Raw genomic sequence first — 55716 nt, 5'->3', positions numbered from 1 at the left:
GCTTCCTGGGCGATCGCGGTGATGGTGATCCTGCGTCCTTCGTCGACCGTCACGGGCAGCTCCTTCGTCGAGGCTCCAGCCTACGACCGAAACACTTTCGCGGTCGCGCCGGCACCACGGCAGAACGGATGACGCTCAGCCGGGCCGGTCCCGGCCGGGCCAGCCGGTCGGGACCGGATCTGGCATTCTCCACCAATTTACGGAAGTCTTCCGGAAACCGGTGCCCCGAGACTAGCGGATCCGGGCCAGCCGGACGGATACCACGATGCAGGCAAAGCCGCGACTCGGCCCGGCGCCGCCGAAAAGTGCCGATCCACCGCGCACGCACACAACCGGCCCGGATCTCCCCGGGGGCCGGACCGCACGACGCAGACACATCACTGTTGGTAGTTTCCGAGCCGCTTTTCATTCATGAAACATGGTCTGACCTCGAAAAGTTCACCTTCGATGACCCCCAGCTTCACTACAGCGAGTGAACCTCTGCCTGGGGTGAAGTCGTCCAACCCTTCTTGCGAACTACCGAGAGAGGCAGGTCCGTGGACCTTCCTGGTTTCCGGGTGTCCCGCCGCCGTCGCGGCGAGATGACCATCGCCGAGCAGTACGAGTACTGGCAGGACGTGAAGAGGAGCCTGTCCCGCCGGCGGTTCCTCGCCGCCGGCGCGGTCGGCGCCGCCGCGGTCGCGGTCGGCCCGACACTGCTCACCAAGGCCGCGTACGCCGAAGCGCCGGGATCGTCGGTGACGCCGTTCGGGCGACACCTGTCCTACGGCAACGACCCGACCAGCCAGATGCGGGTGGGTTGGCAGGTTCCCGCCGCGGTCGACAAGCCGGTGCTGCGCTTCGGCCCGTCCGCCGACGACCTGAGCCAGGTGGTCCAGGGCGAACTGCGCTCGCTGCACAGCAACTACGGCACCGGTACGCCGCTGGACCAGTTCTACGGCCACGCCGCGCTGGACGGGCTCGCGCCCGACACCACCTACTACTACGCGATCGGCCACGACGGGCTCGACCCGGCCGGCGGACCGGTGCAGAGCTTCACCACCGCACCGGCCGGCAGCGGAGGCGCACTGCGGCCGTTCACCTTCACCGCCATGGGCGACATGGGCGCGAGCGCCCAGGCCCTGCTGGACAACGCCCAGATAATCGCCCAGAAGCCGGCCTTCCACCTGGTCGCCGGGGACATCACGTACGCCGACTCCAGCGGCAAGGGCAAGCTGGAGGACAGCTTCAACCCGACGGTCTGGGACAAGTACTTCACCCAGATCGAGCCGGTCGCCCGGTCGGTGCCGTGGATGTTCGCCACCGGCAACCACGACATCGAGTCGTGGTACTCCCCCAACGGGTACGGCGGCCACGTCCAGCGCCTGGACCTGCCGACCAGCGGCCCGTCGAACTGCCCGAGCGTCTACGCCTTCACGTACGGCAACGTCGCGGTGCTGTCGTTGGACACCAACGACGTCAGCAACGAGGGACCCGCGAACCGTGGCTACTCCGGCGGCAACCAGGTGAGCTGGCTGGAGAAGACCCTGGCCGACCTGCGGGCCAACCCGAAGATCGACTTCATCGTGGTCTTCTTCCACCACTGCGCCTACGCGGTCACCACAAACCACGGCTCCGAGGGCGGCGTACGCGCCTACTGGACGCCGCTGTTCGACAAGTACAACGTCGACCTGGTGATCAACGGTCACAACCACATGTACGAGCGGGCCGACCCGATCCGGGACAACCGCAGGACCCGTACCGCCGCCGTCGGCGACACCGTCAACCCGGTGACCGACGGCACCACGTACGTCGTCGCCGGGGGCGGCGGCGCCGGCCTGTACAACCTGCCGGCCAACGGCCCGGAGAGCTACGCCGGCAAGGTGCACGACTCCGACGCCGTCTCCACCTTCTACCACAACGCCTCGGGCTCGAAGGTGAGCGAGACGGTCGAGTGGTCCCGGGTCCGCTACCGGGGCCACAACCTGCTCGCGGTCGACGTGGTGCCCGCCGCCCCCGGCCAGACCACCACGCTCACCCTGCGGGCGGTCTCGATCGAGGGCGCGGCGACCGGGACGGAGGTGGACCGGCTGACCATCAGCCGTACCGCCGCCACCGTGGACGCCCCGGCCTTCGGCATGCCGGCCGTGCTGACCGGCGCGGCCCTCGCCGCCGGCGCGGGTTACGTCGCGTGGCGGCGGCACCGCAGCGGCCTGGAGGTCCCGGCCGCCTGATGGACCGCCAACCCACCGGCCCGTCCGGGGAGACGTTCCCCGGGCGGGCCCTCCGGGCGGTGCTGTTCGCCGGCACCCGCCCCGAGATCGTCAAACTCGCACCGGTCGCCCTGGCCCTGAGCGCCACGGGGGCGCAGGTCCAGGTGATCGCGACCGGACAGCACCACGACCACCGGATGGCCGGGGCGTTCTTCGCCGACCTCGGCGTCACGCCCGACCACCAATGGACGCTCGACGGGGACGAGCCGGCCCGGGTCGGCGCACTGCTCACCCACGCACTCGGCTACTTCGCGGGCGACCGGCCGGACGTCGCGGTGGTGCAGGGCGACACCTGGACGGTGCCGCTGGTGGCGATGGCGGCCCGCCGGTACGGCGTACCGGTGGCGCACGTCGAGGCCGGGCTGCGCTCGTACAACCCGCTCTCCCCGGAGGAACGCAACCGTACGGTCGCGGCCGACCTGGCCACCGTGCACCTGGCCCCGACCCCGGGAGCGCGCGAGCACCTGCTCCGCGAGGGGATCGCGGACCCGGACGTGCACGTCGTCGGCAACACCGTCTGCGACGTGTTACGCGGCTCCGGTGTGCCCGTGGTGCCACCGGAACGACGGTCCGGAATCCTGGTCACCGCCCACCGCTCCGGCACCGTCGACGCACCGGAGCGACTGGCCACCCTGGTCGACATCGTCCGGACCCTGGCGCGGTCGCACGCGCCGGTGACCTGGCCGCTGCATCCGCGAACCGCCGACCGGCTCGCCGCGACCGGGCTCACCGGGCGGTTGGACCACCCTCGGATCACCCTGCTCGAGCCGCAGCCGCACCGTCGGATGCTGGAACTGATCGCGGGATCGGCCCTGGTCGCGACCGACTCCGGGGGGCTCCAGGAGGAGACGGGCTGGTTCGGCGTACCGGCGGTGGTGCTGCGGGAGAGCACCCCCCGGCCCGAGGGGGTCGCGCTCGGCCAGGCGGTCCTGGTCGGCCTCGACCGGGACCGGGCGGTGGCCGCCGCCACGCTCCTGCTCACCCCGGCCGTACGGCAACGGGTCGCCGCGATGCCGTGCCCGTACGGCGACGGCCACACCGCCGAACGGATCGCGGCGCTCCTGACCGACCTGCACCACACCGGCCGGCTGGCGCTGCGCGAGCCCGGTCCCGCCGTCCCGGGGTCCGCCACCTCAGCGCCTACCAACTCGGCGCTCGACAACTCGGCGCTCACCAACTCGGCGCCCGGCAACTCGGCGCCCGGCAACTCGAAGGAGGCCGCGTGATGAGAATCCTGGCGATCGGCGCCCACCCCGACGACATCGAACTGGGTTGCGGCGCCACCCTGCTGCGGGCCCGCCAGGCCGGCGCCTCGGTCACCATGCTCGTCCTGACCGATGGTCGCCTCGGACCGGGCGACCCGGACCTGCGCGCCCACGAGCAGCGTCAGGCCGCCGACCACCTCGGCGCCGACCTGCTCGGCGGCGGCTTCCGCGACGGCGAACTCGACCACGGGCCGGCTCTGGTCAACCGGATCGAGGAGGCCATGGACGGGGTCCGTCCCGACCTGGTCTTCACCCACGCGCCCGCCGACTCGCACCAGGACCACCGGGCGGCGGCCGCCGCCTCGGTCGCCGCCGCCCGGACCCTCACCACCGTGCTGCACTACGAGAGCCCGTCCACGCTCGACTTCCAGCCGGTGGTCTTCGGCGACGTCACCGGCCTGGTGCCGGAGAAACTGCGCCTGCTGCGCCACCACATCTCGCAGGTGATCGGCGGCCGGCGGATCGACCTGGAGGCGCTGGCCGCGCAGGCCCGGTTCCGTGGCTTCCAGGGGCGGGTGACCGAGGCGGAGGCGTTCACCACCACCCGTACGCTGCTGCGCTTCCCCGGTGACCGGCCGACGATTCCGATGTCGGGAGCGCTCGGCCTGGCGGCGGAGGGCTGAGGTGGACCGCTCTCCCCGGGGTGTGCTGCTCGACCTGGACGACACCCTCTACCCGCAGGCCGAGTTCCTGGACCAGACCTGGGACCGGGTCGCCGCCGCCGGTGCCGTGCTCGGACTCGACCCGGCCGGACTCCGTACGGCGCTGCGGTCGGCGACCACGGGCGGCAGCGACCGGGGTGGCCTGATCGACACCGCGCTCGCCACGCTCGGGGCCGATCCCGCGCTGGCCCCGGCACTGGTCGGCACGTTCCGGGAGTTCCGGCCGACCACGCTCACCCCGTACCCGGGTGTCACCGAGCGGCTGACCCGGCTGGCCCGGTCCGTACCGCTGGTCCTGGTGACCGACGGCAATCCGGCCCAGCAGCGGGCGAAGCTCGCCGCGACCGGGCTCGGCGCGGTGCTGACCGGGGTGGTCTGTACGGACGAGGAGCTGGGCCGGGCCGGGCGCAAGCCGCACCCGGCCGGTTTCCGCCGGGGCCTGTCCCTGCTCGGCTGCGCCCCGCGGGACGCGGTCATGGTCGGCGACCGGCCGGAGAAGGACATCGCCGGTGCCACCGCGCTCGGCATCCGGGCGCTGCGGGTGAGGGTGGGCGAGTACCGCGACCGGCCGGACCCGGCCGGGGTGTGGCGGTCGGCGGAGAGCACGGCCGAGGCGTTGGACCTGCTGCTCGACCTCTGCGGCCGGGGACGCGGATGAGCCCACGGCACCGGCGCCGGTGGGCGCCCGGCGGGACGGCGGCGCCCGGCGGGACGGTCGCCGCGCCAGCGGGGTACAACGGGCGACGGATTTGGCCGGCGGTCGCGGTCGCGGTGCCGCTCGGCGTGGCCGTGCTGCTCCGCCCGACGTGGGCGTACCAGGCGCTGGTGTTCGCCTTGACCGCCGTCTTCGCCGCGTACCTGATCCGGCACCTGGTCTTCCTGACCGCCGCGCTGCGTCCCGGCCCGACCGGACCGGACGACCGACCGGGCCACACGCCGAGCGTCACCGTGCTGGTCCCCTGCCACAACGAGGCCAAAGTGGTCGACGGGCTGACCGCCGCGCTCGCCGCCCTCGACTACCCGGCGCACCTGCTGGAGGTCGTCTTTGTCGACGACCGGTCCGTGGACGGCACCGGTGACCTGCTGGAGCGGGCCGCCGCCGGGCACCCGGGATGGCGGGTGCTGCGGCGGGCCGAGAACGCGGTGGGTGGGAAGTCGGCCGCGCTCAACGACGCGCTCCGGCTGGCCCGGGGCGAGGTGGTGGTGGTCTTCGACGCCGACCACCAGCCGGCCCCCGACTGCCTGCGGGAACTGCTGCGCCCGTTCGCCGACCCACGGGTGGCCGCCGTGCAGGGCCGGTGCGTCGTGCGCAACGCCCGCGACAGCCTGGTGGCCCGGCTGGTGGCGATCGACTACCTCTGCGGCTACCTGGTGAACATGGCCGGTCGCGACCGGGTCTTCGGGCTGCCCGCGTACGGCGGCGCGAACTGTGCCGTACGTGCCGACGTGCTGCGGGAACTCGGCGGCTGGAACGTCGACTCGGTCACCGAGGACACCGACCTGTCGCTGCGGATCTGGTTACGCGGTCACCGGATCGGCTACGCCGAACACGCGGTGGACCACGAACTCGCGGTGACCAGCCTGGGCGCCTACTACCGCCAGCGCTACCGCTGGGCCCGGGGCCACCAGCAGGTCTGCCGGGACTACCGGCGCCCGCTGCTGCGCAGTTCACGCCTGCGGGTGGTGGAGAAGATCGAGGCGACCCTGTTCCTGTACGTCTTCCACGTACCGGTGCTCTGCGTGCTCGCCGTGCTGCTGGCCGGGGTCACGATGACCGTGCCCGACCTGCCGTCGGCCGGGCCGCTCTGGGCGGTCGCACCGCTGATGGCGGCCGGGCCGGTGCTGGAGGTCGGTGGCGGTCTGCTGCGGGCCGGCGCCCGGCGCCGCGAACTGCTGCCGCTGCTGCTCTTCCCCGCGCTCTTCGTGGTCTCGATGCTGCTCTGCACCCGGGCGATGCTCGACGCCTGGGCCGGGTCCCGCTACGCCTGGGTCAAGACCGAACGGACCGCCCTGGACCCGAACACGTTGGTGCCGGCCGACCGCGCCACCCGTGACCGGCAGCCCGTGGCGACGGCCGCGTGACCAGCCTGGCGGACCCGACGCACCCGGGCGGCGGTGACTGGCACGGGCGGCACCGCTCGGTCGGCCCGGCGCGGGGGCGGCTCGGCTATCCGCTGGTACGGGTCCTGGCGGTGCTGGCGCTCACGGTCGGGCTCGGCTGGTGGGCGGCGGTCCCGGTGAGCCACTGGGAGGCGGGGGCGACCGCCTGGCTGGCGCAGCAGAGTGGGCTGGAGATGACCAGGGAACTTCCCGGCACGAACCTGGTCCACGGCTTCTACGGCTACCAGCCGTACTTCATCCGGATCACCCCCTCGTGCTCGGCGCTGACGGTGAGCGCCGCGGCCGCCGGGGTGTCGCTGCTGATCCTGGGTGGCAGCCGGCGCCAGCGGGTCGGCGGTGCGCTGTTCGCGGTGCTGCTGCTGTCACTGGGCAACCTGACCCGCCTGGTCGCGGTGCTCTGGGTCGGCCGGGGTGCGGGCATCCCAACCATGATCACTTTCCACGACTGGGTCGGCACGGTCTTCTCCTACGCGCTGCTCATCGGGGTGCTGTTGGTGCTGGTCGCGGTACGGCTTCCCGGTCGCCGGGCACCTCGGTCGGACCGGCCCCGCACCCCGTCGACGCCAGCGGGCGGGAAGGCCGTGGACATGGCCGCCGCCCGGGAGGAACCGACCGCCGACCGGGGAGAACCGACCGCCAACCGGGGAGAACCGACCGCTGCCCAGGGAGAACCGACCGCCACCCGGACACAACCGACCACCGCCCGACCACAACCGACCGCCGCCGGGAGGCGGCGGGGCGGTGCGCACGAGAGACGGGGAACGACACCATGACCGACGTGGACCACCACACCGCCGCCGGCCCGCTCCAGCCGCTCCAGCCGGTCCGGTCGGCGCCGCGACCACTGCCGTCGGACCCTCGGCTGACCGGCCGGCGGGTGCTGGTGACCGGCTGTGGCGGGCCGGCCGGGGTGGCCGTACTGCGCGAGCTGTCCGCCCTGGGGGTGACCCCGGTGGCGGCCGACTGCGACCCGTACGCGGCCGGGCTGCACCTGGGCCACGAGAGCGCTCTGCTGCCCACGGCCGACTCCCCCGACTATCCCGACCGGTTGTTGGCCACGGCGATCGCCACCGGCAGCGACGCGGTGATCGTGACGGTCGCCGAGGAGCTGCTCCGGGTCGCCGGCAACGAACCGGACTTCGCCGCGCGGGGCGTCGCGGCGTGGTTCCCGTCGCACCGTACGGTCGCCGACTGCCTGGACAAGTGGGCGTTCGCGGCGCGGGTCGAGGCGGCCGGCGTGGCCGGGCCCGGCACCGCGCTCGACGGGCCGGGTGACCTGCCCGGCCCCTGGATCGTCAAGCCCCGCGTCGGGCGTGGGTCACGCGACGTCCACCCGGTGGACGACCCGGCCGACTTCCCGACCCTGCTGCGCCGGGTGCCGCGCCCGCTGGTGCAGACCAGGCTGCCCGGACGGGAGTTCACCGTCGACTGCCTCGTCGGGCGAGACGGTACGGTCCTCGGCTCGGTGCCCCGCTGGCGCGCCCAGACCCGAGCCGGCATCTCGACCCGGGGCACCACCTTTGCCGACAGCCGGGTCGACGTGCTGGTCAAGGAGCTGGTCGCGGCGCTCGGGCTGACCGCCGTCTGCAACGTACAGGGTTTCCTGGACGAGGCCGGGCCGGCGCGGGTGGTCGAGGTGAACCCCCGTTTCTCCGGCGGTCTGCCGCTGTCGCTGGCCGCCGGTGCCGACCTGGTCGGACAGTTTCTGCTGGGCACGCTCGGCCTGCCGATGGACGCGACCGCGCTGGTCGCCGACGAGGGCGTGACCACCGTGCGGTGGTTCGCGGAGAGCACGGTGGACCGCCGCGTCCCCCGCTGACCGGATTGTTGTGCCGGTCCGGGGCTGGATCAGCCGCCGGCCACCGACGGGATCACCTGCACCTCGGCGTCGCCGTGCACCGGGGTGTCGAGGCCGTCGGCACGTCGGCAGTCCTCCCCGTCCACGTAGACGTTGACGTACCGGCGCAGCTCACCCCGCTCGTCCCGGATGCGCCGGTCGAGCCGGGGCCACCGACCGGCCACCTCGTCGAGCACCGCCCGCAGGGTGCCGGCGGTGCTCACCTCCAGGCGGCTGGCACCCGCGGCGTCGACCCGCAGCGCGGACGGCACGAGTAACGTGACCATCCCTCACACCCGGGCGGCGCGGACGCAGAGCACGTCCGGCAGGTGGGCGGCGACCAGGGACCAGGAGTCGCCCTCGTCGCGGCTGGCGTAGACATCACCGGCCCGGGTGCCGAAGTAGACCCCGGCGGTGTCGGCGTCGTCGACGCACATCGCGTCGCGCAGCACGGCCGCGTAGTAGGGGTCGGTCGGCAGGCCGTCGACCAGCGGCTCCCAGGTGGCACCGGCGTCCTCCGACCGGTACGGCCGGAGCCGGCGACCGACCGGGAAACGCTCCCCGTCGGCGACCAGGGGGAAGTTGTAGATCACTCCGGGGCGGCTCGGGTGGGCGACCATCGCGAAGCCGAAGTCGCTCGGCAGCCCGTCGGCGATGGAGGTCCAGGTGACACCCGCGTCGTCGCTGCGGTAGACGCCGTGGTGGTTCTGCGCGTACAACCGGTCCGGGTCGACCGCGTCGCGGGCGACCTTGTGCACGCACTGACCGAACTCGGGCCACTCATCGGGAAGGAAATACGCCCGGATACCGGTGTTACCGGTGGTCCAACTGGCGCCCGCGTCGTCGGTGCGGTAAACCCCGCCGGTCGACATGGCGACCAGGATCCGGTCCGAATCCGTCGGGTGCGGCAGCACGGTGTGAGCCGCCTGCCCGCCGAATCCGGCGCCCCAGTCCTTACGGTGCGGGTGGTCCCAGAGCGACCGGATCATCTCGTAGCTGACGCCGCCGTCGACGGAGCGGAAGAGCGCGGTCGGCTCGGCACCGGCATAGACCACGTCGGGCTCGGCCGAGGTGCCGGGCGCCAGTTGCCAGACCCGGCCCAGGCTCGCGCCGGTGTCGGCGGGAAACGCGAGTGGCGGCTGGTCCGGCTCCCGCCACGAGCCGCCGAGGTCGTCGCTGGTGGCCACGCTCGGTCCGAAGTGCGAACTGCTCACCCCGGCGAGCAGTCGCGGCACCGACCGCCGCTTGTCTATCGCCACCGAATAGACCTCGGTCATCGAGAAATGCGGGCCGCTCAGCTCCCAGCTCACCCGGTCGTCGCGACTGGTGGCGAGAAAGAGCCCCTTCCCGGTGCCGATCATCAACAATGTCGTCGCGTTCGCAGTCCCTGCTGAAGACGTCGCTGCGGCTGGTGCTGTCACGATCGGACCTCCCATCCGGCACGCCGGGTGCGCGCCAGCGGTCAGTATGGACCGGACCTCCGACAGAATCACGGCCGGAAAACGGACCGGAATGGCGGCACCGCCGATGACGAAACGCATTCGCGTTCATTCGGTTGCCGTACGTCGGTCAATTCCCGCGAGACGCACGCTGGTACGGCGATCGCCGTACCGGTCGCGGGCGGCTGCCGCCCCTCCTGCCGGGGTTGCGTCGGTTCGACGGCCACCACCGGGACGGGTCGCACGGGGCCGCGCCGAGGGGCCGTGATCGATTCCCGATCGGTGTACCGTGTGCGCGCATGACGGTGCTGAAGCAGTTTGTCGCCGCCCTCTCCAGCGGCCAGATCCAGGTTGTCGACCTCACCGCCCCGCTCTCCGACCAGACCCCGATCCTGGGTCTGCCGGAGCAGTTCGGCCAGACCTGGCCGTTCCAGCTCAGCGAGATCAGCCGGTACGACGACCGGGGTCCCGCCTGGTACTGGAACAACTTCTCCACCGGCGAGCACACCGGCACCCACTTCGACGCCCCGGTGCACTGGGTCACCGGACAGCAGGGGACCGACGTGTCGCAGGTCCCGGTGAACCAACTGATCGCCCCGGCGGTGGTGATCGACCACAGCGCCGACGCCGCCCGGGACCCCGACTTCCTGCTGGAGATCGACCACGTCAAGGCGTGGGAGGCGGAGCACGGCGCGTTGCCGGCCGGCGGCTGGCTGCTCTACCGCACCGGTTGGGACGCCTACGGCGACGACGCGCGGCGGTACACCAACTCCGGCCGTACTCCCGGCATCTCGGTCGAGTGCGCCCGGTGGTTGGCGGAGGAGTCGCCGATCCAGGGCGTGGGGGTGGAGACGGTCGGCACCGACGCGGGAGCCGCGCACTCGTTCGACCCGCCGTTCCCGTGCCACTCGTTCCTGCTCGGCCAGGACAAGTACGGCCTGACCCAGTTGCGCAACCTGGCCGAGCTGCCGCCGACCGGTGCGGTGGTGATCGCCGGGCCGTTGCCGATCGTGGCCGGCTCCGGCAGTCCGTGCCGGGTCCTCGCCCTGGTCGAACGGTAGGCGCGGGCAGCGATGCGGGTCGCCGAGGTGGTCGGCCGGGTCCTCTACGGACACGGCGCGCGGTACGTCTTCGCGGTGGTCGGCAGCGGCAACTTCCACGTCACCAACGCGCTGGTGGCGGCCGGTGCCCGGTTCGTCGCGGCGGCTCACGAGGGTGGCGCGGCGAGCATGGCGGACGGGTTCGCCCGGACCTCGGGTGAGGTGGCGATCCTCTCGGTGCACCAGGGTCCGGGCGTGACAAACGCGTTGACCGGCATCACCGAGGCCGCGAAGAGCCGTACGCCGATGCTGGTGCTGGCCCCGGAGGCGACCGCGCCCCGGTCGAACTTCTTCGTCGACCTGCCGGCGCTCGCCGCGTCGGTCGGCGCCGACTTCGTCCGGGTACGCGCGACCCACCCGGTCGAGGACACCAGCGCGGCGTACCGGGCCGCCGCCCGGGGCGCGACGGTGGTGCTCGGTCTCCCGCTGGAGGTGCAGCAGGCGGTGACCGAGCCGTGGTCCGGCCCGCTCGCCCCGGCCCCGGCCGTAAGGAAGGGCCCCTTGTTATCGGATTCCGTTGTAGAAGGGCCCCTTCCTAACGCCGGACCGGAGGTCGACGCGCTGGTGGAGGCGCTGCGGGCGGCGCGGCGGCCGGTGTTCGTCGCCGGACGGGGTGCACGCGCGGCCGGGGAACCGCTGATCCGGCTCGCCGACGAGTGTGGCGCGCTGCTCGCCACCTCGGCGGCGGCGAAGGGGCTGTTCGTCGGGAATCCGTGGGATCTGGACGTGTCGGGTGGGTTCGCCACCCCGCTCGCGGCCGAGTTGATCGGGTCGGCGGACCTGGTCGTCGCCTGGGGGAGCACGCTGAACATGTGGACCACCCGGCACGGCGCGCTGGTCCCGCCGTCGGCCGTGGTCGCCCAGGTCGACCGCGATTCGGCCGCGTTCGGGGTGAACCGTCCGGTGGAGCTGACCGTCCTCGGTGACGTGGCGGAGGTCGCCCGGGCGGCACTGGACCGGCTCGGCGGTGCACCGCTCCGCGCGACCGGGTGGCGTACCCCGGACCTGGGTCGTCGGATCGCGGCCGAGGGACGGTGGCGGTCGGTCTCCTACGTGGACGAGAGTCGAAGCGGGGCGGCCGGCGTCGCCGCGACGGTCGACCCGAGAACGCTGTCGATCGCGCTGGACGACCTGCTGCCGGCGGAACGGACCGTGGTGGTCGACTCCGGCAACTTCATGGGCTACCCGTCGATGTTCCTCGGCGTGCCGGACGTCGCCGGATTCTGCTTCACCCAGGCGTTCCAGTCGATCGGGCTGGGTCTGGCCAGCGCGCTCGGCGCCGCGGTCGCCCGGCCGGACCGGCTCACCGTCGCCGCGCTCGGCGACGGCGGCTTCGTGATGTCCGCGACCGAACTGCTCACCGCCGTCCGGCTGGCCCTGCCCCTGCTCGTGGTGATCTACGACGACGCCGCGTACGGGGCGGAGGTGCACCACTTCGGCCCGGACGGTCATCCCCTGGAGACGGTCACGTTCCCGGACACCGATTTGGCCGCGATCGGCCGGGGCTACGGCTGCGACGGCGTCACCGTACGGGGTGTCGACGACCTCGGGCCGGTACGCGACTGGCTGACCGGTCCCCGTACCCGGCCGATGGTGGTCGACGCCAAGATCTCGTCGGAGCACGGCTCCTGGTGGTTGGCGGAGGCGTTCCGGGGTCACTGAACCGACCGACGGGCGACAAACCCGCACGGCGGCGGAACGGGATCGGTCCGGGGCCGGTCCAACCCGGCATGAGACGGGTTCGGATCACGCCGGTGCTCTGCGCTCTGCTGGTCCTGGCCGGTTGTGCCCCGGGCACCGCGTCCCGGACCCTGCCGGCGGTCGGCGAGCTGGCCTGGCGCGAGATCGCCGGCTCGCCGCTCGCCCCTCGGCAGGGTGCGCTCGGGCTCTGGACCGGCCGGGAGGTGCTGTTGATCGGCGGCAGCGACGAGCCGCCGTGTCCGCCGAACGCCGACTGCGGGCTGGACCGGACGCCGCTCGCCGACGGCGCCGCCCTCGATCCCCGGACCGGTCTGTGGCGGCGCCTCGCCTCCTCGCCGCATCCGTTCGCCATCGCGTCCGGCGTGGTGCTCGGTGGTACGGCGTACGTGCTGCCGGGCGGCGGTGAGCCGAGGGGGCAGCCCGGACTGCTCGCGTACGACATCGCCGGGGATCGCTGGCGGGAACTGCCGGTGCCGTTCGACCCCACCCGGTACGGCATCGCCGGCACCGGCGACCGGCTGGTGGCGTACCTGCTCAGCGACGAGACCGGCGACGGCGCCGACTTTGCCCTCGACCCGAGCACCGGGACCTGGCAGCGCCTGCCCGACGACCCGCTCGGCCCGTCGTTCGACCGGACGGTGGCCTGGAGCGGGGCCGAACTGGTGCTGTTCGGCCGGGAACTCGTCCCGGACCCGAACGGTGAGAAACCGGCGATCGCCCGGGCGGCGGTGCTCGACCCGGGTGCGGTCTGGCGACGGCTGCCCGACTCGACCATCCTGTCCGCCGGCCCGTGGCTGCTGGACGAGGGCAGACTGGTGAACCCGACGCTCGGTGGCGCCGACGGCGGTCGGGTCGACAACTGGGGTGCCACGTACCCGTTCGGCGGCATCCTCGACGTCGCCGGGGGCCGGTGGTCGGCGCTGCCGGCGCCGCCCGGCGGCGTGACGGTGAGCGCAGGCGCCCGGGGCAGGTCGAACGCGCTCTATCTCGACGTCGACGGCTGGCTGCTGGACACGACGACGCAGCGGTGGGTACGGGTTCCGGACGCCCCGGACCCGGAGCCGACCGGACACACCCTGGTGGCCGCCGGGACCGAGATGCTGCTCTTCGGCGGCGGTCGTCACGACCGCCCCGGCGGCACCCTGCTCAACGAGGTGTGGGTCTGGTCGGGACCGGCCTGATCGGGCCGCTCAGCGGCGCAGGTGTACGCGGATCACGGTGGCTCAGCGGCGCATGTGTACGCGGATCGTGGTGGCGCCGGGTCGGGTGTGCACGCGTACCAGGTCGCAGAGTTCGTTGACCAGGAGCAGACCCCGCCCGCCGGGTTGCTCCACCGGGGCCGGAATGCGGCCGGCGAGCGGCTCGGTGATGTGTCCGGTGTCGGTGAGCTGGCAGACCAACTCTGTTTCGTCGGTCCAGACCGCGAGCGTGCCTGCGGCCCCGGCGTGCTCGACCGTGTTCGCCGCGAGTTCGCTGACCGCCAGGGTCAGGTCGGCGACCCGGTCGGGGGCGAGACCCGCGGCGATGCCCCGGGCGGTGACCAGCCGCCGCAGTGCCCAGATGGCGTGCAGTTCGACGGTGACCGTTTCGGCGTGCGCCGGTGGGCGCGACAGTGACAGGTTGAACCCGGCCGCCACGGTGAACGGGTCGCCGTAGTCCGGGCTGTCCCAGGCGGTCGTGCCGTGGCGCAGCACGGGATGCGTCCGGTGGGCGTCCTCGACCCAGCGCTGGCGCAGCCGGCCGGTGTCGTACGGGCAGAGGATGGTGGCCCGACGGCCGACAAAGGCGGCGTTGATCAGCGCCTCGTGCTGCGCGCAGGCGGGATACTCGGCCTCGCTCCGGCCCGCCCAGATCGGCTCGCCGACGATCCGCACGCGGCGGTCGGGATGCGCGGCGGCGAAGGCGAGCAGGACGTGCGGGATGATCCGGCCCGGGTTGCGCCCGGCCACGGCCATGTCCTGTGACTCGACTCGGCCCAGGTCCGCACCGAGCGCGTCGCGGATCAGGCCGAGGTTCGCCTCGGGCACGGCGACCAGGACCGGTTCCCCGGCGGAGAGCCCGGCCCGGATGAACGGGATTGTGCCGGCCAGATATTCGTCCCGGTTCGCGTAGAACATGGCAGGGTGTGCAAAATCCTGGTGGCCGGTGAAGTCGCGCATGCTCGGCCACCTCCCGATCCGCCTGTTTTTGATCAACCTCGACGGGGTCGCGCGAGCGCTCGTCCTCGTTCCACCGCCCACCACCATAGCCGCCGAGCGCGTCAACACACTCCCGGTGCCCGGCCGCAGCACCGAGCCCTGACCAGCAAGGACAGCCGGACACGAGGTCCCCGCTGACCTTGTCTCGCCACCGGACCCGCCATCGGGCCGGCACCGGCACGGGCATCCGCCACCGACGCCCCACGCTCGCGATCGCTTGATGGACCGGTGGTCGGTGACCGATTTCGATCAGAGGAACGGTCGCCCCGGGGTGGGATGGCTTGGGCGACCGTGCGAGGGTCAGGGCGTCGCGTACGCGTGCAGCGGGCCGGGGGCGGGGCGGGCCTCCAGGGTGCTCGGGTCGACGCTCCAGACCCCGGCCAGCCGCATCACGTCGTGCTCGGAGACGAGGATGTCGGGCTGCCCGTCCAACGCGGGCGGCAGCCCCATCGCCTGCTCGGCGTCGTCGGGATCGCCCCGCCACTCGGTGACCTCGCCGATCTCGCCGAGGAAACCGAACGCGCGTACCGCCACACCGTCCACCGCCCGGGCCCAGCGGTGCAGTTCGGAGACCCGGTAGGTGGCGAAGAGTTGGACCTCGGTGCCGAGCGTCGCGGAGAGTTCGACCACGTCCACGACCGTGTTCGGTCGCAGCAGCCAACGACCGGTGGCGAGCAGCCAACTCGCGTCGCGCGCGCCGGGTAACGGCGGGGTGATCACCAACCGGTCGTCGGTCAGATAGGCCAGGTCGATTCCGTCCCGCCAGGAGACCGTGCCCAGGTCGCGCAGGGCCAGCGCCCCGGTGAGGGCCTCGACGTCGGTGTCGCGGACGGCCAACCACGACTGTTTGTGGCCGAAGCCGACCATGGTCTCCCCCTGCATGCCCCGCACGTTACCGACCTTCGTCACCACGGGCCGGCGACTTACCGCCGGGACCGCCGGATCGACCGGCCAGCGGCGCCGGGCGCCCTCGCCCGGGGCGCGGGAGAACGCCGAGCCCGACCGCGCCCGGCCCGCCACGCCCCCGGCCGGAACACGTCGGCGAATCTCGATGAGCAAGGATGATTCGTTGGTTCCATTCCTGATCAAGCGTTTCGTCCCCGGGAGGACTGGACATGGAAAAGCCGAACATCGGCCCGATCGAGGGTGCGCCCCCCGCCGACCTGGTCATCGAGGACATCACCGTCGGTGACGGTCCCGAGGTCGGCCGCGGCCAGTGGGCAAGCGTGCAGTACGTCGGCGTCTCGCACTCCACCGGCCAGGAGTTCGACTCCTCCTGGGGCCGGGGCGAGCCGTTCGGCTTCCAGGTCGGTGCCGGCCGGGTCATCGCCGGTTGGGACCAGGGCGTGGCCGGCATGAAGGTCGGCGGCCGGCGCAAGCTGGTCATCCCGCCGCACCTCGGCTACGGCAACCAGGGCGCCGGCGGCGTGATCAAGCCGGGCGAGACGCTGGTCTTCGTGGTCGACCTGGTCGACGTCAAGTAATCGACCCGGTCGGGTCGGGTGACCGACCGGATCGACGTCGGGTAGCAGAACGCGGCCGGAGACCGGCCGGACCACCGGTGCCACGCCCGTACCGGTGGGGTCCGACCGGTCCCCGGCCGCGTCGCGTCCGCCCTCGGCCGCGAAGACGGACGATTGGTCGCGCGAAGACGGGCGGTCACGCGAAGACGGGCGGTGGTCGCGCGAAGACGGGCGGTGACGGCGGGGGCGTCCACGGGTTAGGGTGCGGCGTGTCGTCGTACCGGATCGGCGGTCGCCTGGCCGGAGCCCCGCGCCGGGTGGCGCTCGGCCTGGTGACCGGCGTGTACCTGCTGGCCGGCGGGGCGGGCGGGCTGACCTGGTGGTTGCTCGCCGACGCGGGGCACCACCCGCTGACCTCGGCCCTCTGCGCCGACCTGGTCGCCACCGGAGTGGTCTTCGCCGCCTCCGTGGTGGTCCGCAACGCCAGTCTCTACGACCCGTACTGGAGCGTCGCCCCACCCCTGCTCGTCCTCGGCTGGCTGCTCGCCGCCGAGCAGCCGGTGGTCGCCCGCCAGGTGTTGGTGCTGGTCCTGGTCACCGCCTGGGCGGTACGACTGACCGGCAACTGGGTGATCGGCTGGCCCGGCCTGGGCCACGAGGACTGGCGGTACGTGATGATGCGCGAGCGCAGCGCGGGTCGCCTGCCCTGGTGGCTGGTCAACCTCACCGGGGTGCAGCTCGTACCGACACTGGTGGTCTTCGCCGGCCTGCTGCCCGGCTGGAGCGCGGTCACCGGCGACCGGCCGATCGGTTGGCTCGACGCGGTCGCGGTGCTGGTCACCGCGACCGCGATCGGGGTGGAGGCGCTCGCCGACCGGCAACTGCACCGGTTCGCCGCCGACCCGGCGAACCGGGGCCGGACCGTGACCGACGGTCTGTGGCGCCGCGTCCGGCACCCGAACTACCTCGGCGAGATCGGCTTCTGGTGGGGCCTGTGGCTGTTCGCGCTCGCCGCCGCGCCGGCCCGGTGGTGGACGGTGGTCGGGCCGTTGGTGGTACTGGCGCTCTTTGTCGGGGTGAGCGTGCCGATGATGGACCGGCGGTCGGTGGACCGCCGGCCCGGTTACCGTGAGCACATCCGGGCGGTGCCCGCCCTGCTGCCCCGACTCAGGCGGTGACGGGGACCCGCTCGGTGATGAAGTTCAGCAACTCGCGGTTGATGTCCTCGGCGTGGGTCCACGGGATGCCGTGCGGGGCGTTTTTGAGCACCACCAGCTTGCTGCTGGGGATCGCCTGGTTCATCCGCTTGCCGGTGACCGGGAACGGCAGCACCCGGTCGGCGTCGCCCTGGATGATCAGCAACGGCACGTCGATCCTCGGCAGGTCGTCCCGGAAGTCGGTCAACCAGGCCGGGATGCAGGCCAGGGTGGCCCACGCCGACGCACTCACCGCCACGTTCCAGTTCGCCCGGACCACCTCGTCGCTGACCAGTTTGCCGAGGTTCACGTCGAGGTTGAAGAAGTTCTGCAGGAACTGGGTCTGGAAGACGTACCGGTCCTTGCGGACCTGGTCCATGAAGCCGTCGAAGAGGCTCTGCTCGACGCCCTCCGGGTTGTCGGCGGTCTTGAGCAGGAACGGCGGGATGGGTGAGATGACCACCGCCCGGTTCACCCGCTCCGACCCGTACGCGGCGAGGTAGCGGGTCACCTCGCCGGTGCCCATCGAGTGCCCGACCAGGGTGACGTTGCGCAGGTCGAGCGTGGTCATGACCTGGTCGAGGTCGGCGGCGAAGGTGTCGTAGTCGTAGCCGTCGGTGGGCTGGCTGGACTTGCCGTACCCGCGCCGGTCGTAGGTGATCGCCCGGTAGCCGGACTCGACCAGGGCCGCCACCTGCTTTTCCCAGGCGGCGCCGCTGAGCGGGAAACCATGGATGAGTACGACCGGTTGGCCGGCGCCGTGGTCCTCGTAGTAGAGATCGATGGACGCGGAATTCTCCACGCCGACGCTGATGTAGGGCACCTCGACACTCCTCTCGCACGGAATCTCCGGGACGGGGGTCGGTCGAGCGGATGCCGCGTTTGAGGGGGGCGGCAGCCTGAAGCTAACACGCCGTCGGCCGACAGGTGGCCAGGTCGCCAGGTCGGATCAATTGCCCCGCTCGGGCGCCGCAAGTTTTCAGGATCGACCCGGTACTTGCCCGGCGCCAGGCAAGATCGTGACCCTCCGAAACCGCACCAGGTCGCGCCCAGGGCCAGCGTGGCGAGCCCGGCCTCGGAGCTGAGCCGCCTCTCGACGGGAGGCAAAGTTTCCGGAAACATATCGGAAGCAACGGCACCAGCCTGCGGTACGCACGGTCGCGTACGGGGTTTCGGGGTGCCGGTACAAGCGACAGGAGGCTGCCATGAGCAGCGATCCCCGGGCCGACAACGGCCACCGCACCCTGACGGCGGCCCCGCTGGCACCCTGGCAGGACCCGTCCCGACCGATCGACGTACGGGTCGCCGACCTACTCGGCCGACTGTCGCTCGAGGAGAAGGTCGCCCAGCTCTACGGCGTATGGGTGGGCGCGGACGCGACCGGCGAGGACATGGCCCCGCACCAGCACGAGATGGTGGACGAGATCCCGGACTGGCGGGAACTGATCCGGGCTGGCCTGGGCCAGCTCACCCGGCCGTTCGGCACGGCACCGGTCGACCCGGCGCTCGGCGCCCGCGCGCTGGCCCGGATGCAGGCCGAGATCGTCGCGGCGAACCGGTTCGGCATCCCGGCGATCGCCCACGAGGAGTGCCTCTCCGGCTTCATGACCTGGGGCGCCACCGTCTACCCGACCCCGCTGGCCTGGGGCGCGACCTTCCACCCCGAACTGGTCGAGCGGATGGCCGGTCAGATCGGCGCCGCGCTGCGCCAGGTCGGCGTACACCAGGGGTTGGCGCCGGTGCTCGACGTGACCCGCGACCCACGGTGGGGACGGACCGAGGAGACGATCGGCGAGGACCCGTACCTGGTCGGCACCGTGGGCACCGCGTACGTGCGCGGGCTCCAGGCCGCCGGGGTGGTCGCCACCCTGAAGCACTTCGCGGGTTACTCCGCCTCCCGGGCCGGCCGCAACTTCGGCCCGGTCGCGGTCGGCCCACGGGAGTTCGCCGACGTGCTGCTCCCGCCGTTCGAGATGGCCGTACGCGACGGCGGCGCCGGCTCCGTCATGCACTCGTACGCCGAGGTCGACGGCGTCCCCGCCGCCGCCGACGAGCGTCTCCTCACCGACCTGCTGCGCGACCGCTGGGGCTTCACCGGGACCGTGGTCGCCGACTACTTCGGCATCGCCTTCCTCCAGTCGCTGCACCACGTGGCCGGTTCCCCGGTCGAGGCGGCCCGACTGGCGCTCACCGCCGGGGTCGACGTCGAACTGCCGGCCGTACGCTGCTTCGGCCCCGGGCTGCTCGCCTCGGTCCGCGACGGCACGGTCCCGCAGTCCCTGGTCGACCGCGCCGCGACCCGGGTGCTGCGGCAGAAGTTCGCGCTCGGACTGCTCGACCCGGACTGGCAGCCCCGGCCGCCGGCCCTGGCCGGCGCGGCGGACGACCCGGCGGGGCTGGAGGGGACCGTCGACCTCGACCCGCCGGCCAACCGGGCGGTGGCCCGGCAGGTCGCCGAGGAGTCGGTGGTGCTGCTGGCCAACACCGGCGGTGCGCTGCCCCTGCCGCCAGACTCCCGGATCGCGCTGGTCGGGCCGCTGGCCGACGACGTCACCGGGTTGCTCGGCTGCTACACCTTCCCGAGCCACGTGGGTGGCCAGCACCCGGGGGTGCCCGCCGGGGTGGAGATGGCGACCGTGCTCGGCGCGCTCCGCGCCGAACTGCCCCAGGCCAGAGTGGAGCATGCCGCCGGCTGCGCCGTCGACGGCACCGACCGGTCCGGTATCGCCGACGCGGTGGCGGTGGCTGCCGACGCCGACGTCTGTGTCGTGGTGCTCGGCGACCGGGCCGGACTCTTCGGCCACGGCACCTCCGGTGAGGGCTCGGACGCGGCCGACCTGAACCTGCCCGGGGTGCAGCGGGAACTGTTGACCGCGCTGGTCGACAGTGGGACCCCGGTGGTGCTGGTGCTGCTCTCCGGGCGTCCGTACGCGATCGGCGAGTGGGCGGACCGGCTCGCCGCGACGGTGCAGGCGTTCTTCCCCGGTGAGGAGGGCGGGCCGGCGGTGGCCGGCGTGCTCGGCGGGCGGGTCTGCCCGTCCGGTCGGCTCCCGGTCAGCGTGCCCCGTGATCCCGGTGGTCAGCCGGCCGGTTACCTGGCTCCGGCACTGGGCCGCCGGACCGAGGTGAGCAACGTGGACCCGACGGCACGGTACCCGTTCGGGCACGGGCTCTCCTACACCAGCTTCGACTGGCGCGACGTGCTGGTGCAGGGCACCGAGCCGGTGGCGGGGCGGAGCACCGAGGTCGGCACCGACGGCACGGTGAGCGTGTCGGTCTCCGTACGCAACGGCGGCGACCGGGACGGGACCGAGGTGGTGCAGCTCTACCTGCACGACCCGGTGGCCCAGGTGACCCGACCGGTGGTCCGGCTGATCGGGTACGCCCGGGTGCCGCTGGCCGTCGGCGAGTCCCGGCGGGTCACCTTCCGGGTGCACGCCGACCTGACCTCGTTCACCGGGCGGCACGGCCACCGGGTGGTGGAACCGGGCGACCTCGAACTGCGGCTCTCCGCCTCCAGCGCCGACCACCGGTACGTCGTCCCGGTGCAGCTGACCGGCGCCGAGCGCACGGTCGACCACCGTCGACGGCTGACCCCGGAGGTCACCGTCTCGTGAGCCGTGGCGGCAGGCGTGGTCAGGGGATGATCGGCTGTAGGTCCTTGGGCATCGTCGACCGTACGTCGTCCCACTCGCCCGGGGCGATGTGCCGTCGCAGGGCGTCGAGCACGGTCTGGACCACGCCCTCCGCGCCGCCGTCGACCTCGTACGGGAAGCCCTGACGGACCTCGTAGAGGAAGTCGTCCCGGTTGAGTTTGACCGGCACGTCGGCCGGTTCCCAGCCCTCGAAGTAGATCCCGCGCACCAGGATCGGGAGTTGGGCCGCGAACTGCACGCTCTCCTGCACCGGAAGGCGGTCGCGGAGCAGTTGCAGCACCGTGCGCAGCGCAGCGTACGACTGGTTGCGGCGCTGCTTGGGCCAGCCGTACGCCTGCTCGATGTCCTTCAGGATGAGGTTGGTCTTCTCGATCGACGCCTCGAAGGCCGAGTACGGACTGTTCGCCACCGCTGTTCCCCCATCCCGGGATCCGCCGGCCGCTCCGGCCGGTCATCTCCCCCACGCTCCACCGGTCCCGGGTGAGCCGGCCTCATCCGGGACGGGTGAGGCCGGCTCTCGGGTCCCGGTCATCACCTGCGAAAACACGGCGGAGTCCGGGTGGAGCGCAGAGGATGGTGCCCTGGAGCAGACCCCGACCCTGGTGCTCGTGCACGGGGCGTGGCACGGTCCGTGGTGCTGGGACCGGTTGCGCTCGGAGCTGGACGACGTGGACGTCCGTACGGTCGCCCAGCCGGGCACCGGACCGGATCCGGACGTCCTCGGCGACCTGTACGACGACGCCGCCGCCGTCCGGTCGACGGTGGCCGCGATCGACGGCCCGGTGGTGGTGTGCGCGCACAGCTACGGTGGCTCCCCGGCCAGCGAGGGCGTGGCCGGGGTGACCAACGTCCGACGCCTGGTCTTCGTGGCCGCCTGTGTGCCCGAGATCGGTGAGTCCGTGCTGGATCTGGCCGGCAACGAGTGGCCACCGGTGTGGGAGGTGCACGAGTCCCGGGGGTACGCGGACGTCCGGGACCCGCTGGCGACGCTCTACCAGGACGTGGACCCGGCCATCGCCGAGTCGGCCGCCGTGCGGCTGCGTCACCAGTCACTCACCTCGCTGACCCAGCCGAACCGCCAGGCCGGCTGGCACGACGTGCCCAGCAGTTACCTGGTGCTCGAGGAGGACGCGACGTTTCCGGTGCCGTTGCAGGAGTTGCTGGCCGGACGGGTGGGGTCGAGCCGGCGGCTCGACAGTGGGCACTCACCGTTCTTCTCCCGCCCGGCCGAACTGGCCCGGCTGCTACGCGAGGAGTTGGACCAGGCGTCTACCCGAGAGTTGGACCAGGCGTCTACCCGAGAGTTGGACCAGGCGTCCGGGCCGGACTCGACCGGCCGGTAGGTCGTCAGGCGGCACGCCGCTCGCGCGACTGCTTGCAGGTGACGCAGGTGGTGGCGGAGGGGAAGATCTCCAGCCGTTCCACCGGGATCGGCGCGGCGCAACCCTCGCACCAGCCGTAGGCGCCCTCGGCCAGGCGGGACAGGGCGTGTTCGTACTGCGCCCGGCGGTCCAGGATGGTACGCAGCAACGACTGCGCGGTGTCCCGCTCGGCGGTCTTGGTGCCGCTGTCGGCCTGGTCGTCACCGGCGGTGTCACCGACCTCCACCAGCCGCAGCACCTGGCTTTGCAGTACGGCGTCGTCGTACTCCCCGGTCAACTCGTCGTACCGAGCCTCCAGCGTGTGCCGGATCAGGTCGATGTCCGCCTGGGAACGGGCCGTGCCGACCGCATCGTTGACGTCGACCGCATCGTTGACGAGCATGCGTTGCCCTGCCTCTCCGTGACGGCGGTGGACTCGCTGCCTGGACCCCGGTTGGTCCGGCGCGGTCCACCGTGACCGGGCGCATACCCGTACCGGGCGGTGGCCAAACCGACGATTTTCACCGATGGGAGATCCGGCTCCGCCGATGGGGGGTTCGGGGGTTCAGGCCCGTTCGTCCGGTTCGACCAGGGCCGGGTGGCGCGGGTCGTCCATCCGCACCACCACGTCGGCGAAGGTCGCCGGGGCCACCTCGTCGGCGTACCGGGCGAAGGCCGGCAGGGTCCACGCGTCGGCCGGGTCGGTCCGCCGGGCGAGCGCGGCCGGCGACAGGGCAAGGTGGACGGTGAGGTCGAAGGGCAGTCCGCCGCCGAGCAGGAAGGTGCCGCTGACCAGCAGCACCGCGCCGGCTGGCAGGTCGACGTAGTCGGCCCGGCTGGACCGGTCGGTGCGCGCGTTCCACAGCGTCGGCAGGATGCGCCCGGTCGCCACGGCCGGTTCCAGCACCTCGCGCCGCAGCCCGGCCTCGTCGAGCCAGTCGGTGTAGAAGGCGTCCGGACTGGTCCGCCCGAACTCGTAGCGCAGCGAGGCTGGGCGGAGGAAGTCGGTGGTACGGATCGGCAGGGCCGGACGCCCGCGTACGCGCAACGGGTCGACCAGGGCGTCGGCGAGCCGCTCGGGAGACGCGGCGGCGGGGCCGTCGACGGCGACCCGCAGCGACGCTCCGGCCCGCTCGTCGGCGAGCCGGTCGGCCAGTTCCTGGACCAGCGACTCGAAACTGATCGGGCGGATCTTCACCCGGTCCATCCTGCCCGACGGGTCAGCCGGCCTGGTCGATGGTGACGACGGCGTCGTCGGCGAGTCGGTAGCCCACCCCGTAGACCGTGGTGACCAGGGGGACGTCCGCGCCGACCTTGCCGCGCAGCCGGCGTACGTGTACGTCGACCGTGCGGACCCCGGTGTGTTCGTAGCCCCAGACCGCGGCGAGCAGTTGCAGCCGGGTGAAGACCCGGCGCGGGTGTTCCACCAGGTGCAGCAGCAGGTCGAACTCCAGCCGGGTCAGCGGCAGCGGCTGGTCGTCGAGCAGCACCGAGCGCGAGGCGGCGAGGATCCGGAGTCCGGGTGTGCCCGTGCCGTCCCCGACTGCCGCCGGCACCGAGGGGTCGGCGTCCGGCACGGGCTGCGGGTGTTCCGTGGTGGGCTGGCCGGAAGAATTGCGTACGGGTGGCTGGTCGACCCAGACCACCGACCGCAGCGAGCCGGAGTCGGCCGGACGCCGGTCGACGGTCGGCGCGTGGGTCACCGTGGCCTGTCCCTGCTCGAGCAGCTCGCGGGCGACGTCGATCAGGCGTTGGGCCGACGGGGTCAGCGCCTCCTCACCGCTGAGCGGAATGGACAGTGTGACGGTCAGCGCGGGCGTCCCGCCGCCGGCCGGGCGGCGTTGGGCAACCGGCGGCCGGCCGGGCCCCGTTGGCTGGGACGTGTGCCATCCGGCACGCGACGAGGCGGGACTGACCGACATGGTCCTCCTTGGCTGGTGAGGGAGATCCCCTCGGCCCGAGGTACGGGCACGCTCGATGTTTCCGGCCACCAGGGCAAGGGTCAAGGGGCCACTACGTTGCATGAATGTGACAATTGACGCACAGATCGGAATCGAGCGCTCGCTCTGCGTACCAGATCTTGGGAAATCGTGAGGATCGGTACACGATGATCGAATGCAGGGAGTACTGGCGGGTTTCACCGTCATCTGGGCGGTCACCCTCGCCGGTTATCTGATCGGCCGGACCGGGCTGCTCGGCGCCGACGGTACGACCGTGCTGGCCCGGCTCGCCTTCTTCGTCGCCGCCCCGGCGCTGCTCTTCACCACGCTCGCCGAATCCTCGGTCGCCGAGGTGTTCACCCCGGCACTGGCCGCGTTCGTGCTCAGTACGGTGCTGGTCGCGCTCGTCTACCTCGCGCTGGCCCGGTGGGTGTGGCGACAACCGGCCGGCGAGGCGACGGTCGGCGCGCTCGGCGCCTCGTACGTCAACGCGGCCAATCTCGGCCTGCCGGTGGCCGCGTACGTCCTCGGCGACCCGTCCTTCGTGGCCCCGGTGCTGCTGTTCCAGGTGCTGCTCGCCTCGCCGCTCGCGCTCGCCGTGCTCGACGTCACCACCACCGGACACCGGCCGTCGCCCCGGCGGCTGGCCCTGCTGCCGGCCCGCAACCCGATCATGCTCGGCTGCGCCGCCGGGCTGGCCGTCTCCGTCGGCGGGCAACCACTGCCCGAGACGGTGATGCGCCCGTTCGAACTGGTCGGTTCGGCCGCCGTACCACTGGCCCTGATCGCCCTCGGCATGTCGCTGCACGGCAGCCGCCCACTGGGCGCCGGCCCGGAGGCGGGCCGGCGGTACACCGCCGTCGGGCTCAAGGTGCTGGCACAGCCGGCGCTGGCCTACCTGATCGGACGGTACGCGCTCGGCCTCACCGGACCCGCGCTGCTGGCCGCGGTGGTCACCTCGGCCCTACCCACGGCGCAGAACGTCTTTGTCTTCGCCACCCGGTACCAGCGGGGCGAGTCGCTGGCCCGGGACACGGTCGTCCTCTCCACCCTCGCCGCAGCGGTCACGCTCGCCGGGATCGCCACCTGGCTCGGCTGACGTCCCCGGCCGCCGGAACCGCTCAGGCGTTGCGGTCGATGCTGATCCTGGCCTCGTCGGCCAGCCGGTAACCCACGCCGTAGACGGTGGTCACCACCGGCAGGGTCTCGCCCAGCTTGGCCCGCAGCCGGCGTACGTGCACGTCGACGGTGCGTGCCACGGCGTGCTCGTAGCCCCAGACACTGTTGAGCAACTGGAGGCGGGTGAAGACCCGGCGAGGGTGTTCGGCGAGGAAGAAGAGCAGGTCGTACTCCAGCCGGGTCAACGGGATCGACCGGCGGTCACGCAGCACGGTCCGCGATCCGGCCAGGATGCGCAGCGGTCCGGCGATGCCGGCAGCCTGTCCGCCGCCGCCCTCTCCCACGTCCCCGGTGAACTCCCCCGGAACACCGGCGAGGTCTCCGGCCGACTCCGACCCGAGAACCGACGGGCCGCCGGCCGGGCCAACCACCGACACGTCGCGGTCACCCTGGGCGACCAGCTCACGGACCAGTTCCAGCAGGCGCGTCGCCTGCGGGGTGAGGGCGTCACCGGTGTCCAGGGTGATGTCGACGGTGACGGTGAGGGTGGCCGGGGCGTGCTCCGGGGCGGCCCGGCGGCGGGCCAGGGTCGACCGGAGCGAGCCGCTCGGCGACGGGTAGGCGCGCGGGCTGATCGCGATGACCGACATGGGGTGCCTCCTAGCGATGGGTGTTCCGTGCCGACCCGTGCGGGATGGCGCGCGGGTCAGGTGTACGCCCGGCCGGCGGTCGCCGGGGGCGCGGTGGTCAGGTGGGCGTAGACATCGGACGGTCCGAACGCCGGCAGCCCGGCGAGCCGCCACGCGGCGAACCCACCCGCGATGTCGGTGGCCAGGTGCAGGCCGAGATCCTGTAGTGCGGCCGCGGCCAGGGAGGAGGTGTAACCCTCCTGGCAGAAGACCACGACGGGCAGGTCGAACCGGTCGGCGACGGGCAGCCGGGCCGGGCTGCGGGGGTCGAACCGCCACTCCAGGACGTTGCGCTCGATCACCAGCGCGCCGGGGATCGAGCCGGTCGCGGCCCGTTGCGCGGCCGGCCGGATGTCGACCAGCAGCGCGCCCTCCCGGTACGCGAGATGCGCCGGCTCCGGGTCGAGCCGGTGCAGCCGCAGCCGGGCGGCTTCGAGGATCTCGTCGATCCCACGGGACCCGGCCGGGGGCACGGTGTCCGGACAGCTCTGCGCGCGGTGTCCCGCCCCGACGAGGGTCACCAGGCCACCCCCGCCTCTGCGACCTCGGCCACCCGCAGCGTGCCGCGGTCGAGTTCGTACCGGGTCATCCGCAGCAGCGCGGGCAGGTAGACGTGCACGCTGACGGCGGGGACGTCACCGGTGTTGCTGACCCGGTGGACGTGTCGCGGGCCGAACTGACGGCCGGAACCGGCGCGGAGCACGTGCGGCCGGAGTCCTCCGCCGACGACGATCTCCTCGGTGAGCCCGCCCGAGGCGACCACGAAGGCGCCGGAGGAACCACCGTGGTCGTGCAGGTCGGTCGTCTGGCCGGGCAACCAGGTGAGCAGCCAGACCTCGTGCTCGTCGTCGCGGGCGATCCGGGCGTACCAGCGCTGGACCGGGTCGAACCGCACCGGCACCGGCCAGGAGGCGGGATCCGTCGCGTGGCGACGGGCAATGGTGAGCAGGTCAGCGGAGTTGATGGTCATCGTCATTCCTCGTCGAAGCGATCGTCCAGTGGGACCAGCCTAGACGGTAAAACCTATCGGATTAATAGGTAATCCCTGTTGTCTCGAATGCTGGAACCCGGGCATGTGCTTGAATGTGTTGGGAGCACCGGGCCGTCACACCTCTCACCGCGCACCGTGACAGGAGACGACCATGCTCCGTAAACCCCTCGGCCCGGCCGTGCTCGCCGCCCTGGCCGCACTGCTCGGGGTCGTGATCGCGACACCACACGTCCCCGCCTCGTCCGCCCCCGTCAGCGCACTCGCCCCGGTCAGGATCATGCCGCTCGGCGACTCGATCACCGGCTCACCGGGCTGCTGGCGCTCGACCCTCTGGAACAGGCTCCAGAACACCGGCTACCCCAACATCGACTTCGTCGGCACACTCGGGCCGCAGGGCTGCGGGCAGCCGTACGACGGGGACAACGAGGGCCACGGCGGGTTCCTGGTGACCAATGTGGCCAACCAGAACCAGCTACCCGGGTGGCTCTCCGCGACCCGCCCGGACATCGTGCTGATGCACTTCGGCACGAACGACGTCTGGAGCAACATCGCGCCGGCGACCATCCTCACCGCGTACGGCAAGCTGGTCGACCAGATGCGGGCCAGCAACCCGGCGACGAAGGTGCTGGTCGCGAAGATCATCCCGATGGCGCCGAGCAGTTGCGGCGAGTGCGGCCAACGGGTCGTCGCGTTGAACAACGCCATCCCGGCCTGGGCCGCCGCGAAGACCACCGCCCAGTCGCCGGTCACGGTGGTGGACCAGTGGACCGGGTTCAGCACGAGCGGCGACACCTACGACGGGGTGCACCCGAACGCCTCGGGCGACCAGAAGATGTCCGACCGCTGGTATCCCGCGCTGACCACCGCCCTCGGCGGGGTGACACCGACGACGAGTCCCACGGTCGGTCCGACACCGACGGCGAGCCCGACCCCGACCCGTACGCCGACCACCCGGCCGCCGACCACTCCCCCACGGACGACCGCCCCACCGGCCGGCGGCTGCACGGCCACCTACCAGGTGATCGGCCAGTGGCAGGGCGGCTTCCAGGCCGAGGTGACGATCCGCAACGGGGGCACCGGAACCCTGGCCGGCTGGACCGCCACCTGGTCCTTCGGCGCCGGGCAACAGGTGTCCCAGTCGTGGAACGCAACACTGACCCAGACCGGGACGAACGTCTCCGCGCGCAACGTCGGCTGGAACGGCAACCTGGCCCCCGGCGGCACCGCCACGTTCGGCTTCCTGGCGAACTGGAACGGCTCCAACCCGGTGCCGACGGTCACCTGCACCGCCTGACCCCGACCCGGCGCCAACCGCGGCGCACGAGGAAAGCGGCCCGGACCCCGACGGTCCGGGCCGTCCCGCGCCAGGGCGACCGGCGTACGTCCGACGGCGGCCCGGCCCCAGTTCACCCCAAGCGTCTGTTCACACCGCGCGCGTTCGTTCACACCACGCGTCGGCGTTGACGTCGACGTCGACGCTCGACCAGCCAGAGCGCCAACAGGGGTGGCACCGTGAAGGCCCCCAACAGGACGGTGCCGGCCACTGTTCCGTCACGCCAGAGCAGGTCGGCCGCGAAGAGGAGCAGACTCGTCGGTACGGCCAGCGTGGCAACCGCCGACAGCTCGACGACCCCTTCCCAACCCGTACGCCGCCGCCTCTTCACCAGGTCCACACCTTCCGGCCAAGCCGATCGAGGTGCCAAAGTTAGACCATCACCGCACTACCCGCGTCACCCGAGCTTCGGCTACCGAGGCTGACCTACGTACGTTCCGCGCTGAGGCACGGTGTAGACCAGACCACGCTCACGCAGCAGAGCCACAGCTCGACGCGCCGTCCCACGGGCAATGCCGAACTCCTGGACGATCGCTGTCTCGCTCGGGATCGGACGGTGCGCCGCGAGTTCTCCGCTGGAAATGCGAGCGGCCAGCACATCCGCCACCTGCCGATAGACCGGCACCGGGCCGTCTGGATCGATCATGCGTTGGACGTTAGTTGATCACGAATGACGACAGTCTTTCAAGTACGTCTCTAGACGTACATGCTCGTACACACGTAACCTCCGATGAGTGCTCGTGGCCGATCGGCAACGGACGCGATCACGACGGGAAGGCGCCCCGGCTACGCGACTGGTCTCCGTGGCCGGGGCCTGCCACTTCGGGAGGAACCCATGGCGATGGACGACGGACCGCCCACCCCCGCGGTCGTACTCTGGGCGTCGAAACGGGTGATCACCCAGCATTCGTCGGTCAACGGACCGGACCGGACGCCCCGCACCTGCAAGCAGTGCCGCGATGACGGCTGCGACCTGCTGGCGTGGGCGATCGGCAACGTGAAGGCGAACCGTCAGGCCGGCAACCGGCCCGACCACTACACGAGACCGCGATGAGCCTGCCCGTCGCAAGTCCCCCACCCACCCACCTCAAGCCTTCGATCACGAAGTTGTCGCAGTCCCCGGTGCCGAACGGGTGCGATAACCTCATGATCAACGGGGCAGGGGGGACGGGCAGGGGTGACGGGGCAGGGTTCGGGCGGGCAACGGGGCGTACGAGCGGTCGGGCCCGACCTCCGTCAGCGGAGGTCGGGCCCGACCGTGTGGAGCGGTTACCCGGAGTGGGCGCTGGTCACCAGGACCAGTACTCCGGCTGGGTCTGCGGGTTGAACTCCTTGTAGGTGTTCAGCTTCGCGGTCCAGGTGCGCCAGTCGTTCAGGTCCAGCACATCCAGGCCCTTCTGGATGTCGTTCGAGTAGATGTAGCCGTTGTAGTAGTACGTCGACCACGGTCCACCCGTGACGAGGCGGGTGTCCGACAGCGGACCCCGCTCCCAGTAGGCGATCTCCTTCGGGTTGGCCGAGTCGGTGAAGTCGAACACCGAGACGCCGCCCTGGTACCACGCCTGCACCATGATGTCGCGGCCGAGGACCGGGATCAGCGAGCCGTTGTGGGCCACGCAGTTCTCGAAGTCCGTGTTGGTCCGCGGAATCTTGTAGTAGCTACGGAACACCAGGGTGCGGGCGTCGCCGCGACCACGGATGTCGTAGATACCGTCGGCACCACGGGTGGCGCCGATCGTCGGGTTGCAGGTCGGCGCGCCGCCGCCACCGAGCTCGTCGGTGAAGACGATCTTGGTGCCCTCGTTGTTGAAGGTGGCGGAGTGCCAGAACGAGAAGTTGGTGGTGTCCCGCACCGAGCTGATGACGCGGGGCGCTTCCCGGTTCTTGATGTCGAACAGCACACCGTCGCCCATGCAGGCACCCGCGGCGAGGTCCTTGTCCGCGAAGACGGTGATGTCGTGGCAGCCGGTGGTGCTGGAGCTGCCGTTGCCACCCGGGTTACCGCCCTCCGGGAAGAGCACCGGCGCGGCCACCACGGCGGCCTGGGTCGGCTTCTTCACCGGGACCTTGATGATGGAGATCAGGTCGTGCGGCGGCTGGCAGTCCGGGAAGGTGGCGTTCGGGCTGTACGAGGAGACGTACAGGTAGACCGACTTCTTGTCCTTGCTCGGCACCAGGGTGTGGGTGTGCGACCCGCACTTGGTCTCGACGGACTTGACGTACCGGGGGTTCTTCTTGTCCTTGATGTCGAAGATCTTGATGCCCTCCCAGGAGGCGGGGTTGGCCGCCGTCTGGGACGTGCTCGCGCACGAGTCGTCGCTGCGGGACGAGTCGGTCGACAGGAACAACAGGTCACCGTAGACGGTGATGTCGTTCTGCGAACCGGTGCAGAGCACCTGGGAGACGACCTTCGGCGACCGCGGGTTCTTGATGTCGAAGATGACGAACCCGTCGTAGTTGCCCGAGAAGGCGTAGTTGCCCGAGAAGGCGAGGTCGCTGTTGAGAGCGGCCTCGGTGTTGAACGGGCCCACCTTCGGTACATTGGCGATCTGTCGCAGGTTCGGGCTGCTCGAGATCTCGTCGACGCCGGGTACGGCGTCCACTGTGGCCGGCGTGTTGGCCGGCTCGGCCGCGCTGCTGGGCGGAGCGGTGGCAACGCCGAGCACGAGCAGGGCGCTCGCGGCGATCCCGACGATCCGGATTCGCCGGGTCCCTGGTGGAGAGAGGTTGAACATCTGGCGGCACCCTTCGAAAGGGGTTATCGATCTCTCAGACCTTACCTAACCCATCAATTCATCGATGTGATAGATATCACATCGAGGAACTTGTACGCCACCTGGCTATGATCCAGCACGATCTTGATTGAGGAGGCCAGATGACCGGAGCGACCCGACGACGGTACGTGCTCGTCGCCCTTGTGGCACTGGTGCTCGTGGCCGGCGTGGCAGCTATCCGCCTGACATCCGGTCACGATACGTCCAGAGCGGACAGTGCGTCGACCGGTGCGAGCGCCACCCCCGTTCCGTCGGCCCCCGGCGACGGTGGCGGCGAGCAGGCGCCGGTCATCAGACCCGGCCGCCCCGGCGAGTCCGCCTCGATGGCGGCGCCCGGTGAGCAGGTCGCACCGAACCCGCCCCGCCACAACGCGCTGGACGCGGAGTACATCCGGATGATGATCCCGCACCACTCCCAGGCGTTGCTGATGACCGAACTCGTACCCGACCGGGCCAGCGACCCACGGATCAAGGTGCTGGCCGGACGGATCAAGGACACCCAGGGCCCGGAGATCCTGCGGATGCGCGGCTGGCTCGAATCGCGCGGCCTGGACCCGGACGAGGACAAGCGGCGCGGTCACGACCACGGCACGATGGCCGGCATGCAGAGCCCGGAGGCGATCGCCCGGCTCACCGCCGCCCGGGGGGTCGAGTTCGACCGACTCTTCATCGAGATGATGACCAACCACCACCAGGGCGCGATCGACATGTCCGTGGCGCTGCTCAAGGTCGGTGTCGACCTCATCGTCGAGGAGATCGCCACCGCCGTCGCCTCCGAGCAGGGCATCGAGATCAGCCGGATGCGCGACCTGCTGCCGAAGTAACCCCAACGGGTACGCGGTTGACGTTTCGACGTGCGCAGGACGGGTAGCCCGCCGGCCATGACGACGCCGCAGACGCCAGACGCCGTGCTGGTCGGTGGGCCCCGGGACGGCACGCTCTTCACCGCCGACGACGCCTCCAGCGTCGAGCTGGAAATCGACGGGCTGGTCCAGCGCTACCTGCGCACCGATCGGGAGCAGGAGCACCAGGGCAGCCGGCTGGTGGTGTTCGCGTACGACGGTGTCACCGACGCGGCCGGCACCCAGGCCGAGGTCGAGGCGAGCGACCAGGTATACAGGGCGGGTGGATGACCCCGTACGCGCGCGAATGCGGACCGCCGCGACGAACCTGATCGGTGCGCTGCCCACTCCGGTGCGGGACCTCGCCGTCCGGCCCTTCGAGGCCGAGGCGGACCGGCGCTGGATCGAGTACCGTCCCCGACCCCGACCCGGCGTCTGCCTCGCCGACCTCGACCGGACCGCGCGGAAAGCCGCCCACCGGCTGCTGGCGACCGCGCTGAGCCCGCACGCGTACGCCCAGGCGATGACCGTCGTGGCACTGGAGGAGGTGCTCGACCGGCAGGAGGGGTGGCGTCGGGGTCGCGACAGTGCCGACTACTGGGTGACCGTCTTCGGCGATCCGGAACGGGACGACCGCTGGTCCTGGCGGTTCGAGGGGCACCACCTGTCGGTGAGCATGACCATCCGGGACGGAGAGGTCTTCCCGACCCCGCTCTTCCTCGGCGCGAACCCGGCCCGGGTCGACTACGCCGGCCGAGCGGTCAGCCGCCCGCTGGCACCCGAGGAGGACCTGGGCCGGGCGCTGCTGGACGCGATCGGTCCCGCCGGTCGGGCCGCCGCGATCGTCTCCGACGAGGCACCCGACGACATCCGCAGCGGCACCTCTCCCCTGGCCGAGGCCCGGATCGAACCGCTCGGGCTGGACGCGACCACGCTCGGGCCCTCCGCGCGGGCGGCGTTGGACCACCTGGTCGCCCTCTACCTGGACCGGTTGCCGGCCGAGTTGGCCGCGCGCGAGGCGTCCCGGGTGCACGGCGGTGACCTGCACTTCGCCTGGCAGGGGCCGACCGGGCCGGGGCAGCGGCACTACTACCGGATCCAGGGCGACGACCTGCTGATCGAGTACGACAACACCAGCGACGACGGGAACCACGCGCACACCGTGCTCCGCCGCCCGCACAGCGACTTCGGCGACGACGTACTGGCCGCCCACCGGGCCGCTGTCCGACACTGACCCGACCGCCGGCCGCTCTGGCCGAGCGGGGCTACGGTGCCGGTTCGAAGCCGGGACGGAGCGCGTCCAGGGTGCCCGGCTCGCCCTGCGGCCGGTCGAAGCGCCGGACCAGCCAACTGCCCAGCCAGACGCCGACCGCCCCGACGACCAGCGCCAACAGCTCCACGGCGACCAGGACCCCGGTGACGCCCCGGTCAGGCGTACCGGAACGGACCAGGCAGACGAAGACGAACAGCACGGCCATCGCGGTGTTCACCAGGTGGAAGGTGACCGCCGTGCGGCGGGTGCCGCCGTCCGGTACGTCCCACAGGTCGATCATCCCGGCCCCGCCGGTGAGCGCGGCGGCCACCAGACCGGCCACCACCGTCCAGTAGCCGACCTCGCCGAGGAACTCCGGTCCGCCCGCAAGATCGGTCAGGTCGAAGACCACGACGCTGACGAACAATCCGAACGGGAACGTGACCAGCATCGGCTGGATCGGGTGCCCGTGCACCCGCAGACGGCTCTCCATGGCGGCGACCTCCCCGGCCGGCTGTTCATCGACTACCGTCAGGCCCTATCCGAACCGTAGCCTGTCGAACCACCATTCCGACACGGCGCGTATCCCGATCCGGCGCGATCAGCGAGATTCCCGGCGTGCCGGCCGGGGCGCGCCGTCCGGCTGACGGGAGCGCGCCCGGCCGAGGGGTCACGCCGTACGGGTCCGGGCCACCGAGCGGACGAGCCGGTCGGCCACCTCCCGCAGCGGAATGGACAGTGCCGTCGCGGTCCGGCGGAGCACCTGCAACGCCTCCGGCGCCGAGCAGCCGCGCTCGGTCATGATCACCGCGATCGCCTGGCCGACCAGCTCGCCGTCGGCCAGGGTCCGGTCCAACTCGCCGACCAGCGCGTGCTGCCGGACCCGGTCCCGGACCGAGGCGAGCAGCAGTCCGGCGTGCTCGGCCAGCAGCATGGCGGTGACCTGCCGGTGCTCGGTGAGCGCCTGCGGCTCCCGGGCGTAGAGGTTGATCGCGCCGAGCACGTGGTCGTCGACGTCCACCGGTGCGGAGATCACCGCCCGTACGCCGAGCGCCCGCGCCCGCCGGGTCCACGCCGGCCATCGCGACTCGGTCCGCAGGTCGGAGACGTGCACCAGGTCCCGGCTGCGGATCGCGGTCATCGCCGGGCCGTCCGGGCCGTACTGGATGTCGTCCAGGGCTCGGGCACCCGGGTCGGAGGCGACCACCGCGGCCGGGGCACCGGCCCGCAGTACGGTCACCGCGCACCAGGTCACCCCGGGGATGGCCCGTTGGCTGGTTCGGACCAGCCGGTCCAGGGCGTCGTCGAAGTCGTTGCTCGCGATCAGCCCGGCGGTCAGTTCGCGCAACAGGGCGGCGGTCTCCAGTACGCCCAGGCTCTCGGTGGGGTGCGCCGCCCGGATCTCGAGGCTCACCGGGCCGGTGCCCAGGCCACCACCGCGTGCCGTGCGGCACGCCCAGCTCGTACGCTCGCCTCGGTCATGTCTCGCCCTTCCCCAGCCTGATCGGACCCGCCCTACTACCCGGGTGGGCTGGCGGTCAAACCGGGAAACGCACAGGCCACGGGGGTCGGTATCCGACCCGCCGAAACGGTTTGGCGCCGGTCCGGCGGGTCGTCGAGACGCTCCGCCGAACCGGCGCCAAGGGTCAGCGGGAGGCGGCCGTGAGGCGGCGGCCGACCGCCGCGATCAGCCGGTCCAGCTCCGAACCGAACGGGTTGTCGTGGACGAGGTAGGTCCAGGTAGCGCTCGGGCGGACCAGCTCCGCCTCGTCCGGCTGCCAGTCGTCGCCGATCTCGGCCTCCTCGAACGTCGCCACGGTCCGCGTCTCGACCTCCGGCACCAGGGCGGTGAAGGCCGGCACCGCCGCCCGGTGGAACTCGTCCAACGGGTCGAGCCGGCCGAGGGCGCGCAGGTGCACACCCTCCCGGACCTCGGAGAGCTCGGCCAGGTGCTCGGCCCAGAGCCGGTCGAGATGGTAGAGCGCGATCGACCGGGCGGCCCGGGACAGCACCTCCGGGTCGACCTCCTCGGTCTTCTCCGGGAACCGCTTCTTCAGCATCTCGGCGGCGACATCGCTGGTCAGCAGGCGTTCCCGGCGCTCGGCGAGGGCCTTGCGCTGCTGCTCGATCACCACGCTGTAGCGCCAGGTGTTGCGGTGGATCTCGTGGTTGACGCCCTCCGCGACCCGCTGGGCGTGCTCGACCGCGAAATCGACCTGTTCGTCCTTGACCACGCCGTCGAGGTTCATCTTCGGCGACGGCGGGATCGCGTCCGAGGCGTGCCGCAGCACCAGCTCGTCCTCCAGGCTGACGAAGAAGGCCGAGCGACCAGGGTCGCCCTGCCGGCCGGCCCGGCCACGCAACTGGTCGTCGACCCGCCGGCTGTCGTGCCGGCCGCTGCCGATCACGTACAGGCCGCCGAGTTCGGCGACCCGGTCCCGGTCGGACTGGTCGCTGCCACCGAGTCGGATGTCGACGCCACGACCGGCCATCTGGGTCGAGACGGTCACCGCCCCGTACGCGCCGGCCTCGGCGATGATCGCCGCCTCTTCGGCGTCGTTCTTCGCGTTCAGCACCAGACAGGGCACGTCGGCGGCGAGCAGGGCCTTGGCCAGCCCCTCGGACTCCTTCACGTCCAGGGTGCCGACCAGCACCGGGCGGCCCGACTCGTGGCTGGACTTGATCTCCGCGACCAGGGCCTCCTCCTTCTCGGCCCGGGTCGCGTAGATGCGGTCCGGCTCGTCCACCCGGACGCAGGGGGTGTTCGGCGGGATCACCGCGACCTCGAGCGAGAAGAACTCCCGCAACTGGTCCCCGACCAGCACCGCCGTGGCGGTCATGCCGCAGACCGTCGGGTAGAGGGCGACGTACGCCTGGACGGTGATGGTGCCGAGCACCTCGCCCTCGGCGGTGGCGGTCAGCCCCTCCTTCGCCTCGACCGCGGCCTGGAGGCCGTCGGGCCAGCGGCGGCGCTGGGCGACCCGGCCGCGCATCTCGTCGATCAGCTCCACCGCCCCGTCGCGGACGATGTAGTCGACGTCGCGGTGCAGCAGGGCGTGCGCGTGCAGGGCCACGTTGACGGCGGAGAGCTGTTCCATGTTCTCGTCGGCGTAGAGGTTGACCCCCTCCAGCTTCGACTCGATCACGGCCAGGCCGGTGTTGGTGAAGGCCACGCTGCGGCCGTCGTCGGCCACCTCGTAGTCCTCCCCGGCCCGCAGCCCCCGGACCAGCGAGGCGGCGGTGGTGACCGGGTCCTGCTCGCTGGCGACGGCGCCGGCCAGCACCATCGGCACCCGGGCCTCGTCGATCAGGATCGAGTCGGCCTCGTCGACGATCGCGGTGGTGAGGGTCGGCTGCACCCGGTCGGCCACGTCGGTGACGAGCTGGTCACGCAGGTAGTCGAAGCCGGCCTCGCTGACCGAGACGTAGGTGACGTCGCAGGCGTACGCCGCCCGGCGCTCCTCCGGGGTGGACGCCTCGGTCACCCAGCCGACGGTCAGGCCGAGCAGCTTGTAGATCGGCTCCATCCACTCGGCGTCCCGGCGGGCCAGGTAGTCGTTGACGGTCAGCACGTGCACCGGGCCGTTACCGCGCCGGACGTGCCCGTACGCGGCGATCGTGGCGGTCAGGGTCTTGCCCTCACCGGTGGCCATTTCCGCGACCTTGCCGGCGAGCAGCGACATCGCGCCGAGGAGCTGGACATCGTACGGCCGTTGGTCGATCCCGCGTCGGGACGCCTCGCGGCCGACCGCGCAGATCTCGGTGAAGTCCTCGGCCTTGCCGGCCGCCTCGGTCAGCGCGGCGTCGTCGAGGGCGGCCAGATCCTCCTCGCGGGCCTCGATCGCGGGCAACAGCTTCTCCAGCGGCGCCAGATCCACCGTGCTGCCCGGCCGCTGCAAGAAACGCCGGAACCTGCTCTTCAACCGTTGCGACACACCCATGAGCGGCAACGGTAGCCGACCGGGGCGCGATTGTGCGGCCCGGCAGGCCGCGCTGCGGTGGCCGGCTGGAAAGGCCCTGGTAAACGACGCGACCGGCGGGCGACCATCCCCGGCCCGCAGGGATGCCGGCCCGGCCGACGAGGACGACGGCTCAGCCGACGAGGAGTTGGTGCGCGGCGAGTTCCCGGTAGAGCGGGCTGGTCCGGGTCAGTTCCACGTGCGGACCGACCGCCACCACCCGACCGGAGTCGAGCACCACGATCTGGTCCGCGTCGACCACCGTCGCCAGCCGGTGCGCGACGATCAGCAGCGTCCGGTCGGCGGCGACCGTGTCGATCGCCCGGCGCAGCGCCGCCTCGCTGCGCGCGTCAAGATTGCTGGTCGGCTCGTCGAGCAGCAGGATCGGCGGGTTGGCCAGCAGCGTACGGGCGATCGCCAGGCGCTGGCGCTCGCCGCCGGAGAGCAGCACCCCGCCCTCGCCCACCTGGGCGTCCAGCCCGAGCGGGGTCCGCTCGACCAGCCGGGTCAGGTTGACCTCGTCGAGTACGGCGAGCAGCCGCCCCTCGGTCGCGCCGGGCGCGGCCAGCAGCAGGTTCTCGCGCAGCGTGCCGGCCAGCACCGGCGCCTCCTGCTCGACGTAGCCGAGTTGGGCCCGCAGCACCTGCCGGGGCAGGTCCCGGATCTCGACACCGCCGACCCGCAGGCTGCCGCCGGTCGGCTCGTAGAAGCGCTCGACCAGGGCCAGCAGGGTCGACTTGCCGGCCCCGCTCGGGCCGACCAGCGCGGTCCGGGCGCCGTACGGGACGGCGAAACTCACCTCGTGCAGCACCGGTCCGGTATCGGCGTAACCGAAGTCGACCCGGTCGAACTCGACCGCCGCCGCACCCGGCCGCCAGCCGATCGGCGTATCGGGCCGGGTCGGCGAGCGCGGCGGCTCGGGCGGCGACCGGTCGTGCGCGCCCTCGACCGGCAGGTCGAGCATCTCCTCGATCCGCTGGAGCGCACCGAGCCCGGTCTGCAACTGGGTGTAGGCGTTCAACGCCTGCCCGAGGGGGATCACCAGGAAGAACAGGAACATGATGAAGGCAACCAGGTCGCCGACCGTGATCGCGCCGGTCGCCACCCGGGCCCCGCCCACCCCGAGCACCACCAGGAACGCACCCTGGACGGCGGTGGTGCTGACCGGTCCGATCAGCGCCTGCAACCGGGCCACCCGCAGTCCGGCGTCGTACGCCTGGCGGGCCGCCGTACCGACCCCGGTGGTCTCGCGCTCCTCGGCCCGACTGGCCCGGATGGTCCGGGCGGCGGAGATCGCCCGTTCCACCGCCGAGGTCATCTCACCGACCCGTGCCTGCGCCTGTTCGGAGAGGCCGCGTACCCGGCGGGCGAAGACCACCGCCACGCCCAGGCCGGCCGCCACCCCGCCCAGGGTGACACCGAACAGGAGCGGGTCGAGCAGGACCATCGCGGTGCCGGCGCCGAGGACCATGGCGAAGCCGGTGACCGTCTCGAACAGCCCCGAGGTCACCACCGCCCGGAGCAGGGTGGTGTCGGCGCCGACCCGGGAGAGCAGGTCGCCGGTGCGACGCTGGTCGTACTCGACGATCGGCAGCCGGAGCAGGTGGCCGGCGAGCCGGCGACGGGTGCCCAGCACCACCCCCTCGGCGGTGCGCTGGAGCAGGTAGTCGCGTACGCCGTCGAGGGCCGCGCCGACCACGAGCAGGCCGACCAGCAGACCGACCAGCCCGGTCACCGGCTGGGACGCGCCGATCGCGTCCAGCACCTCCCGGGTGAGCAGCGGCTGGACCAGGGCGGCACCGGCACCGGCCAGCGAGAGCACGGCGACGACGAGCAGCGTGCCACGGTGCGCCCGGAGGTACGGCAGCAGCGCCGGCAGGCCGACCCGCCGGGTGGTGGGGGGTGCGGTCATGTCCTCACCGTAACCGGGCCACCACGGGCCGCCGCCCGTGCCACGCGCGGCGTCGCCGAGCCCGGCGCCGACAGCCGGCCGCAGCGCGTCGTCGGCCGGGCCCGGTCGCCGGGACCGAGCCCGGTCGCCGGGGCCGGGGCCGGGGCCGGTTCAGCAGGCGAGCACCACCTGGGTCTCCTGCCGGCGCCGGGCGGCCAGGTCGGCGAGCAGGGCGGGGCCCTCGTCGAACGGCACGACCGCCGAGACCAGGTGCCGGGCCACGAGGTCGCCGTACGCCCGGAGCAGTGCCAGCGTCTCGCCGGAGAGCCGCTCGCGGTCCCAGGCCGGGGCCAGGCCGCGCGGCACCCGGCCGATCTGCGCGCACCGCAGCCCGAGCCCGTTGTGGTGGAACTCCTCGCCGAGCCGTACCTCCTCGGCGCCGGACTGGTAGAAGGCCAGGTCGATGACGGTTGCCTGGGGGCGGAGCAGGCGCAGGGCGAGGCGCAGCGCGCTCGCCTGCCCCCGGCACTGGAACACCACGTCCGCCCCGCGATCTCCCGGCGCGTGCGCCCACCGGGTCTTGAGCAGCACCGCCGGGTCACCGTCGCCGGGGTCGAGCGGTTCCAGGCCGAGCGCGGCGGCGACCGCCCGCCGACCCGGGGTCGGGTCGACGACAACCACCGACGCGGCGCCGTGGTGACGGGCGAGCAGCCCGGTCAGCAGGCCGACCACGCCCGCTCCGGTGACCGCGACCCGGCGGCCGCGTACCCCGTCGCCGACCGAGCGGACGGCCGGGCCGTACAGGTCGGCGGCGGCGTGCAGCAGGCCGTTCACGCAGATCGGGCCCATGTGCGCGACGAAGACGCCGAGCATCGGGTCGAGTTCGGGTGGCATCGGTACGAACCGGTCGACCAGCGGGTCGGCCAGGTAACCGGTGCGGTGGCCGTACGCCATCGCACCGATCGTGCCCTCGGCGACCGCCGGGGTCCGGCTCCGGGTCACCTGGCCGACCTCCATGTAACCGAGCCGGGTCACCGGGTACGGCGCCACCGGTTCGCCGGGTTCGAAGAGGGCGAGGTCGGCGTCCCAGCCCGTGTTCAGGTAGGGGTTGCTGCCCTTGACGTAGCTCAGTTCGGTGCCGGTGGAGATGCCGGAGTAGAGGGTCCGGACCCGGAAGGTGCCGGGTCGCAGGGGCTCGGCCGGTTCCTCGCGTACGGTCACCTCGCCCGGTCCGGTGACCGTCAGCACCCGCTCGGGCGGCGCGCCCGGGTCGGCGTCGCGGGTGGCGACCGTCGTGGTCGCCCCGAGCCGGCGCTCAGGCATCGAGTCCGAACCCGGTACGGGTGCTGCGGGTCGCGGTGGCGAGCGCCTCCACCGCCGGGGCGAGCCGTACGGTCCGGCCGGTGGCGGCGGAGCGGGCCACCGCCAGGGCCAGCCGGTGGGTACGCAACGCCTCCGGGTACGGCACCCGGATGTCGTCGCCGAGGCCGCGCACCGCGTCGACAAAGGCCCGGTCCACCGCGATCCGGGCCGCCTCCGGGTCGGCCGGCGTCAGCCCTCCCCCGTTCGCGTCCCGCCAGGTCAGACCCTGTTCGTCCAGGGTCAGCACCAGCCCGTCGGCGACCACCTCGACGCCGGCCCGGTGCTTCCAGTCCAGGGTGCTGGAGCAGGCCAGGGTGCCGACCGCGCCGCTGGCGAACCGCATGCCGGCCGTGGTGACCGAGTCGATGTCGGCGCCGTCGACCGGCGGTGGAGCGCCGTCGCCGTACGCGCTGACCTCGATCACCTCTCCGGCCAGCACCCGGATCAGGTCGAGCACGTGGACCGCCTGCTCGACCACCGGGCCGCCGGAGAGTTCGCGTCGCGCCCACCAGGACACCGGCGGTACCCGGTCCAGCCAGGCGCCGCCGATCATCCGTACCGGCCGGTCGGCGAGCAGTTCGCGCGCCCGGTCGAGGACGGGCAGATACCGCCAGTGGTGGCCGACCGCGGTCGGTACCCCCCGTCCGGCCACGAGGGCGGCGATCCGCTCGGCGGTGGCCAGGTCGGCCGCCACCGGCTTCTCCACGAACATCGGCAGTCCGGCGGCGATCACGGACTCCTCGGCCGGGCCGTGCGCGAACGGCGGGACGCAGACGTACACGGCGTCCAGGCCCGCGTCGAGCAGGGTGGCGACATCCGGGTACGCGGGGGCCTCGTGCTGGTCGGCGAGGCGTCGACAGGCGTCGGGCAGCACGTCGGTCACCCCGACCAGCCGTACGTCGGAGAAGCCCGCCAGGACCCGCGCGTGTCGGGCCGCGACGCCTCCCGCCCCGATCAGCCCGATCCGGCAAGCGCCCATCAGCGGACCTCCGCTCACGCCTCAGTGACATCATCGGACACCGGCTGCCACGGCGGCTGCGACATCAAACGTTCATCGGGACGAGACAGGAAATAACAGAACTACGTGATCAATATGTTAGGACGGCGTCGGTTAGTCGGGTCCCGGTACGGGAAATCCACCGGCGCTTCCGCTTCAACCGACGCTTCCGCTTCAACCGACCGCGACCTGGGGGTGGGCCTGTGCGGCACTCGCAAACGACCGTCTCACCCGTAGTGGAGGCATGGTCCACGTACCGCACCGGCTCGGCCAGACAGTGGCCGGCGCAGGTGCTGGTGCGCGCCAAGGGCGACACCACGGTGAGCGTGGTGATCCCGGCCTTCGACGAGGAGGCGACCGTGGGCGCGATCGTCGCGACCATCCGCGAGTACCTGGTCGACCGGATCGCGCTGGTCGACGAGGTGATCGTGGTCGACTCCCGGTCCAGCGACCGGACCGCCGCCGTGGCCTCGGCCGCCGGTGCGCGGGTGGTGAGCCAGGACGAGGTCACCCGGGGCCTGCCCCGGTTGGAGGGCAAGGGTGACGCGCTCTGGGCCGGGCTCGCCGCGGCGACCGGTGACGTCGTCGCCTTCGTCGACGCCGACCTGCGCGAGTTCCGGCCGCACTTCGTCACCGGACTGCTCGGACCGCTGCTCAGCGATCCGTCGGTCGCCTTCGTCAAGGGGTTCTACCACCGCCCGCTGGTCGAGGCGGGCTCGGTGGAACCCGACGGCGGTGGGCGGGTCACCGAGCTGATGGCCCGGCCGCTGTTCAACCTCTTCTGGCCGGAACTGGCCGGCTTCGTACAGCCACTCGCCGGTGAGTACGCCGGTCGTCGTACGGTGCTGGAGCGGGTGCCGTTTGTCTCCGGGTACGGGGTGGAGACGGCGCTGCTGATCGACCTGCTGGACCTGGTCGGGCTGGACGCGTTGGCCCAGGTGGACCTGGGCGAACGGCTGCACCGGCACCAGGACACCGCCGCGCTGGGCCGGATGTCGGCGCAGATCATGCTGACCGCCTGGTCACGGCTGTACCGGCAGGGTCTGGTGGTGTCGAAGACGCCACCGGCGACACTGCTCACCCAGTTCCGCCGGGGCGGTGCCGGTGCCCTGCCGAACCTGGAACGGGAGATCGTGGTCACCGACGTCTCGGTGCAGGAACGGCCACCGCTGGTGCAGCTCCGCGAGGTGACCCGGCGGTGGCGCAGCGAGGCGGTCTCGCCTTGACCGGCGCGGCCCGGTTGACCGTGCTGATGAACGCCGGGCCGTGGCTGTCGGTGCCGCCACCCGGCTACGGCGGCATCGAGAACGTGGTCGCCACGCTCGTACCCGAGTTGCGCCGGCTCGGCGTCCGGGTGGTGCTGGCCTCGGTCGCCGCCAGCACCCTCGAGGTGGACGAGCGGATGTCGGTCTTCGACGACGGGCAGTTCCACGCGTTGCAGCGGCCGTACAACCAGGTCTGCGGGATAGCCCAGGCGCACCTGGGCGGGGTGGTCCGGGCGCTGCGGGCCCGCGAGGACATCGACCTGGTGCACGACCACGTCGAGGCGGTCGGGCTGGCGACCCTGGCCGCGATGGGTCCGGACGGTCCGCCGGTGCTGCACACCCTGCACTGGGACCTGGGCAAGCACCCGGACCTCTACGGGCACCTCGACGGGGGCGACCGGGTCCGGGTGAACGGCGTCTCGGTGGCGCAGTTGGCCCGTGCGCCCGAGGCGCTGCGGGCACACTCGGTAGGTCACGTGCACCTGGCGACCCCGCTGGCGGTCGACGCGCACCGGCGAGCGCCGGTGGAACGGGGCGACCACGTGGTGATCCTCGGCCGGATCAACCCGGGCAAGGGGCAGGACGTCGGCGCGCGACTGGCCCAGCGGGCCGGGTTCCGGCTGGTGCTGGCCGGGCCGGTCGGGCCGTACCACCGGCCGGAGGACCTGGCCGCCGCCGGTGACCAGGCACGACAGAACCCGGACGTACGGTTCTGGTACGAACGCGTGGCGCCGCACGTCGACGGTGACCGGGTGCGCTGGGTCGGTACGGTCGCCGGCCGGGACCGCGACGACCTGGTGGCCGGTGCCCGCGCGACGCTCTTCCCGTTGCGGTGGGAGGAACCGGGCGGCACGGCGGTGGTGGAGTCGCTGGCCCTCGGCACGCCGGTGGTGGCGACCGCGCGCGGGTGCCTGCCCGAGCTGATCTCGCACGGGCGTACCGGCCTGCTCGCCGGGGACGAGGAGGAGTTGGCCGACCTGCTGGTGGCGGCCAGCCTGATCGAGCCCGACGAGTGTCGGCGGGAGGCGGCCAGCCGGTTCACCCCGGAGGTGATGGCGCGGCGCTACGTCGAGCTGTACGACCAGGTCCGCCAGCTCTCCGCGCCGGTGCTCAAGCTGGCCTGACCGGTTGCCGACTCCCCCGCCCCCGGCGGGCCGCGCCGCCCGGTGACGCCCCGGCGGGTTACCCCGGGAGGTTTGTCCGCTGCCGGACCGGGCATCCGGCCGACCGGCGGAGGAGGTACGGCATGACCGGAATGTCCCGTACCGGGGGCGGTGGCGGAACCGGACCGGGTCCGAGATCCCCCCGACCGGCCCTGGTCCGGGTCGCGGCGGCCACGGTCGGGGCGGTGTTCCTGCTGATCGGCATCCTGGGCTTCATCCCCGGCGTGACCACCGGGTACGACCGCCTCGGTTTCGCCGGACACGCCTCCGGCGCCCAGTTGTTCGGGGTCTTCCAGGTGTCGGTGCTGCACAACCTCGTACACCTGGGGTTCGGCCTGGCCGGGCTGGCGCTGGCCCGGACCATCGCGGGCGCCCGGCTGTTCCTGGTCGGCGGCGGCACCGTCTACCTGCTGCTCGCGCTGTACGGCCTGGTGATCGTGCACGAGAGCGCGGCGAACTTCCTGCCGCTGGACCAGGCCGACGACTGGCTGCACCTCGGCCTCGGGCTCGGCATGATCGGGCTGGGACTGCTCACCACCCGCGCCCCGGTCGAACCCTGACCTCGTCCCGAACGCCGCCTCGACCCGAACCCTGACCTCGTCCCGAACGCTGACCTCGTCCCGGTCCCCGGCCTCGGTGTGGCCTGGATGGCGGCAACCGCCGGATCGCGCCCCGAAGGCGGCATCGCGTGCCGAGGGTCCGAACCGGCCCACCCGGTGGGTCCCGCCCCAGTACGCCGAAATTTCCTGACCTGCCGGGTTTCGGCCTTCACAGACCGGGTAGCCACGCCCGTCCTTTCTGTGTCGTGACGGGGTGAGCGAGATGGCGGAACGGGTCACCACCGAGCCCGAGCGTGAACGAGGCCCGATCGTGCTGGCGCCGGCGCGCTTCGGCGGCTATCCGGGACCGATCCGGCAGTCGATCCGCGGCAGCCATGTGATCAAGCTGCTCGGCAGCACCGACGCGAAACAGATCGGGCTGCTCTACCTGGTCACCTCGTTCGGCTTCTTCATCGTCGGCGGCGTGATGGCGATGCTGATCCGGGCCGAACTCGGCCGGCCCGGGTTGCAGTTCCTCTCGAACGAGCAGTACAACCAGCTCTTCACCATGCACGGCACGATCATGCTGCTGCTCTTCGCGACGCCGCTGGTCTTCGCGTTCGGCAACTACATCGTGCCGTTGCAGATCGGCGCGCCGGACGTCTCCTTCCCCCGGCTCAACGCGTTCGCCTACTGGCTCTACCTGCTCGGCGGCTCGCTCGTGGTGGCCGGGTTCTTTGTCCCGGACGGGGCGGCCGACTTCGGCTGGACCGCGTACACCCCGCTGAGCCGGGCGCAGCACAGCCCGGGGATCGGGCCGGACATGTGGGTGATCGGCCTGGTGATCTCGGGCCTGGGCACGATCCTCGGCGCGGTCAACATGATCACCACGATCATCACCCTGCGCGCGCCGGGCATGACCATGTTCCGGATGCCGATCTTCACCTGGAACGTCCTGCTGACCGCCGTACTGGTGATCCTGGTCTTCCCGCTGCTGGCCGCCGCGCTGCTGGCGCTCTACGCCGACCGCCGGGTGGACGCCCACGTGTACGACTCGGCGACCGGCGGCCCACTGCTGTGGCAGCACCTGTTCTGGTTCTTCGGCCATCCCGAGGTCTACATCGTCGCGCTGCCGTTCTTCGGCATCATCACCGAGATCATCCCGGTCTTCGCCCGCAAGCCGATCTTCGGGTACAAGGGCATCGTCTTCGCCACGATCGCCATCACCGTGCTGTCGATGACCGTCTGGGCCCACCACATGTTCGGCACCGGGCAGGTGCTGCTGCCCTTCTTCAGCATCCTGAGTTATCTGATCGCGGTGCCGACCGGGGTGAAGTTCTTCAACTGGATCGGCACCATGTGGAAGGGCCAGATCACCTTCGAGACCCCGATGCTGTTCGCCATCGGCTTCCTGGTGACCTTCCTGTTCGGCGGCCTCACCGGGGTACTGCTGGCCAGCCCGCCGGTCGACTGGCACGTCACGGACACCTACTTCGTGGTGGCCCACTTCCACTACGTGCTGTTCGGCACCATCGTGTTCGCCGCGTTCGGCGGGGTCTACTTCTGGTTCCCCAAGATGACCGGGCGGATGCTCGACGAGCGGCTGGGCAAGCTGCACTTCTGGACCATGTTCACCGGCTTCCACGGCACCTTCCTGGTCCAGCACTGGCTGGGCAACGAGGGCTTCCCCCGGCGGTACGCCGACTACCTGCCCACCGACGGCTTCACCGTGCTGAACATGGTCTCCTCGATCAGCTCGTTCGTGCTCGGCTTCTCGACGCTGTTCATCATCTACAACCTCTGGAAGTCGTACCGGTTCGGCCGGTTGGTCACCGTCGACGACCCGTGGGGCTTCGGCAACTCGTTGGAGTGGGCGACCAGTTGTCCGCCGCCGCTGCGCAACTTCGACCGGATGCCCAGGATCCGCTCGGAGCGTCCCGCCTTCGACGCCAAGTACGGCCCGCTCGTCGCGGACCTCGGCCGGGACCTGCCGCAGCGCTCGACCAAGCCACCACAGGACATCGCCTCGGAGTTGCACGCCGAGGAGCACCACGAGTCGGAGCGGTCGAGCCCCGGTGGCGCGTACGGCCCCCGGGAGGCCACCCGCTGGCAGCCGGACCCGCGCTCCGGCGCCCGGCCGATCGAGGTGCCGGAGCCGGCCGAGGTACGCCGTCCGAGCTTCGAGCCGAGCGCGCCGGACGTGCACCTCGACGCCGACCGGGGCGGCCCGAGCAGCGAGCGCTGGCGTACCGGCCAGCGGCCCGAGGACGACGACGAGGCGGGGCATCGTGACCAGGAGGAATGAGCCGGCCGTGCGGCGGGGCCGGCAGCGGTACGGGCTACTCGTGCAGCGGGGCCAGTCCGGCGGTGGCGAGCGAGTGCCGTACGCCGGGCTGGGCCCGGGTGAGCTTCAGCGCGACCCCGCTGCGGGCGGCCGCGTCCCGTCCGGCGATCAACGCCGCTACGCCGCCGTGTTCCAACTGCCCGACGTCGGCCAGGTCGACCACCACCTCGACGGGTTGGCCGCTGCTCACCGCCTCGACCACGGCACGGCGCAACTGGTCGCTGGTGTCCCGGTCGAGCTCACCGCCGACCGCGATCACCGTACGGTCACCGGCCTGCCGTACGGAGAGCCGGCTCTCCGGTGCGTCCGGGTCGGTGCCGCCGGCCTGCCACGGTGCCGGCGCGTCGGCGAGCATGGCCTGACGCAGCCAGGTGAGCGCGCGGGAGAGGAGTCGGGAGACGTGCATCTGGGAGATGCCGAACCGGGCGGCGATCTCGGCCTGGGTCTGGTTGCCGTAGAAGCGCATGGCGAGGATCCGCCGCTCCCGCCAGGGCAGCCGGCCGAGCAGTCCGCTGACGGTCACCCGGTCGTCGACCGACTCCAGGTCGGCGTCGGACTCCCCGACCAGGTCACCGAACTCGGCCGAACTCTCCCCGCCGACCGGTGCGTTGAGCGAGGCCGGGCTGTAGCCGGCGGCCGACTCGAGCGCCGCGAGGATCTCGTCCTGCGGGGTGTCGAGGCGCTCGGCGAGTTCGGCCACCGTGGGGGCCCGGGACAGTTCGCTGGTCAGCGCGGCCGTCGCCTGACCCACTTCGAGGATCAGGTCGCGCAGCCGGCGCGGTACGTGTACGCCCCAGGTGCGGTCCCGGAAGTGCCGTTTGATCTCGCCGACGATGGTGATCGCGGCGTACGCGGTGAACGAGCCGCGTTCGGGGTCGTACCGGTCGACGGCGTTGACCAGACCGAGCCGGGCGACCTGTTCGAGGTCCTCCAGCGGTTCGCCCCGCCCCCGGTAGCGGCGGGCCAGCCGGCCGGCGAACGGCAGGGCGAACCGGACCAGGTCGTCCCTGGCCTCCTGCCGGCGCTCGTCCGGCAGGCCCTCGATCCGCGCCGCGTACGCCAGCGCCGCCGCGTCGAGGTCCTCCAGCCCCCGCTCGCTCGCCGGGGTCGTCGTGGTGCCCGTACCCGTGGTCGTGGTCGTGCCGATCTGTCCGAACATCCGCGCCTCCCTCAGGAAGGTCCCCCACCCGGATTTACGGAACCGGTCAGTGGCGACCTCGCCACGACGAACCGGACCGGAGCGTGACGACCCGACCGGAACAGCCCATGAGCGCACGCAAATTTTCGTAGCGCAGCGCAGTTAACCGGTTACGGTCAGCGACGTTCCCGCTCTGTAGGTACTCAATCACGGCACCGGACTTTCGCGGGATGTTTTGCCGGTGCACCCCCTCGACGGACCGGGCGGACGCTCAGCAGACGAGCAGACCGTGCGCGGTGCCACTGGCACGCAGCCCCGCCAGGGCGTCCAGCACGCCGAGCGGCGCGGGCGGCGGCAGGTCGTACGGCTGCCCGCGCAGCACCTCGGTGGCGTGCCGGGTCGGCACGGAGGTGACCGGGTAACCCCGGGCCGCGATTCGGTCCAGGGCCCGACGACGACGCCCGAACGAGGCCACCGCCAGCCACTGCGGCAAACCGGCCAGGGCCGGCGACCGCATTCCCGGCGGTTCGGGCAGTACGTCCACCGAGCTGAACGGGGCGCTGCCGGCCAGCCACCACTCGGCGCCCTCCACCCGGCGACTGGTGGCGTTCTCGCACCAGTAGGGCACCAGACCGGCCCGGACCACCTGCCACGGGTCGATCAGCCGCCCGCACTCCACCACACACCGGTCCCCGGTCTTGCCGGCGGCCCGCAGCCAGCCCCGGTACACGTCCGCGGTCGCCGCGCTCAGTGCCTCCGGCTCGGCGAACAGCACCCGGTGCACCGCACTGCCCGCGTCCCGGGCCCAGTCCAGCAGGCTCTGCTCCAGGCCGGGCTCGATGCCGTGCTCGGCGTACCCCTGCGGACCGGCCGGCGCGGGCGGGTCCCACCGCCGCGGATCGCCACCGGTGGCGCGCAGGACCTGGTCCAGCGGCTCGCCGGGGACCCGGAAATCGGCCGGGGTGAGCCCGCTGCCCGGACTGCCGAGCTGGAAGGCGTGGCCCTGGCCCTGGTCCGCCACCGGCCAGGTCCGCACGTCCCGGATCAACAGCACCGGCGCGCCCGGGGCCAGCCGCTCGTCCAGGAAGTGCCGGTACGCCTCCGGCAACCGCCGCCAGCGCAGCACCAGCGAGACGGTCGAACCGGCGAGCACCCCCCGCGCGGCCGGATCGTGGACCTGCCGGACCCGGATCGCCGGATTCGCCGCGAGCAACCGTTGCGCCACCTGCTCGCCGTACGCGAACGAGCCGGCCAGGTTGTCGACCGCGCCCTCGGGCCACTGCACCCCGACCTCGAACCCGGCCGGCAGCCACGGCATGCCCAGCGCGGTCGCCAGGTGCACCGCCGCGCCACTCGGCGAGCCGAGCACCAGCCCCGGATACTGTCCCGGCGGGTAGTGGTCCACCATCCAGCGGGCCACCCACTCGGCGTCGACCTGGCCCACCTGGCGCACCGGCAGGGCGGCCCGGCCTCCGGCCCGCGCCACCGCGGCCCGCCGTACCGACTCCGGGGTGCCCGGGAAGCGGGCCAGCATCGGCTGGTAACCGAGGTCGGCGCAGTCCTCGCCGCGCAGCGCGCGGGCGGCCGCGGCGAGCAGCACCCGGGCCGGGCTGTCCAGCGCGACGATCCGTCGCGGTCCGGGGACGTCGGGCCCGCTCGCGGTCACTGACTCCTGTATCTCCCGCACCGGACCCGCCCTTCTTCGTCCACTTGCCACACGCCGGGCTTCCCGTCCGGATCGGGTTCAAACGACCTTTCCGCGACGACCGGTCAGATCAGGTCGTCCTCGTCACCGCCGGCCCGTTCCCGGACCAGTTCGGACCGGGAGCGGCTGGCCACCTCGGCACCGTCGGCCCGGTCCTCGAAGAGCCCGCGCAGGTCGGCGAAGGGCCGGTCGGGTGGCGACAGCGGCACCGACGCGTCCACCACCGCCTCGATCAGGGTCGGGCGGTCGGCCGAGAGCGCCTCGTCCCAGGCGGCACCGACCATCTCCGGCCGGTCGACCCGGAGCCCGTGCATGCCGAGCAGCCGGGACCACCCCGCGTACGGGACGTCGGGCAGGCGCTGGGCCTCGGGGAGCGAGACCTGTCCCGACTCCCGCTGGCTGAGACTGAGCCCGGCCTGGTCCCGGTTGTTGAGCACCAGCAGGACAAACCGGGGATCCGGCCAGTCGTGCCAGCGGTTCGCCACCGTGACCAACTCGGAGAGGCCGTTCATCTGCATCGCGCCGTCCCCGGCGAGGGCGATCACCGGCTGGTCCGGCCTGGCCAGCTTCGCCGCGATGGCGTACGGCAGGGCGGTGCCCATGGCGCCGAACGTGCCGGAGAGGTGGGCCGGCACACCCGGCGGCAGTTGCACGTGGCGGGCGTACCAGTAGGTCACCGAACCGACGTCGACCGCGACCGCGCTGTTCCACGGCAACCGGGGCGACAGCTCGCGCAACACGTGCTGCGGGTTCATCGGCTCGGCCGGCGCGTCGGCCCGCTCCGTGGCATCGGTCCACCAGCGGTCGAACGACGTCTCCACCAGGCTGCGCCACTCCCGGTTCGCCCGCTGCGGCACCCGGGGCAGCAGCGCCCGCAGGGTCTCGACCGCGTCACCGATCAGCGGCACGTCCACCGGGTAGCGGGTGGCCATCCGCCGGCCGTCGATGTCGATCTGGATCGTGGCGGCCTGGCCGGGCATCGGGTAGTAGTCGGTCCACGGGCCGTTCGTGCCGACCATCAGCAGGGTGTCGCAACCGCCCAGGAGCTGGGCGCTGGCGGTGGTGCCGACGTGCCCCATCACGCCGGTGTGGAACGGCAGCCGCTCGTCGAGCACCGGCTTGCCGAGCAACGAGGTGGTGATGCCGGCCCCGATCCGGTCGGCCAGCGCGACGATCTCGTCGGCGGCGCCGTAGGCGCCCTGGCCGACCAGGATCGCGACCCGCCGCCCGGCGCCGAGCAGTTGCGCCGCCGCGTTGAGGTCCGACTCGTGCGGCGACACCCGCGCCGGGGGCAGTCCCGGCGCCATCGAGTACACCCCGTCCGACCGGGGTGATTCGGGTACGCCGGCCGCCTGCAACGCCTGCGGCACGACCACGCAGGTCGGGCTCCGGGTGGCGACCGCGGTCCGGAACGCCCGGTCGACCAGGGACGGCACCTCCTCGGCGGTGCCGGCGACCCGGACGAACTCACCGCAGACGTCGCTGAGCAGCCGGGTCAGTTCGATCTCCCGGTACGCGACGCCGAGCGGGGTGTCGAGTCGCTGGCCGACGATCGCGACCATCGGCCTGCCGTCGAGCCTCGCGTCGTAGAGCCCGGCCAGCAGGTGCACCACCCCCGGGCCCTGGGCGGCCAGGCAGACCCCCACCCCGCCGGTGTACTTGGCGTGGCCGGCGGCCATGAAGCCGGCGGTCTCCTCGTGCCGGGCCTGCACGAAGGTCGGCTCGCCGCCGGCCCGGCGCAGGGCCGCGACGATCGGCTCGACGCCGTCGGCGGAGGCGCCGAAGACCCGTGGCACGTGCCAGGCCCGTAGCCGTTCGACCAACAAATCGGCCACGAGCCGGGTGGACTCAGCCATGTTCGCGTCCCGGCGTGCTCGCGTCGGCGTAGCGCAGGATCGCGCCCACCCCGTCGGGCAGCTCCGGCGCCTCGTCCGGCCCGAGCACGGTCAGCCCCGCGTCGGTCCCGACCAGCGCCCGGACCAGGGCGGCGTCGGCCCGTACCTGGCGCGGTCGGGCCACCGACATCTCGGTGAGCTGCTCCGCCGTGGTGGCGATCTCGGTCGGCTGCTCGCCGATCCACAACTGTTCGGTGGAGGAGGCGTCGTCGACCAGCAACATGGTCTCGACCTGACCGCGCTGCAACGCGGTCACCACCGCGTCGAGCCCGTTGCCGATCTGCTCCTGCATGCCGAACTTGTCCAGGGTGGCGTCGGCGTGCGCGGTGGCGACCTCGGCGATGGCCTGCACGGTGACGTCGTCGAGGGCCGCGTTGTCGGTGCCGCCGGCCCGGAAGCCGGCGTCGGTCTGCACCACCCGGTCCTGCCAGCGGGCCGGCAGTTGGGCGGCGAGCATCTGGCGGGCCTGGGTGTCGCCGGCCACCACCACGACCTCGGCGCCGACCAGGTCGGCCAGTTCGGCGGTGGCGGAGGCGGCGTCGCCGGCGTTGCGCTTCCACGCCGTCATGGCCGCCCGTTGGAAGTTGCCCTGGGACCAGGCACCCGGCTTGACCCGGCGGACCGGGAAGCTGTTCCCGCCGCCGACCTCGGCCTTGCGGGCCACGCCACCGGCGCTCACCCCGTCCACGCTGGCACCGGTCCGGTCGGCCAGTACGCGCACCCAGGGAACCTGTTCGCCCCGCTGGGCCAGGAGCGGCATGGTGTGGGCGATCGGTCCGTTGGCCGCCAGGTCCTTCAACGGCGGGGCGGACAGGTACTCGGTGAGCACCACCTCGCCGTCGTTGGCGAAGACGGCGATCCCGTAGTCGCCGGCCATCGGGTCGTGTCCGCGTACGACGCTGTCGAGCGCGGCGACGGTCGCCGGATCGGCCTGCTGCTCGGCCAGCCGCTCGCGCAGCGCGCGCCAGCGCAGGTCGAGTGCGGGACGGGCGTCCTGGCTGTCGCGGGAGGCATCCAGGTAGACCGAGGCCCACGGTCCAGGTCGGGCGTAGATCGGGCGCAGGAAGGACAGCTCCATGATCGATCGACCCCTCTCCAACTCGCCCCCCGCATACCCGCGCGACCCGGCTTGTCACCTCGGCGGTCGCCGACGGGCGGCCGTGAGGGCGATTCACTCATTCCGCTCAGCCGTAGCCGTCGATACAATGCGTGAACCAAAGCGGACTCTCGGTGGTGAACATGGACAGCGAGCTCTATCCCGAGCGCGTGGCGTACCGACGTGGCCCGATCGTCACCGGTCGGGTCATTCGACTGCTGGACGGCTATTCACGCGAGATGCGGGTACAGCGCCCGATCGTCGTCGCGGTGCTCGCCACCGCCGGGGTCGCCCGGATGGTGCTGCTGGTGATCGCGTCGGTGTTCCGGACCGGCGCCGGCACCGGCGCGCGACGGCGTTGGAAGGACCTGCGCAAGGGGCCGGAATTCCTGGTCACACCGCTCCGGCTGCGCGACAGCGAGGGCGTGCTCTGCGAGATGGAGATCCACGGCCACCTCCCGCAGAGCGCGATCGAACCGGCGGACCACATCCAGGTCACCATCCGACCGCAGAAGGACCCCCAGTTGGCACCCCGGGTCGAGCGGATCGTGAACCTGACCACCGCCCAACTGCTCACCCCGCGCCCGCCGACGGTCTGGTCCCACCTGGGGCCGGCACTGCTGCTCCAGGCGATCCTGGGGCTGCTGGTGATCGGGGTCGTCGCCGCCTGCACCGTGGTCGGCGGCTGAGCGCCGCCGTCAGGCCACCGGCACCGGGTCGCGGGCCGGCTCGGTCTCGGCGAGCAGACCGCGACGGCGCGCCCACCGCTCGAAGAACAGGGTGGCCAGTGGCGGCACCGAGCAGGCCAGCGCGACCAGGGTCACCCCCCAGCTCCACCGACCCAGCCGGCTGAGCAGCAGGACCAGCCCGACGTACGCGACAAAGAGGCCGCCGTGGATCGGGCCGAAGATCTGTACGCCGATCTCGTTGCCGGTCGGCCCGTACTTGAAGATCATCCCGGTCAGCAACGCCAACCAGGAGATCGCCTCCGCGATCGCGGCCACCACGAACAGTTTCTGCGCCGTACGCCGCATCGGCCCTCCTTCGGCTCCGACCCGTGATCGTACGCGAACCGACCGTCGCGCCTGCCGGGATGCCCGGCGAACCGACGGGTGGCGGGCATCCGCGGGTGCGTGTGGGCCGGAACCGGCTTGGGAACCATCGTGATCGAGCCTTCCCATGCGGCAGTGGTCGTGCGAGGTTGGAACAACTCGGAGTAGCTGGATGGTGACCTTATGGGTGAAGAGGTGGGACCGCGGGTTTTCACGCGGGAGGATCGCGCGCGCTACCGGGAGAAGATCCGGCACTGCCTGGACGTCTTCGCCGAGATGCTGCGCGAGTCCCGGTTCGAGGTGGACCGCCCGCTGACCGGCATGGAGATAGAGCTCAACCTGGTCGACGACCACGCTCTGCCGGCGATGCGCAACGCCGACGTGCTCACCGCGGTCGCCGATCCGCAGTTCCAGACCGAACTCGGACAGTTCAACGTCGAGATCAACGTGGCGCCGCGCCGGCTGGCCGGAACCGGCCCCGCCGAGTTCGAGCGGGACGTACGGGCGAGCCTCAACTCGGCGAACCTCAAAGCCCGTACGGTCGACACCCAACTCGTCATGATCGGCATCCTGCCGACCCTACGGGCGGACCACCTCACCGTCGACGCGCTCTCGGCCAACCCTCGCTACACGCTGCTCAACGAACAGATCTTCGCCGCCCGGGGGGAGAACCTGCCGATCCGGATCAGCGGGACCGAACGGTTGGAGACCACCGCCGACACCATCACCCCCGAGGCCGCCTGCACCAGCACCCAGTTCCACGTGCAGGTGAGCCCGGCCCAGTTCGCCGCCTACTGGAACGCCGCCCAGGCGATCGCCGGCATCCAGGTCGCGCTCGGCGCGAACGCGCCGTTCCTGTTCGGCCGGCACCTCTGGGCCGAGACCAGGATCCCGCTGTTCCAGCAGGCCACCGACACCCGGTCGGAGGAGATCAAGGCCCAGGGCGTACGCCCCCGGGTCTGGTTCGGCGAACGCTGGATCACCTCGGTCTTCGACCTGTTCGAGGAGAACGTCCGTTACTTCCCCGCACTGCTGCCGGTCTGCGACCCCGAACAGCCGGCCCGCACCCTCGCCAGCGGAGACACCCCCGCGCTGTCGGAGCTGCGGTTGCACAACGGCACCGTCTACCGCTGGAACCGCCCGGTGTACGACGTGGTCCGTGGCCGCCCGCACCTGCGGGTGGAGAACCGGGTGCTACCCGCCGGGCCGACCGTACTCGACACCGTCGCGAACGCCGCGTTCTACTTCGGGCTGGTCCGCAGCCTGGCCGAGTCCGACCGGCCGCTCTGGTCGCAGATGTCGTTCAGCGCCGCCGAGGAGAACTTCCACACCTGCGCCCGCCGGGGCATCGCCGCCCAGGTCTACTGGCCCGGGCTCGGTTACCTGCCGGTCGTCGAACTGGTGCTGCGCCGGCTGCTCCCGCTGGCCTCGGCCGGTCTGGACCGTTGGGGGGTGGCGCCGACCGAACGGGACCGGCTGCTCGGCGTGATCGAACAGCGCTGCCTGACCGGTCGCAACGGCGCCACCTGGCAGGTGGAGACCCTGTACGCGCTGGAGCGCGACCACTCACTGGACCGACCCGCCGCGCTGGCCGAGGTGCTCCGGCGCTACATCACGCTGATGCACAGCAACCAGCCGGTCCACGAATGGCCCCACCCCGGCTGAGCCGACACCACTGTGGAGGGGCCGGGAGGACGACCGGTCGCTCCGGCGGTGTCATCGGTCACCTTCGGGCCTTTCGGGATGCGGATCCGGCCCGAGTGGCCTTTCCTTGTATGCGGGGTCGAACGCCGCGCCGTGGCGGCGCCGCGATCCACCCGGCGATTCGGCCACTCCCTCTTCCTGTTCTGCCGGCACCGGCGCCGGCACGCCCACTCACGCCTGGACGGAGACGAATGTGACGACCCGACGGGTCGGCGAGCACCTCGCGAATGGCTCGGCAAGCTCGGACCTCACCTGCCGCCCCATCCCCACCTCGCGCGCCCAGCTCGGGGGCCCGACCGCCGCCGGCGGTCCGGCCGAGAGCCGGCAGCGGATTCTGATGCTCTCCTGGGAATACCCACCCGTCCTCGTCGGCGGACTCGGCCGCCACGTCCACGCCCTCTCCATCGCCCTCGCC

The 55716-nt window shown here is 72.2% G+C and carries 55 protein-coding genes (1 of these 55 only partly in view); 28 read left to right on the top strand and 27 right to left on the bottom strand.

The window, feature by feature from the left end:
* Positions 1 to 53, bottom strand: the 5' portion of a protein-coding gene (locus tag ACI2K4_RS33175; protein WP_404517081.1) for a LacI family DNA-binding transcriptional regulator. 970 nt of this gene lie to the left of the window's left edge; only the first 53 of its 1023 coding nucleotides appear in the window; the start codon lies at positions 51 to 53; the stop codon falls past the left edge of the window.
* A 483-nt stretch (positions 54 to 536) separates the two neighbouring features.
* On the opposite strand from ACI2K4_RS33175, the gene ACI2K4_RS33170 reads away from it, so the two are divergent.
* The 7 genes from ACI2K4_RS33170 to ACI2K4_RS33140 are packed head-to-tail and all read left to right on the top strand — an operon-like array spanning position 537 to position 8119.
* The gene (locus ACI2K4_RS33170) at positions 537 to 2213 is read left to right on the top strand and encodes a purple acid phosphatase family protein (RefSeq protein ID WP_404517079.1); all 1677 of its coding nucleotides are present in this window, start codon (positions 537 to 539) and stop codon (positions 2211 to 2213) included.
* Positions 2213 to 3478, top strand: coding sequence for a non-hydrolyzing UDP-N-acetylglucosamine 2-epimerase (gene wecB / locus ACI2K4_RS33165; protein WP_404517077.1), 1266 nt, complete (start codon positions 2213 to 2215; stop codon positions 3476 to 3478). The genes ACI2K4_RS33170 and wecB overlap by 1 nt, the downstream gene beginning before the upstream one ends.
* Positions 3478 to 4140: a PIG-L deacetylase family protein gene (locus tag ACI2K4_RS33160; RefSeq protein ID WP_404517158.1), complete on the top strand. Its 663-nt coding sequence runs from the start codon at positions 3478 to 3480 to the stop codon at positions 4138 to 4140. Before wecB ends, ACI2K4_RS33160 begins: the two co-directional genes overlap by 1 nt.
* A 1-nt stretch (position 4141) precedes the next feature.
* Positions 4142 to 4837 carry an HAD family hydrolase gene (locus ACI2K4_RS33155; protein WP_404517075.1) on the top strand — a complete coding sequence of 232 codons (696 nt, stop codon included), beginning with the start codon at positions 4142 to 4144 and terminating at the stop codon, positions 4835 to 4837.
* Positions 4834 to 6261: a glycosyltransferase gene (locus tag ACI2K4_RS33150; RefSeq protein ID WP_404517073.1), complete on the top strand. Its 1428-nt coding sequence runs from the start codon at positions 4834 to 4836 to the stop codon at positions 6259 to 6261. Before ACI2K4_RS33155 ends, ACI2K4_RS33150 begins: the two co-directional genes overlap by 4 nt.
* Positions 6258 to 7073, top strand: coding sequence for an exosortase/archaeosortase family protein (locus ACI2K4_RS33145; RefSeq protein WP_404517071.1), 816 nt, complete (start codon positions 6258 to 6260; stop codon positions 7071 to 7073). Before ACI2K4_RS33150 ends, ACI2K4_RS33145 begins: the two co-directional genes overlap by 4 nt.
* Positions 7070 to 8119: an ATP-grasp domain-containing protein gene (locus tag ACI2K4_RS33140; RefSeq protein ID WP_404517069.1), complete on the top strand. Its 1050-nt coding sequence runs from the start codon at positions 7070 to 7072 to the stop codon at positions 8117 to 8119. The genes ACI2K4_RS33145 and ACI2K4_RS33140 overlap by 4 nt, the downstream gene beginning before the upstream one ends.
* A 29-nt stretch (positions 8120 to 8148) precedes the next feature.
* Here ACI2K4_RS33140 and ACI2K4_RS33135 read toward each other — a convergent pair whose 3' ends face one another.
* Both ACI2K4_RS33135 and ACI2K4_RS33130 read right to left on the bottom strand, forming a co-directional pair.
* The gene (locus tag ACI2K4_RS33135) at positions 8149 to 8424 is read right to left on the bottom strand and encodes a ubiquitin-like small modifier protein 1 (protein ID WP_404517067.1); all 276 of its coding nucleotides are present in this window, start codon (positions 8422 to 8424) and stop codon (positions 8149 to 8151) included.
* Positions 8425 to 8427: 3 nt separating this feature from the next.
* Positions 8428 to 9498, bottom strand: coding sequence for a WD40/YVTN/BNR-like repeat-containing protein (locus ACI2K4_RS33130; RefSeq protein ID WP_404517065.1), 1071 nt, complete (start codon positions 9496 to 9498; stop codon positions 8428 to 8430).
* Positions 9499 to 9875: 377 nt separating this feature from the next.
* On the opposite strand from ACI2K4_RS33130, the gene ACI2K4_RS33125 reads away from it, so the two are divergent.
* From ACI2K4_RS33125 to ACI2K4_RS33115, 3 genes are all read left to right on the top strand, one after another.
* Positions 9876 to 10637 carry a cyclase family protein gene (locus ACI2K4_RS33125; protein ID WP_404517063.1) on the top strand — a complete coding sequence of 254 codons (762 nt, stop codon included), beginning with the start codon at positions 9876 to 9878 and terminating at the stop codon, positions 10635 to 10637.
* Positions 10638 to 10649: 12 nt separating this feature from the next.
* Complete coding sequence (locus tag ACI2K4_RS33120; RefSeq protein ID WP_404517061.1) at positions 10650 to 12338, top strand: thiamine pyrophosphate-binding protein; 1689 nt, start codon at positions 10650 to 10652, stop codon at positions 12336 to 12338.
* 68 nt (positions 12339 to 12406) lie between these two features.
* Positions 12407 to 13558 (top strand): hypothetical protein, encoded by a 1152-nt coding sequence (locus tag ACI2K4_RS33115; protein WP_404517059.1) that lies wholly within the window; start codon positions 12407 to 12409, stop codon positions 13556 to 13558.
* A gap of 42 nt (positions 13559 to 13600) precedes the next feature.
* Here ACI2K4_RS33115 and ACI2K4_RS33110 read toward each other — a convergent pair whose 3' ends face one another.
* Positions 13601 to 14536 carry an anti-sigma factor RsbA family regulatory protein gene (locus ACI2K4_RS33110; RefSeq protein WP_404517057.1) on the bottom strand — a complete coding sequence of 312 codons (936 nt, stop codon included), beginning with the start codon at positions 14534 to 14536 and terminating at the stop codon, positions 13601 to 13603.
* Here ACI2K4_RS33110 and ACI2K4_RS33105 point away from each other — a divergent pair.
* Positions 14523 to 14678, top strand: a complete 156-nt coding sequence (locus tag ACI2K4_RS33105) for a hypothetical protein (protein ID WP_404517056.1) — start codon at positions 14523 to 14525, stop codon at positions 14676 to 14678. The two genes, ACI2K4_RS33110 and ACI2K4_RS33105, sit on opposite strands and share 14 nt — an antisense overlap.
* Before the next feature lie 197 nt (positions 14679 to 14875).
* Here ACI2K4_RS33105 and ACI2K4_RS33100 read toward each other — a convergent pair whose 3' ends face one another.
* On the bottom strand, positions 14876 to 15457 hold the full coding sequence (locus tag ACI2K4_RS33100; RefSeq protein ID WP_404517055.1) for a hypothetical protein: 582 nt from the start codon (positions 15455 to 15457) through the stop codon (positions 14876 to 14878).
* Between the two features lie 233 nt (positions 15458 to 15690).
* Between ACI2K4_RS33100 and ACI2K4_RS33095 the strand changes: the two genes are divergently transcribed.
* Both ACI2K4_RS33095 and ACI2K4_RS33090 read left to right on the top strand, forming a co-directional pair.
* A complete protein-coding gene (locus ACI2K4_RS33095; RefSeq protein WP_404517053.1) occupies positions 15691 to 16059 on the top strand; it encodes an FKBP-type peptidyl-prolyl cis-trans isomerase in 369 nt (122 codons plus the stop codon).
* A gap of 248 nt (positions 16060 to 16307) precedes the next feature.
* Positions 16308 to 17216 carry a DUF1295 domain-containing protein gene (locus ACI2K4_RS33090; protein ID WP_404517051.1) on the top strand — a complete coding sequence of 303 codons (909 nt, stop codon included), beginning with the start codon at positions 16308 to 16310 and terminating at the stop codon, positions 17214 to 17216.
* Here ACI2K4_RS33090 and ACI2K4_RS33085 read toward each other — a convergent pair.
* The gene (locus ACI2K4_RS33085) at positions 17206 to 18057 is read right to left on the bottom strand and encodes an alpha/beta fold hydrolase (protein ID WP_404517050.1); all 852 of its coding nucleotides are present in this window, start codon (positions 18055 to 18057) and stop codon (positions 17206 to 17208) included. The genes ACI2K4_RS33090 and ACI2K4_RS33085 overlap by 11 nt on opposite strands.
* Before the next feature lie 382 nt (positions 18058 to 18439).
* Between ACI2K4_RS33085 and ACI2K4_RS33080 the strand changes: the two genes are divergently transcribed.
* Positions 18440 to 20851, top strand: a complete 2412-nt coding sequence (locus tag ACI2K4_RS33080) for a glycoside hydrolase family 3 N-terminal domain-containing protein (protein WP_404517048.1) — start codon at positions 18440 to 18442, stop codon at positions 20849 to 20851.
* 19 nt (positions 20852 to 20870) lie between these two features.
* Here ACI2K4_RS33080 and ACI2K4_RS33075 read toward each other — a convergent pair whose 3' ends face one another.
* Positions 20871 to 21299: a DUF2267 domain-containing protein gene (locus ACI2K4_RS33075; RefSeq protein ID WP_404517046.1), complete on the bottom strand. Its 429-nt coding sequence runs from the start codon at positions 21297 to 21299 to the stop codon at positions 20871 to 20873.
* A 199-nt stretch (positions 21300 to 21498) separates the two neighbouring features.
* Here ACI2K4_RS33075 and ACI2K4_RS33070 point away from each other — a divergent pair, with 199 nt between their 5' ends.
* A complete protein-coding gene (locus tag ACI2K4_RS33070; protein ID WP_404517044.1) occupies positions 21499 to 22233 on the top strand; it encodes an alpha/beta hydrolase in 735 nt (244 codons plus the stop codon).
* Positions 22234 to 22237: 4 nt separating this feature from the next.
* Here the strand turns inward: ACI2K4_RS33070 and ACI2K4_RS33065 are convergent, their stop codons facing one another.
* The 3 genes from ACI2K4_RS33065 to ACI2K4_RS33055 form a co-directional block, all read right to left on the bottom strand.
* Positions 22238 to 22654 carry a TraR/DksA family transcriptional regulator gene (locus ACI2K4_RS33065; protein ID WP_404517043.1) on the bottom strand — a complete coding sequence of 139 codons (417 nt, stop codon included), beginning with the start codon at positions 22652 to 22654 and terminating at the stop codon, positions 22238 to 22240.
* Between the two features lie 162 nt (positions 22655 to 22816).
* Positions 22817 to 23449 carry a uridine kinase gene (locus tag ACI2K4_RS33060; protein WP_404517041.1) on the bottom strand — a complete coding sequence of 211 codons (633 nt, stop codon included), beginning with the start codon at positions 23447 to 23449 and terminating at the stop codon, positions 22817 to 22819.
* 22 nt (positions 23450 to 23471) lie between these two features.
* Positions 23472 to 24173: a winged helix-turn-helix domain-containing protein gene (locus ACI2K4_RS33055; protein WP_404517039.1), complete on the bottom strand. Its 702-nt coding sequence runs from the start codon at positions 24171 to 24173 to the stop codon at positions 23472 to 23474.
* Between the two features lie 193 nt (positions 24174 to 24366).
* On the opposite strand from ACI2K4_RS33055, the gene ACI2K4_RS33050 reads away from it, so the two are divergent.
* A complete protein-coding gene (locus ACI2K4_RS33050; protein WP_404517038.1) occupies positions 24367 to 25290 on the top strand; it encodes an AEC family transporter in 924 nt (307 codons plus the stop codon).
* 22 nt (positions 25291 to 25312) lie between these two features.
* Here ACI2K4_RS33050 and ACI2K4_RS33045 read toward each other — a convergent pair whose 3' ends face one another.
* From ACI2K4_RS33045 to ACI2K4_RS33035, 3 genes are read right to left on the bottom strand one after another with little or no spacing between them, the layout of a single operon-like run.
* Positions 25313 to 25960, bottom strand: coding sequence for a winged helix-turn-helix domain-containing protein (locus tag ACI2K4_RS33045; protein WP_404517036.1), 648 nt, complete (start codon positions 25958 to 25960; stop codon positions 25313 to 25315).
* A gap of 56 nt (positions 25961 to 26016) precedes the next feature.
* The gene (locus ACI2K4_RS33040; RefSeq protein ID WP_404517156.1) at positions 26017 to 26472 is read right to left on the bottom strand and encodes a rhodanese-like domain-containing protein; all 456 of its coding nucleotides are present in this window, start codon (positions 26470 to 26472) and stop codon (positions 26017 to 26019) included.
* 44 nt (positions 26473 to 26516) lie between these two features.
* Positions 26517 to 26969, bottom strand: a complete 453-nt coding sequence (locus ACI2K4_RS33035) for a cysteine dioxygenase (protein WP_404517034.1) — start codon at positions 26967 to 26969, stop codon at positions 26517 to 26519.
* Between the two features lie 172 nt (positions 26970 to 27141).
* Between ACI2K4_RS33035 and ACI2K4_RS33030 the strand changes: the two genes are divergently transcribed.
* Positions 27142 to 28284 carry a cellulose binding domain-containing protein gene (locus ACI2K4_RS33030; RefSeq protein WP_404517033.1) on the top strand — a complete coding sequence of 381 codons (1143 nt, stop codon included), beginning with the start codon at positions 27142 to 27144 and terminating at the stop codon, positions 28282 to 28284.
* Positions 28285 to 28432: 148 nt separating this feature from the next.
* Here the strand turns inward: ACI2K4_RS33030 and ACI2K4_RS33025 are convergent, their stop codons facing one another.
* On the bottom strand, positions 28433 to 28654 hold the full coding sequence (locus tag ACI2K4_RS33025; protein ID WP_404517032.1) for a hypothetical protein: 222 nt from the start codon (positions 28652 to 28654) through the stop codon (positions 28433 to 28435).
* 81 nt (positions 28655 to 28735) lie between these two features.
* Positions 28736 to 28969, bottom strand: a complete 234-nt coding sequence (locus ACI2K4_RS33020) for a GntR family transcriptional regulator (RefSeq protein ID WP_404517030.1) — start codon at positions 28967 to 28969, stop codon at positions 28736 to 28738.
* 189 nt (positions 28970 to 29158) lie between these two features.
* On the opposite strand from ACI2K4_RS33020, the gene ACI2K4_RS33015 reads away from it, so the two are divergent.
* On the top strand, positions 29159 to 29377 hold the full coding sequence (locus ACI2K4_RS33015) for a hypothetical protein (RefSeq protein ID WP_404517028.1): 219 nt from the start codon (positions 29159 to 29161) through the stop codon (positions 29375 to 29377).
* Between the two features lie 235 nt (positions 29378 to 29612).
* On the opposite strand, the gene ACI2K4_RS33010 is transcribed toward ACI2K4_RS33015, so the two are convergent.
* Complete coding sequence (locus ACI2K4_RS33010; RefSeq protein WP_404517027.1) at positions 29613 to 31058, bottom strand: LVIVD repeat-containing protein; 1446 nt, start codon at positions 31056 to 31058, stop codon at positions 29613 to 29615.
* Between the two features lie 140 nt (positions 31059 to 31198).
* Between ACI2K4_RS33010 and ACI2K4_RS33005 the strand changes: the two genes are divergently transcribed.
* The 3 genes from ACI2K4_RS33005 to ACI2K4_RS32995 are packed head-to-tail and all read left to right on the top strand — an operon-like array spanning position 31199 to position 33173.
* Positions 31199 to 31921, top strand: a complete 723-nt coding sequence (locus ACI2K4_RS33005) for a DUF305 domain-containing protein (protein WP_404517026.1) — start codon at positions 31199 to 31201, stop codon at positions 31919 to 31921.
* A gap of 57 nt (positions 31922 to 31978) precedes the next feature.
* Positions 31979 to 32230 carry a hypothetical protein gene (locus ACI2K4_RS33000; protein WP_404517025.1) on the top strand — a complete coding sequence of 84 codons (252 nt, stop codon included), beginning with the start codon at positions 31979 to 31981 and terminating at the stop codon, positions 32228 to 32230.
* Between the two features lie 16 nt (positions 32231 to 32246).
* Positions 32247 to 33173 carry a DUF3500 domain-containing protein gene (locus ACI2K4_RS32995; RefSeq protein ID WP_404517155.1) on the top strand — a complete coding sequence of 309 codons (927 nt, stop codon included), beginning with the start codon at positions 32247 to 32249 and terminating at the stop codon, positions 33171 to 33173.
* Positions 33174 to 33204: 31 nt separating this feature from the next.
* On the opposite strand, the gene ACI2K4_RS32990 is transcribed toward ACI2K4_RS32995, so the two are convergent.
* The 6 genes from ACI2K4_RS32990 to ACI2K4_RS32965 form a co-directional block, all read right to left on the bottom strand.
* Positions 33205 to 33684, bottom strand: a complete 480-nt coding sequence (locus tag ACI2K4_RS32990) for a DUF2231 domain-containing protein (RefSeq protein WP_404517024.1) — start codon at positions 33682 to 33684, stop codon at positions 33205 to 33207.
* Between the two features lie 177 nt (positions 33685 to 33861).
* Complete coding sequence (locus tag ACI2K4_RS32985) at positions 33862 to 34605, bottom strand: ANTAR domain-containing protein (RefSeq protein WP_404517023.1); 744 nt, start codon at positions 34603 to 34605, stop codon at positions 33862 to 33864.
* Positions 34606 to 34837: 232 nt separating this feature from the next.
* Positions 34838 to 37132, bottom strand: coding sequence for an accessory Sec system translocase SecA2 (gene secA2 / locus ACI2K4_RS32980; RefSeq protein WP_404517021.1), 2295 nt, complete (start codon positions 37130 to 37132; stop codon positions 34838 to 34840).
* Positions 37133 to 37283: 151 nt separating this feature from the next.
* Positions 37284 to 39062, bottom strand: a complete 1779-nt coding sequence (locus tag ACI2K4_RS32975) for an ABC transporter ATP-binding protein (protein ID WP_404517020.1) — start codon at positions 39060 to 39062, stop codon at positions 37284 to 37286.
* A gap of 150 nt (positions 39063 to 39212) precedes the next feature.
* Entirely contained in the window at positions 39213 to 40364 is a 1152-nt protein-coding gene (locus ACI2K4_RS32970) for a zinc-binding alcohol dehydrogenase (RefSeq protein ID WP_404517019.1), read from the bottom strand.
* The gene (locus tag ACI2K4_RS32965) at positions 40357 to 41382 is read right to left on the bottom strand and encodes a Gfo/Idh/MocA family protein (protein WP_404517017.1); all 1026 of its coding nucleotides are present in this window, start codon (positions 41380 to 41382) and stop codon (positions 40357 to 40359) included. The genes ACI2K4_RS32970 and ACI2K4_RS32965 overlap by 8 nt, the downstream gene beginning before the upstream one ends.
* Before the next feature lie 254 nt (positions 41383 to 41636).
* On the opposite strand from ACI2K4_RS32965, the gene ACI2K4_RS32960 reads away from it, so the two are divergent.
* From ACI2K4_RS32960 to ctaD, 4 genes are all read left to right on the top strand, one after another.
* Entirely contained in the window at positions 41637 to 42626 is a 990-nt protein-coding gene (locus ACI2K4_RS32960) for a glucosyl-3-phosphoglycerate synthase (RefSeq protein WP_404517016.1), read from the top strand.
* Positions 42627 to 42652: 26 nt separating this feature from the next.
* Positions 42653 to 43789 carry a glycosyltransferase gene (locus ACI2K4_RS32955; protein WP_404517153.1) on the top strand — a complete coding sequence of 379 codons (1137 nt, stop codon included), beginning with the start codon at positions 42653 to 42655 and terminating at the stop codon, positions 43787 to 43789.
* A gap of 131 nt (positions 43790 to 43920) precedes the next feature.
* Complete coding sequence (locus ACI2K4_RS32950; protein WP_404517152.1) at positions 43921 to 44388, top strand: DUF4383 domain-containing protein; 468 nt, start codon at positions 43921 to 43923, stop codon at positions 44386 to 44388.
* A 262-nt stretch (positions 44389 to 44650) separates the two neighbouring features.
* Entirely contained in the window at positions 44651 to 46672 is a 2022-nt protein-coding gene (gene ctaD, locus ACI2K4_RS32945; RefSeq protein ID WP_404517151.1) for a cytochrome c oxidase subunit I, read from the top strand.
* A 34-nt stretch (positions 46673 to 46706) separates the two neighbouring features.
* Here the strand turns inward: ctaD and ACI2K4_RS32940 are convergent, their stop codons facing one another.
* The 4 genes from ACI2K4_RS32940 to ACI2K4_RS32925 all read right to left on the bottom strand — a co-directional run bounded on the left by ACI2K4_RS32940 (position 46707) and on the right by ACI2K4_RS32925 (position 52527).
* Complete coding sequence (locus ACI2K4_RS32940; RefSeq protein ID WP_404517014.1) at positions 46707 to 47870, bottom strand: SigB/SigF/SigG family RNA polymerase sigma factor; 1164 nt, start codon at positions 47868 to 47870, stop codon at positions 46707 to 46709.
* A 250-nt stretch (positions 47871 to 48120) separates the two neighbouring features.
* Positions 48121 to 49515, bottom strand: coding sequence for a hypothetical protein (locus ACI2K4_RS32935; RefSeq protein ID WP_404517012.1), 1395 nt, complete (start codon positions 49513 to 49515; stop codon positions 48121 to 48123).
* A 104-nt stretch (positions 49516 to 49619) separates the two neighbouring features.
* Positions 49620 to 51410, bottom strand: coding sequence for a thiamine pyrophosphate-dependent enzyme (locus ACI2K4_RS32930; protein WP_404517011.1), 1791 nt, complete (start codon positions 51408 to 51410; stop codon positions 49620 to 49622).
* Complete coding sequence (locus tag ACI2K4_RS32925) at positions 51403 to 52527, bottom strand: Vms1/Ankzf1 family peptidyl-tRNA hydrolase (protein WP_404517010.1); 1125 nt, start codon at positions 52525 to 52527, stop codon at positions 51403 to 51405. The genes ACI2K4_RS32930 and ACI2K4_RS32925 overlap by 8 nt, the downstream gene beginning before the upstream one ends.
* Positions 52528 to 52679: 152 nt before the next feature.
* Between ACI2K4_RS32925 and ACI2K4_RS32920 the strand changes: the two genes are divergently transcribed.
* Complete coding sequence (locus tag ACI2K4_RS32920; protein WP_404517150.1) at positions 52680 to 53234, top strand: hypothetical protein; 555 nt, start codon at positions 52680 to 52682, stop codon at positions 53232 to 53234.
* Between the two features lie 9 nt (positions 53235 to 53243).
* Here ACI2K4_RS32920 and ACI2K4_RS32915 read toward each other — a convergent pair whose 3' ends face one another.
* Positions 53244 to 53579, bottom strand: coding sequence for a DUF3817 domain-containing protein (locus ACI2K4_RS32915; RefSeq protein WP_404517008.1), 336 nt, complete (start codon positions 53577 to 53579; stop codon positions 53244 to 53246).
* Positions 53580 to 53780: 201 nt separating this feature from the next.
* On the opposite strand from ACI2K4_RS32915, the gene ACI2K4_RS32910 reads away from it, so the two are divergent.
* A complete protein-coding gene (locus tag ACI2K4_RS32910; RefSeq protein WP_404517007.1) occupies positions 53781 to 55262 on the top strand; it encodes a glutamate--cysteine ligase in 1482 nt (493 codons plus the stop codon).
* A gap of 232 nt (positions 55263 to 55494) precedes the next feature.
* The coding region (locus ACI2K4_RS32905) for a glycogen/starch synthase (RefSeq protein ID WP_404517006.1) at positions 55495 to 55716 on the top strand (222 nt) is incomplete at its 3' end.

Source organism: Micromonospora sp. NPDC050397 (genome assembly GCF_044901685.1).
In the GTDB taxonomy this organism is placed as follows: Bacteria; Actinomycetota; Actinomycetes; order Mycobacteriales; family Micromonosporaceae; genus Micromonospora_G.
The sequence above is the reverse complement of the archived record's forward strand: the minus strand, read 5'-3'. Positions and strand labels throughout refer to the sequence as shown.

Bases quoted from the DNA above. Each gene is read 5' to 3' on its own strand.
- ACI2K4_RS33160 (WP_404517158.1), top strand. From the start codon at position 3,478: ATGAGAATCCTGGCGATCGGCGCCCACCCCGACGACATCGAACTGGGT.
- ACI2K4_RS33050 (WP_404517038.1), top strand. From the start codon at position 24,367: ATGCAGGGAGTACTGGCGGGTTTCACCGTCATCTGGGCGGTCACCCTC.
- ACI2K4_RS33110 (WP_404517057.1), bottom strand. From the start codon at position 14,536: ATGCGCGACTTCACCGGCCACCAGGATTTTGCACACCCTGCCATGTTC.
- ACI2K4_RS33120 (WP_404517061.1), top strand. From the start codon at position 10,650: ATGCGGGTCGCCGAGGTGGTCGGCCGGGTCCTCTACGGACACGGCGCG.
- ACI2K4_RS32930 (WP_404517011.1), bottom strand. From the start codon at position 51,410: ATGGCTGAGTCCACCCGGCTCGTGGCCGATTTGTTGGTCGAACGGCTA.
- ACI2K4_RS32915 (WP_404517008.1), bottom strand. From the start codon at position 53,579: ATGCGGCGTACGGCGCAGAAACTGTTCGTGGTGGCCGCGATCGCGGAG.
- ACI2K4_RS33140 (WP_404517069.1), top strand. From the start codon at position 7,070: ATGACCGACGTGGACCACCACACCGCCGCCGGCCCGCTCCAGCCGCTC.
- ACI2K4_RS33125 (WP_404517063.1), top strand. From the start codon at position 9,876: ATGACGGTGCTGAAGCAGTTTGTCGCCGCCCTCTCCAGCGGCCAGATC.
- ACI2K4_RS33130 (WP_404517065.1), bottom strand. From the start codon at position 9,498: ATGATCGGCACCGGGAAGGGGCTCTTTCTCGCCACCAGTCGCGACGAC.
- ACI2K4_RS33010 (WP_404517027.1), bottom strand. From the start codon at position 31,058: ATGTTCAACCTCTCTCCACCAGGGACCCGGCGAATCCGGATCGTCGGG.
- ACI2K4_RS33035 (WP_404517034.1), bottom strand. From the start codon at position 26,969: ATGACCATCAACTCCGCTGACCTGCTCACCATTGCCCGTCGCCACGCG.
- ACI2K4_RS32990 (WP_404517024.1), bottom strand. From the start codon at position 33,684: ATGGAGAGCCGTCTGCGGGTGCACGGGCACCCGATCCAGCCGATGCTG.
- ACI2K4_RS33095 (WP_404517053.1), top strand. From the start codon at position 15,691: ATGGAAAAGCCGAACATCGGCCCGATCGAGGGTGCGCCCCCCGCCGAC.
- ACI2K4_RS33065 (WP_404517043.1), bottom strand. From the start codon at position 22,654: ATGCTCGTCAACGATGCGGTCGACGTCAACGATGCGGTCGGCACGGCC.
- ACI2K4_RS33055 (WP_404517039.1), bottom strand. From the start codon at position 24,173: ATGTCGGTCAGTCCCGCCTCGTCGCGTGCCGGATGGCACACGTCCCAG.
- ACI2K4_RS32965 (WP_404517017.1), bottom strand. From the start codon at position 41,382: ATGGGCGCTTGCCGGATCGGGCTGATCGGGGCGGGAGGCGTCGCGGCC.
- ACI2K4_RS32940 (WP_404517014.1), bottom strand. From the start codon at position 47,870: ATGTTCGGACAGATCGGCACGACCACGACCACGGGTACGGGCACCACG.
- ACI2K4_RS33100 (WP_404517055.1), bottom strand. From the start codon at position 15,457: ATGCAGGGGGAGACCATGGTCGGCTTCGGCCACAAACAGTCGTGGTTG.
- ACI2K4_RS33150 (WP_404517073.1), top strand. From the start codon at position 4,834: ATGAGCCCACGGCACCGGCGCCGGTGGGCGCCCGGCGGGACGGCGGCG.
- ACI2K4_RS33005 (WP_404517026.1), top strand. From the start codon at position 31,199: ATGACCGGAGCGACCCGACGACGGTACGTGCTCGTCGCCCTTGTGGCA.
- ACI2K4_RS33080 (WP_404517048.1), top strand. From the start codon at position 18,440: ATGAGCAGCGATCCCCGGGCCGACAACGGCCACCGCACCCTGACGGCG.
- wecB (WP_404517077.1), top strand. From the start codon at position 2,213: ATGGACCGCCAACCCACCGGCCCGTCCGGGGAGACGTTCCCCGGGCGG.
- ACI2K4_RS32910 (WP_404517007.1), top strand. From the start codon at position 53,781: ATGGGTGAAGAGGTGGGACCGCGGGTTTTCACGCGGGAGGATCGCGCG.
- ACI2K4_RS32950 (WP_404517152.1), top strand. From the start codon at position 43,921: ATGTCCCGTACCGGGGGCGGTGGCGGAACCGGACCGGGTCCGAGATCC.
- ACI2K4_RS33045 (WP_404517036.1), bottom strand. From the start codon at position 25,960: ATGTCGGTCATCGCGATCAGCCCGCGCGCCTACCCGTCGCCGAGCGGC.
- ACI2K4_RS32975 (WP_404517020.1), bottom strand. From the start codon at position 39,062: ATGACCGCACCCCCCACCACCCGGCGGGTCGGCCTGCCGGCGCTGCTG.
- ACI2K4_RS33000 (WP_404517025.1), top strand. From the start codon at position 31,979: ATGACGACGCCGCAGACGCCAGACGCCGTGCTGGTCGGTGGGCCCCGG.
- ACI2K4_RS33015 (WP_404517028.1), top strand. From the start codon at position 29,159: ATGGCGATGGACGACGGACCGCCCACCCCCGCGGTCGTACTCTGGGCG.
- ACI2K4_RS32995 (WP_404517155.1), top strand. From the start codon at position 32,247: ATGCGGACCGCCGCGACGAACCTGATCGGTGCGCTGCCCACTCCGGTG.
- secA2 (WP_404517021.1), bottom strand. From the start codon at position 37,132: ATGGGTGTGTCGCAACGGTTGAAGAGCAGGTTCCGGCGTTTCTTGCAG.
- ACI2K4_RS33135 (WP_404517067.1), bottom strand. From the start codon at position 8,424: ATGGTCACGTTACTCGTGCCGTCCGCGCTGCGGGTCGACGCCGCGGGT.
- ACI2K4_RS32955 (WP_404517153.1), top strand. From the start codon at position 42,653: ATGAACGCCGGGCCGTGGCTGTCGGTGCCGCCACCCGGCTACGGCGGC.
- ACI2K4_RS32970 (WP_404517019.1), bottom strand. From the start codon at position 40,364: ATGCCTGAGCGCCGGCTCGGGGCGACCACGACGGTCGCCACCCGCGAC.
- ACI2K4_RS33030 (WP_404517033.1), top strand. From the start codon at position 27,142: ATGCTCCGTAAACCCCTCGGCCCGGCCGTGCTCGCCGCCCTGGCCGCA.
- ACI2K4_RS33115 (WP_404517059.1), top strand. From the start codon at position 12,407: ATGAGACGGGTTCGGATCACGCCGGTGCTCTGCGCTCTGCTGGTCCTG.
- ctaD (WP_404517151.1), top strand. From the start codon at position 44,651: ATGGCGGAACGGGTCACCACCGAGCCCGAGCGTGAACGAGGCCCGATC.
- ACI2K4_RS33020 (WP_404517030.1), bottom strand. From the start codon at position 28,969: ATGATCGATCCAGACGGCCCGGTGCCGGTCTATCGGCAGGTGGCGGAT.
- ACI2K4_RS32925 (WP_404517010.1), bottom strand. From the start codon at position 52,527: ATGGAGCTGTCCTTCCTGCGCCCGATCTACGCCCGACCTGGACCGTGG.